Source organism: Fusicatenibacter saccharivorans (assembly GCF_027667425.1).
Classification (GTDB): Bacteria; Bacillota; Clostridia; order Lachnospirales; family Lachnospiraceae; genus Fusicatenibacter; species Fusicatenibacter saccharivorans.
The window spans coordinates 57672-115342 of the sequence record NZ_JAQEGR010000012.1 but is presented as its reverse complement, the minus strand read 5'-3'; the positions used below and the strand labels follow the sequence as shown (position 1 = coordinate 115342).

The window sequence follows — 57671 nt, the reverse complement described above, 5'->3', positions numbered from 1 at the left end:
GCTCCGTGTCCGTATCACCGGCAGCCTTGTGGAGCGCAATGGTGAAAAATATGTGGTTCTCACTCATCTCGACTCCGGCAGTGGTTATTTTGAAGAGGATCTGGAATACCTGAACCGGCCAGTTTCCCAGCAGGTTCATGACTTTGATGGAAAAAAAATCGGAACCTACAATCTGCTCAAACGGCTTTATCTTGTTTATGGAGAAAAATCCCATGCGCATTTTTCCAACGAACCCGGATGGGGTGCAAGATCAGAGGTTACGATTCCATACATTCCATACCGGGAGGATGGCAATCCGCCGGAAAACAAAATTGAAACATCGGAACCTCTTTTTTCACATGCTTCCGACACACCTCAGGTCCCCGGCAAAAGAAACGAGAGCTAAAGCTTGTTTGAAAAAGGCTTTCGGCTTGCTTTTTGTAACGATTCAAATCCATGCGAAACGGAAGAAAGGAACAGGGCTTTTACAATGAACATTTTAGTAGTGGATGATGAATATTATATTGTGAAAAACATTATCGAAACGACAGACTGGTCGGCGCTCGGGATTGAGCAGGCGTTTCCTGCCTACAGTGCCAGCCAGGCAAAACGAATTTTTGAGGGTTCCCAGGATATTGATATTCTTTTGACTGACATCGAAATGCCGCGCGAAACCGGTCTGCAGTTAGTGGAATGGCTGCATGAGAACAATTTTCATCCCATCGTACTCGTTCTGACCGGCCATCAGCGATTTGATTATGCGCAGGAAGCGCTGAATTTACATATTTTCTCCTACCTGTTAAAACCAATCGACCCGGATCAGCTTATGGAAAAGCTGGCGGCGGCTGTGCAGGAGGTGAAAAAAAATGCATGGTATGAGAAAGAGCGGCTGAATATGGAAGAGCACCTCTCCACCGATGCCTCGGACCCGATCAGCGTCATCAAGGACTATATCCGTTCGCATCTTTCCGATCCTGAACTGGGCCGCACCTCCATCGCCGAGAAAATCCACATGAACCCGGACTACCTGTCCCACATTTTCAGTACGAAAACAGGAGCGTCGCTCAGTAGCTACATCATGGACGAACGTATGACAACCGCAAAACGTCTGCTTGCCACCACCAGCTTCTCCCCCCAGCAAATCTGTGACCAGATCGGAATCGCAAACGTTTCCTACTTTTACCGGCAGTTCAAGAAAAGCAGTGGAGTGACACCGCAGCAGTATCGGGAGAAGCATTTTCATGGATAATCACGAGCCCTGGAGCGTGCCTGGAAAAGGTCTCCAGCGCACAAAAAAACAGAGTGTATTGGAATTCTTCGTTTCCATACACTCTGTCTCATTTCTTACCCACAAAAATCCGCCAGATCCTCTTTCAGATAGTTCTGCGTCTTCTCCAGATCTTTCTCCCGGATACTCTGCATAATATCGTTATGATGCGCAATGTCCAGTGCCGGGTTTACGTTGGACCAGGTCTGCCAGTAAAACTGGGCGTAAGCGCGTTTTAAGACGTTCATGGTGCGTTCAAGCTCCTGATATGCGTAAGCGTTGCCGGAGAAGGAAATCAGCTTCAGATGGAATGCTGTATTTGCCTCCCAGTGATCCCATACGCTGTCGGTGCTCTGTTTGCATCTCTCATCAATCTCGGCAAGCTCCGCCAGATTTTCTTCGGTGATATGTCCGATCGACTGACGAAGATATCCGCCCTCGAGAACAAGGCGGAAATCCAGAATATTCTGTGCCTCTTCGCGGGACACGCTGACAACCTGGTAGCCGAAGCGCGGGAAGCTGCGGAGGATTCCCTCATTGCAGAGCGTCACAAGGGCTTCACGGATCGGTGTCTTGCTGCAGCCGAATTTCTGTACCAGCTCCTGCTCGTTGATAATTTGATTGGGTTTATATTCATCGGTAAAAATGCCGTTCAAAATGGCCTGATATACCATATTTTTAAGGCTTTCCTGTTGTTTTTTCATAAGGGGAAACTCCTTATCTTTTATTTTCTTCACTTTTGCGCATCCTGATTTTTTTCTTCTCCAAATGCGCCCTGTTTTTTATCTTAACAAATTTTTTTTTGCTTGTAAATGCCGTGCTCCCAGATTTTTACCGGTAAAAAAAAAGGAAAATGATGTTTTCACCATTTTCCCTCTTCTGTTCCCTCATTGGACGTTATCGCTTATTCTGTCTGCCGTCAGATTACATACTCATTCGACTTCTGCATCTGCCATTCCACCAGATCTGCCAGCGTAATATTGTCCACCACACTGTTGATGGCATCGTTCAGTTTTTTCCAGAGCATCACCGTAACGCACTGATCTTCCCTGCCGCAGTCGGCGCCGTCTTCTACACAGTCCACCGGCGCAAGGCTGCCCTCGGTCAGACGCAGGATCATGCCCACGGTATATTCTTCCGGCTTTCGTTTCAGGGAATAACCGCCCGCCGGGCCGCGCACACTTTTTACGAAACCAGCTTTATTCAAAATCGAGATGATCTGTTCCAGATATTTTTCCGAAATCTCCTGCCGCTTTGCCACATCTTTCAAACGCACCGGTTCGCCGGTATTGTTGAGTGCCAGATCCAGCATCAGACGAAGCGCATACCGTCCTCTTGTCGAAACTTTCATTTTATTTCCTCCGAATATATGTCATGATAAAAATACCTTCTTTTATTTTATTCCATATTCTCTACATATTCAATAGGAAATATAACACAAACCCAAAGCATGTCCGAAAAATGCAATGACTTTTTATCCGCTTTCCATGCTTACTTATCATCTCAAATCCTGCGCAATCTCTTCTCCCATCTTCTCTACCGCATCCACAATCTCCCGGATCTGCTCTCCGGTAATTTCATCGATATGCACGCCACCGGTGCAGACGGTCACGGTACGGCAGGCACAACAGATTTTTTCCGCCAGCATCCGGCACAGTACCTCATCTTTATGTCCGGTGCGGTTCCACACCGAGGAAGTCGCACTCCAGCTCCCGTCTCCGGTCAGCGATTCTCGTGGTACGGCCTGCACCACACAGCCGATATGCGGCTTTTCTCCTCCGGCGAGACAGATCTGAAAGTCCTCACCGAGCTTCATTACCGTCACTTCCATCGTGCATCCTGCGGCTGTTGCCTTTTTTGTCAGCATTCTTTCCATCTCCGGTACTCCTTTACTTCCACGCCGAACGGCGAAAGCAGTTTGGCCGCAAGATGTGTCACCATATCGTCGATGGACTCCGGTTTCTGATAAAAGGTCATCATCGGCGGAACAATCCATACATTTGACAATCTCGACAGTTCGTACAGATTCCGCAGATGAATTTCACTCATCGGTGTCTCCCGTGCTGCCAGTACAAGCGGGCGTTTCTCCTTGATCGTCACATCCGCCGCACGCAGCAGCAGATTGTCGGTGTATCCGCTTACAATTCCTGCCGCTGTTTTCATGCTGCACGGCACAATCACCATGCCTTCTGTCCGGTACGACCCGCTCGCCGGGCCTGCACCGATGTTGTCCTGCTCGAGCACTTCATCTGCCAGCGCTTCCACCTGCGAAACACTCCAGTCTGTCTCCTGTTCCAGCGTCAGCTTTGCACTGCGGCTCATCACCAGAAGGGAACGGTATTCCTCACTATCCCGCAGAATTTCAAGGCACTTCATCAGCAGCGGCATTCCACTCGCCCCGGAAGCGCCAACTACAATCCGTTTTTCCACAGCCATCCGTCTCGTTCCTTCCTTTTATCCACAGATTCCATCGATCCATGCGAATAACTCGTCGAGATCGTAGTCGCCCGCATGCGGTGTATTCCATGGGGAATGATAATCAACCTCACAGCCCGCCTCGCGCAGTTTTGCCGTCAGCATTGCCGAAATCACCAGAGAGGTGTCGCGGTCGCACTCGCCGTGGCGGATGCGGAAATGGTGTGCCTTTTGCGCCATTTCATCCATGACATATTCCATTGGATTCAGCATTTTCACGATCTTTTTTTCTGCGCGCTCACCCTGCACTTTGGTGTTGGCCGCACTGTATTCCGTGAAATGACGGCAGTTCGTCATCTCATTTCCAAACAGATCATTCTCCGGGCTTTCCAGATCCAGCGCATCGAAGGCCGGTGCGGTTTTCATGCGGGTGATGTCTTTGACATACGCCGCAAAATCCATGCTCTGCACTTTGCCGTTTTCGATGGTCAGCCACGTTTTATCCGCTAAATTCACGCCGCCGTCAAGCGCTCTCTGTGCGGATTCCATCACAATGTGTTTGACATACTCTTTCAAAGAACCTTCGCCGTCCGCATCGAGCGTCAGCGGAGCTCCGTTTTCGTCTTTTAATCCAAGGCTGTTCACATACGCCGGAAACAGGGCTTTTTCCTCAACAGATACGCGAATCTGCTCTTCCGTCATCTCGCCGTCCACCGGTGTGAAAACCGGGCGGCCGCCCTCGTCCATTTTCATGTTGGCGCGGTGGAAATCGTTCACACCGCAGAACTCCCACTCATACGCCATGTCCGCGTGCTCCAGATTGATGATCGGGCAGTAACAGGAGGCCGCAAACACATCATCCCCAGCATCCGCTGCGCCGAGCGCCTGCAGATACGGCTCGTAGTCAGGGTGGTTTCCCGTGCTTCCCATCAGGGATGACAGTGCGCCGCCGGCACTCGTTCCGTTGGTGATGATTTTATTTTCATCGCCAGGCAGCTCATCCGCCAAAAAGTGAAGATACCGCACAGCCGCTTTATAATCCACTACGCACGCAGGTGCTTTTCCATTATAATGACCGTCCTCACCCTTCTGCACTCTGCCGCGGATCGCTGGAGATGCTACGACATAGCCGTGCTGTAAGGCGCGGAAAATCGTATTCGGTTTTCCCTGTAAAAACGGATTCGCTCCCGGCTCGTCCGCCGGACCCGGCATATAGCCGCCAACAGTATTCGGCATGAAAACCGGCGCGCTCAGTAAATCGTAACCGTTGATGGACGTTCCCTCATAATAACTCTCCGGCACAAAGAGATTCATTTTCTGAAACTCCACATTGACCGGTTTTTCCACATAAACCAGGTCACGGAACGCCCGAAACCGGACCGTCTCCCCACACAGTGTTACTTCTTCTATGGTATAATGATTTTTCTCAAATTTCAGCATACCAGGCTACTCTCCTTTTTTGACAAAATATACTTTTTAGAACACAATATAACATTTTTTTGCAAAACATGCTTTTATTCCTCGTCCAGCCAGTGTTTCGGATCAACTTCCAGAAACCTCGCCCGCACAAATCTTTTCTTCTGATCATACGGCACGGTACAGTCAAAAATTGTCTTGCATGCAATTCCGTGATCGCGGATCGATGGCGAACACGTCGGATCGTTTGACGGATCGAGCGGATGACACCGGACACCTGGGATCGTGATGATATCCGCATCGCCCTGGAACCGTGTGTTCATTGCCCAAAGAACATCGTTCATATCGAAGCAGTCCACGTCCTCATCCACGAGAAATACATGTTTCAGTTCACTGAATGCAGAAAAAGCCAGCAGCGCCGCCTGACGCTGTCTTCCCTCATCACTTGGACCAAGCTTTTTAAACTGAAGAACAGCCATATATTTTCCGCCGCCCGCAGAACCACAGTACACATTCTGGAGTCGTCCCGGCATTGCTTTTTCTACCATGCCGTAGATACTTGCTTCCGTCGGAATGCCCGCCATGGAAACATGTTCCTCGCTTGGTCCGATGCAGGTCTGCATGATCGGATTTCGCCGGTGTGTTACCGCTTTTACTTTAATCAGGCGGCACTGATCGCTCGCCGGCCCGGTATAACCCGGAAATTCCGGCATGGCGTAACCGGTGTGGCTGTTCTGATCTTCCTGCACACGCACGCCCGGGATAACCTCGCCCTCGATCACATACTCTGCATTCGCAATTGCCATCTCATTTACCGAAACGCAATGGCACAGTTCCACCGGCTCTTTCCGCAGCGCACCTGCAACCGAAAGCTCATCGTAACCAAGCGGTGTTGTCGGCGGCTCAAAGCAGGAACCGATCTCAATCGCAGGATCGACGCCGATGCTGATGGAAATCGGCAGTTTCTGGCCAAGCTCCTCCGCACGGTCTGCCATCGCGCCGATATGGCGTGCACCCGGCGTGAAGAAAATCGAAAGTTCGTCTTTTCCCTGAATACAGAGACGGTGAATCGTCACATCGTGCAGCCCGGTATCCGGGTGGGAAGCGTAACATATGCCAAGCGTGATGTACGGGCCTGCGTCATCCGGCGTGTTGGTCGGTGCCGGGACGAGGCGGTTCAGATCAAAATCGGGATCCGTCGCCAGATGCACAACCTCCTGACACGGCGGCGCACCCTGAAATTCCACCGGTGCAACCGGCTTTTCCACGCTGTGATACAGCATTTTCCCAAGATTCTCCGGCTCACAGTCCAGAAGTGCAGCCACACGCTTCCGGCTCGCCAAGACACCGATCGCAACACTTGCGTCCGGGTGGCCTTTGATATTGCGGAAAATCATTGCCGGTCCTTCTTTCGTCGGACGTTTTACCGTTCCGCCCGCGCCGACATAGCGGTAAACTCCGGCAAGCTCCGCCATCGGATCAACTGCAACATCCGTCTCGGCAAGCTGTCCCGGCATATTTTTCAATCGTTCCAGCGCACTGCGCAGATCTCTTACTTTTTCAGCCATAATCATTCTCCTTATTCCCCAAATCAAAACTGTCTCATAGAATGTTCTTTTTTGTACTCCATTCAGCCAGCAAATCCATCGGATCCTCTCCATCCACTTTCCCTGCTGCATGTTTTATCCTTTTTTATTTTAAAAAAAAACCTTTGTGGAATCAATTCGATCTGTGGTACAATTGTTTCCAGAATGGAATGAATGAAATAGAATGATTTTCAAAAGGAGGTTCTCTCTTATGACCATGGAACAGATCGACTTTTTTCTGATGACCGTCCGATGCGACACTTTTTTAGAAGCTGCAGAAAATCTTCATATCGCACAGTCCACGCTCTCGAAGCAGATCCAGAAGCTGGAATCCGAACTGAATCTCACCCTCTTCGACCGCACCCGCCGCCAGGCGGTTCTGACTCCGGCAGGCGAGCTGTTCTGCCAGGAAGCCTCAGAGCTCTCCCGCCAGTATCATCAGATGCTGCAGAAAATGCGCCACTTTAAAGAGTCGGAATGCCAGCCGCTCCGCGTCGGCTCTCTTCCGTTTCTGACGCAGTATCATCTCACCTCCCGCATCCGCGCTTTCGCACATACGCATCCGGAGGTTGAACTGATGCTGGAAGAGTGTGAAGAAAACGAGCTGATGGACGGTCTGCAGTCCGGTCGTTTTGATCTTGTCATTGCACGGGATTCCATGATCTCACCGCAGAAATATCACTTTGTACCTCTCGCAAAGGATCGTCTCTGTGTGATGCTCCCCATCGATCATCCGCTTGCAGAAAAATCTTCCCTGACAATCGCTGACATTGCCAGAGAACCTCTGATTCTTATGCATCCCTATACCTCGATTTATCAGCTCTGTATGCAACTATTTGAAAAGGCAGACCAAAAACCGCACATCCTGCGCACTGCCCGCCTGGAATCCATAATAAGCTCCGTGGAAGTCGGCGAAGCCTTAAGCCTGTTTGCCGGGAGTAACTTTGCATTGTTCCACCACCCAAACGTCACCGCCGTTCCTCTGCGCGACGCACCGCCTCTTGTGATCGGTGCCGCGTATCCGCTCAAAATGAAAGCATCAAAAAAGCCGGGAAATATCTCTGCACAGACGCTGAAATCATTTGTCTTTTTTATTCAAAATCCCGTATAAAAACACGCTTCTGGTGCTTTCAAACATGCCAGCGGCGTAACGCTGACGCAGCATGAGACAGACCTATGGTTAATAGCAGGCAAAAACAAAAATAGCTGGTAAAATGTCTGACGATCGCCGGAACCGATATTTACCATCCGATCCAGGACGATCTGACCGGTGCGGAAATCGCGTTTGGCGGTGATATGATTCGTTCTCTGAAAAACGACAACTATCTTGTTATGGAAACCGAGGCACAGGGATTTCCAGGATGGACGCCATACAAGGGCCAGCTCCGCCAGCAGGCTTACAGCCATCTTGCCTCCGGTGCAAACAGCGTCATGTACTGGCACTGGCATTCGATTCATAATACGCTCTGGCATCATAATTTCCCATGCGGTTTATCTAAGTCCAAAAAAGAAGCATGTTTGTTTTTTTCCAACACGCTTCTTTTTTTTGTATGCTTTTTTATATTCTCTTTTGCTTTGTATCCTTTTTACTGAACTGCCTCAAATGCCTCATCCAGATCCTCGATGATATCGTCGATGTTCTCGGTACCGATGGAAAGACGGATGGTGTTTGGTTTGATTCCCTGATCCAGCAGTTCTTCCTCGGTGCACTGGCTGTGTGTAGTGGTTGCCGGATGGATCACCAGAGATTTTACGTCGGCAACGTTAGCCAGCAGGGAGAACAGCTCCAGATTGTCGATGAAATCTTTTGCTTTCTGTGCATCACCTTTGATTTCAAAGGTGAAGATGGAACCGCCGCCGTTCGGGAAGTATTTTGCGTACAGTGCCTGCTGCTTTGGATCTTCGGATACAGACGGATGATGTACTTTTTCTACCTGTGGCTGGCTCTCCAGATATTTTACAACCTTCAGCGCGTTCTCTACATGACGCTCTACACGGAGAGACAGTGTCTCAAGTCCCTGCAGAAGCAGGAAAGAGTTGAACGGAGAAAGAGTTGCTCCTGTATCACGCAGAAGGATCGCACGTACTTTTGTAACGAATGCAGCAGGTCCAACTGCTTTTGTAAAGCTGATGCCGTGGTAGCTCGGGTTTGGCTCGGTCAGGGATGCGAATTTGCCGGATCCTTCCCAGTCGAATTTACCGCTGTCTACGATCACACCGCCAAGGGTAGTTCCGTGACCGCCGATAAATTTGGTTGCGGAATGTACAACGATATCTGCGCCGTACTCGATCGGGCGAACCAGATACGGAGTTGCGAAGGTGTTGTCTACAACCAGCGGGATTTTATTCTCATGTGCGATTTTTGCGAGTGCTTCGATATCTACCACATCGGAGTTCGGGTTTCCAAGCGTCTCGATGTAGATTGCTTTTGTGTTCTCCTGAACGGCTGCGCGAACCTCATCCAGATCGAATACATCAACAAATGTGGTGCTGATGCCGTACTGTGGAAGGGTGTGTGCCAGAAGGTTGTAGGAACCACCGTAAATGTTCTTTGCAGATACGATATGGTCGCCTTTCTGTGCCAGGTTGATGATGGTGTAGTTGATAGCTGCTGCTCCGGAAGCTACTGCAAGTGCCGCAACGCCGCCCTCCAGTGCTGCCATTCTCTGCTCGAAAACGTCCTCGGTCGGGTTGGTCAGACGGCCGTAGATGTTTCCTGCATCCTGGAGTCCGAATCTTGCTGCTGCGTGATCGGAGTTGTTGAATACAAAAGAAGAGGTCTGATAGATCGGCACTGCTCTTGCTCCGGTTGCCGGATCCGGATTTTCCTGTCCTACGTGAAGCTGTAAGGTTTCAAATTTAAGATTTCTTTCTGCTCTTGTTTTTTTGCTCATGATTGTATTCTCCTGTTCTGTTTTTCGTTTTTCTATTTCTTTTCATGTTCGATTTTCTATTATTTATCGGAACCGGTTGCCATCTTGTTTTGTCCATGCTGCAATGCGGCTCCGTTTTCTTTCGGTTTTATCTGCTTACACTGCAACACATGACATCATAGATCACAATTCGATTCTCTGCGAAAACTGCTCTCATTCACTTCGCTTCCTCTCGTTTTGGTGATATTTCCTATCTGTTTACAAGGATTATTATAGCGACAGTCTTCTGCTTTGTCCAATATAGAAAATTGATGGCTGGTTATAGGGTTTTCCTATAGCTATTCTTTATCGCCAATATTTTTTCTTCTGAAATTTCTATATCCAATCATGCTACATAAAACAAGATAACAAACGCCATTCATCTCCACAAGATGGGACTCGCAGCTTGCGAAAAGCCTTTTTCAAACACACTCCAGAGAGTCAAAGCGGATATTCGCAATCCGCTTCGCTACTTGCTCATAACCGAATAGCTGCTTCGCAGCTTATCAGGAGTGGCTTGTACCACTCCTGATACAAGCAAGTCCCCACCCACTGCTTATTGCTTTTCGCAATGGAAGCAGGGGACTTACTTGATTCGGTTAAAGTCTTCTTGTTTCTCCTTTTTTACAGCACAAGCTCCTTATATTTCCGAATTTCTTCCAAATACTGCTGTCCCAGTGCGCTGATCGACATACCCTTCCTGGAAATATAACCGATCATCATGTTTTCCTCCGCGTGAAGCGGCACAGCGCGGTAGTCACTGCCGTTTAATTCCTCACAGATAATGCCGGAGCAAAGCGTATAACCATTCAGTCCGACCATCAGATTCAGCATGGTCGCACGGTCATTTGCCTTAATGATTCTCTTATATTCATACGTCGAAAGCACTTCCTCTGCCAGGAAGAACGAATTGTTGCTTCCCTGATCAAATGACAGGCATGGATATTCCTTCAGCTCCTCCATGGTGATCTCCGCCTGATCCGCAAGCGGATGATCTTTCCATAGATAGACGTACGTTCCGCAGGAAAACAGGTCGTGAAACTCGAGGTTATTATCCTTCAGCAGCTTGTTCAGCACCTTCGCATTAAAGTCATTCCGATACAAAATCCCAAGCTCACTCTTGAAGTTTTTTACATCCATCAGCACATCGTACGTTCTCGTCTCATAAACCGCAAACTCGTACTCATCCATACCAAACTGCTTCACCAGCTCCACAAACGCCTTTACGGCAAAACTGTAATGCTGCATCGACACGCTGAATTTTTTCTTTCCCTTGGTGCGATAAATATAGCGGTTCTCGAGAAGCTGATACTGGTCTGTGACCTGACGTGCGTAACCCAGAAACTCCTCGCCCTCCGGGGTCAGTACTGTTCCGTGGCTGCTGCGCTTGAACAGCTCAATTCCAATCTCTTTTTCCAGCTCCTTGATTGCTCCGGAGAGACTCGGCTGTGAAATATAGAGTGCCTTTGCCGCCTCATTCATGGATCTGGAATCTGCGGCCCGAATTACGTAGCGAAGCTGTTGTAATGTCATAAGTAAAGTTCCCTTTCTGGTATAAATTAATATGCGAAACTGCCATTCGCGGTGGAGAGAAAATGCCGCGGATGGCAGTGTTCGCTGATATCTATTATTTTAAAATCTGAAGCTGTTCCCTTTTATTTGGCAAATAGGGCTGTGGAATAGTATCTGTCTCCGTTATCCGGCAGGAGCACAACGATGGTTTTGCCTTTATTTTCCTCTCGTTTTGCGAGCTGGATCGCCGCATACAGAGCTGCTCCGGAGGAAATTCCTGCGAGAATCGCTTCCTCGGCTGCCAGATATCTTCCGGTCTCGAAAGCGTCCTCATTTTCTACTTTGATGATTTCATCGTAAATGCTGGTGTTCAGGGTATCCGGCACAAAGCCTGCGCCAATTCCCTGGATTTTGTGCGGTCCGGAAACGCCGTCGGACAGTACCGGGGAGGATGCCGGTTCTACTGCTACGATTTTTACTTCCGGTTTTTTCTCTTTTAAATATTCACCCGTTCCGGTGATGGTTCCGCCGGTGCCGACACCTGCAACAAAGATATCAACCTCTCCGTCGGTGTCTTCCCAGATCTCCGGTCCTGTTGTCTTTTTGTGGGTTGCCGGGTTTGCCGGGTTCACAAACTGGCCTGCGATAAAGCTGTTCGGAATCTCTTTGGCAAGCTCATCGGCTTTCTCGATTGCACCCTTCATTCCCTTCGTTCCATCGGTCAGAACAACTTCTGCGCCGTATGCTTTTACAATATTGCGGCGCTCCACACTCATTGTCTCCGGCATGGTAAGGATCATGCGATAGCCTTTTACGGTTGCTGCCGCTGCCAGTCCGATTCCAGTGTTTCCGGAGGTCGGCTCAATGATAACCGAGCCTTCTTTTAAGAGACCTTTTGCCTCAGCGTCCTCGATCATCGCTTTTGCAATACGGTCTTTTACGCTACCTGCCGGGTTAAAGGATTCTACCTTTGCGATCAGTTTCGCCTGCAGTCCTTCTTTTTCTTCAATTCTTTTCAACTCTACCAGCGGTGTCTTTCCCACAAGATCCAGAATGCTGTCATATACCTTTGCCATCGTTGATTTCCTCCTTACTTTTGCGCTCTTTTCTCTATTTCCTTATTTCCTATTGAGTTTGTATGTTTTAAGTTGGTTCCATCTTATTCCAATTGGATGGAAATGTCAACACATTTCACTGGTATGATTAGAAAAGATCCTTACACTCCCTTTGCCAGGGCAATACTGACCGCCATTCCGACAAGAGAAGAGAACAAGGCGCCCGCCAATGTGTACCGTGTTTTTTTGATCTGCACCGCGCCAAAATAGACTGCCATGGTATAAAAAACCGTCTCCGTGCACGACATCATAATCGATGCCGCCCGTCCGGCAAAGGAGTCACAGCCCGCCTCTTTGTAGAGATCCAGCAGAAGACCCACCGCCGCGCTGTTGGAAAAGAGACGCACAACACCGAGCGGTACCAGCGCAGACGGGATTCCCGCCGGTTCCAGCACGGTTCCAAGCAGTTTTCCAAATTCCTCCAGAAATCCCGATGACCGCAGCACGCCGACCGCCGCCATCAGCCCGATTAAGGTCGGCACAATTCCGATCACCGTCCGCATGCCGTCCTTCGCCCCGTTCAGAAAATCGCCGAACACATCCTGTTTCATCAAAAGCCCCAGTCCGACCACATAAAAAATCAGCACGGGAACCATCAGATCTGAAAGCGCCGAAAGAAAACGCAAAAAATCCCCTCCCCAGAAAAATCCTATCAGATACACTCCGATACAATTTATTCCGCGGGCGGGGATTTATGTAACTTTATTTCACTTTAATCTGAAACAGACGCGCCATATACGTCTCCGGGAAGTGAATCTGCAGCGTCTTGCTGTAGTCATCGTAATGGAACACATCGCCGCAGGCCTTCGGGTAAATGCAGCTTACTTCCAGCTCTTTTCCCGGGAATGCACGGTCAAGCGGAACCTCAAAACCGGCCTCTCCGCCGCGTCTCCACACACCAAGATAAATTACATCTCCCGGCACACGGATTCCGGCTGCGAGGTGTTTTTCTTCATTGTCTGCCCATCCCATCGGCCAGAACGGAACGCCGTCCTTGATGCCGCTGCGGATCTCTTTGTAGCAGTCAATTCCCTCTTTTACAAGTTCAAACCGCTCCGGCGAAATTTCTGCGAGATGGCCGCTTTGGTGAATACGAAGCAGCAGCGCATTGACCATATTGAAAATAACTTCCTCTTTTGTGCCGTCCCGCAGCGGATATGACCAGATCGCCGCCTGCTCCGGCGTCACGCCGATGGCTGCATTCGCCGAAATCGTCGCATAATTGCGGTAATCCTCCTGATCGCTCGTCGACTGAATGCTGTTTCGCGCCAGCATCGCATAGTCCATCCGAAGACCGCCGCTCGAGCAGTTCTCAATGACAAGATCCGGATACTTTTTGTAGATGCCATCCAGCCATGCCAGATACGCCCTCTCATGCTCCAGAAGACCGTCTCCAAAACTGTCTGCATCCACTTCCGTACCAATACCAGGCTCAATATTGTAGTCCATCTTGATATAGCCGACACCGTAGTCCCGTACCACACGGTCGATGACTTCGGTCACATGCTCAATCACAAGCGGATGACGGAAATCCAGCTGATAACGGCTTCTGTCATACACACGCTTGCCGTGGCGCAGGAAGAAGCACTCATCCGGCAGAATGGAAGCCTTCTTACAGTTGATACCCATAACCTCCAGCTCCAGCCAGACACCAGGAATCATGCCCTTCGAACGAATATAATCCGTCACCTCACGCACTCCATTCGGAAAGCGCTTTTTACTCTCCTGCCACTCACCAACACTGTCCCACCAGTTGCCGTCCGCATACCAGCCGGCATCAATGACAAAATACTCACATCCGGCCTTCTCTGCCGCATCCACCAGCGGGAACTCTTTTTCTGTGGTCGGATCTCCAAACAGACAATTCATATAATCATTGAAAATAACCGGCAGATTTTCATTATCTTTGTTCGGACGGCGGATCTTTCTGCGGTACTTCGTCAAAGTACCAATCGCTTCCTCGAAATCATCATGACCTACGCCGACAGCCACCGGAACCGTTGTAAAGGAATCTCCCGGCTTCAGGTTCTTCGACCAGTGTGACTGAATCTCTGTCGGACCGCTCACCGCCAGATAAAAATGGCAGTTCTGATCTCCGATCTCATAATGCCAGGAACCACTGTGGTCAATCTCAAAAAACAGACTCGAATCTGCCGCACTGTTTCCAATATATCCCATCGGCACATATTCCTTCGCCGACCAGTTGCCCGTATTCGTAATCTCAATCGTCTTCGAAGTTCTCTGATAATTATGCGGCTGCGTCTGCGCCATGCCAAGATCTGCAAACCGGTACTTCTTCACCGTCAGCTCCTTCTGCCATCCATTGTGAACCACAACCATCGACATCTTGTCATCCGAGCTGACAAGCTCTGGAATTCCCTCTTTCTGTTCCTTCTCAATACCCCAGTAACTAAAACTCGAAATGTACTCCAGTGTCTGGTCTTCCTTTCCTTCGTTCGTCACTGTATTGTACATTCTCGCAACCGGAATCCCATCAAAAAACTGCATCACAGACTCCACCTTCGCGCCCGTCACATCATCCGACTGCACAATCCGAAGCAGATCCCCGTTCTCATTTCTCTCCTCCGAAATCGAATCAAACTTCAGCATAAAGCCCGGAGCCGTCACAATATACTTATTTCCATGCTTCTCATACGGCCGGTTATACCCCGAAAAATTCACCTGCACCAGCTGGAAGCTCTCCTTAATCTGAGCTTCCCGCATTCCTTCCATCATCCACACTCCATCCGGCTTCCGGCAAAGATTCTCCGCGTCAAACGGTGCATGTGAAAAATGAAACAGCTTCAGCTGATTCTCTTCCGTCACCCCAAACACAATATGAATTCCATTCACATCATAACAAATCAGCTCTGCCTTGATCGGGGTCTCAATCCTGCTCGTCCATTTCTGCATCTTAAAAACCCTCCTTTGGAAATTTTTCTCATATTTCCAGCATATAACTTGTCCCCTTTAAAGTCCAGCACATTCTTGCTTTTTCCATCCTATTCTTTTCAACCATCTTGCGCCGATCCGCCCTTCAGGCGGATCCAGACTTTCCTCCCGTTCTCACTCCCAGCTCACGCGCCAGCCGTTATTTCACAACCCCAAACGTCGCAATCTCAAACTCCAGGAGTGTCACATGATACACCCCGTTCTCATCCGGACAAAGTACCTCACCCTTCTCTTCCACTACATTACTGCGGTAAACCTCTTTCATCCAGCTCTCCTTTCGGAAGGAAAGTACCTCATCCTGCGGCATATTGTTCACAAACCGCACAAACAGATCGTCCTTTGCAAGTCCCTTCTTAAACGCCGTCAGATGAATTCCTTCCCCTTCAAAGCGGAGGAAGCTCATTTCCAGCGGCATCTCGCCCGATACGAGTTCCGGTTTTACCTGACCCGGCTTTCTGAGCCATGCCTTTGAAAGACCGGCCTGTGCTGCTGTCAGATCCTGCTGGAATGCGTAACCCTCGGTAAATGCCTCGCCCGTCTTACCGGCTGCATACGGCACAACTTCAAACTCCAGGGTAAACGTTCCGATCTGCTGCGCCTTTGGCGTCGGGAAATAACCCCAGTCACCCATCTCCGCAACGGAACGAAGCAGCGTTACCGCAATCGCATTCTCCTCATCCGCCAGAACCTCATATTCATACAATCCGCGGTTTGCCACAAGAAGACCATTTGTCTCATCTTCCATTGCAGCAAAACACTGCTGTCTTTCACATCCGCAAGGATTCGTCCAGGTACCATTATGACGGTTATTTCTCTTCACAACCTCAAAGGCAGAATCTGCCAGATGCGTAGACGTATTCAGACCCGTCGGCATTACAACGCGGACTCTGTGATCCTTTGCCTGATTACAGATCGTCGTTGCGACACGCAGACCTTTTCCCGATTTTTCCAGTGTCAGAACCGTCTTTACTTCCATCGGAACCAGTTCCTTCGAACGGTTTGCCACACGCGTATATGGGTCAATACACATCTCACGCTGTCTCTGCAGTTCCTCTCCCATACCGGACGGAATCATCATTTCGTGACAGATCTCAACTACCGTGCGGAATGCATTTTTCTCCACACAGCGAATCTCAGCTTTCATGCCTTTCGTTGTGACTGTCTGTTTTCCAGAGTCCTGAATATAAATATATTCATTTCCCATATCTCCGGTATCTTCATAGAATCCCAGATTTTCATACGTTCTTCCGGTTTCCTTATTCAGAATCTGGTAGGAACCGTCCTCATTGACCGTAACTTTCAGGTTTTCATTTTCCAGAACACGCTCATTCGCAAAATCTGCAGAGGTTTCCTGGTTCTGATCCGGCTCTGCCTGCTCCAGATAATATGTTGCATATCCCATCGCCGGAACTTCTGCCTCAAACGTTACCAGCACCTTCTTTGCCATATATGGCTGACGGAACCGGTCATCCGGCAGATCGTACCCGAAGGAAATTCCTGCATTTTCGATTTTTGCCGGAACTGCATTTCCGTTTGCATCGCGAAGCACCAGATTTGGCATTTCTACAGCCTCGGCCGCCTCATAACCATCCCATACAAACAGATTGTAATCGCGGAACAGGTGCAGTTCTTTTGCAATGACCTGTTTTTTCGCGGTGCCAGAAGTATTCCATACAACGAACGGAATCTTTTCGCTGTTTCTAGGAAGTGCCGCGGTATTCACCTGATCGGTCAGATATTCTACACTCTCATCGTAAATCGCATCCGCTACCTGTCTGCTCTTCGCAAAGCGGGTTTTCATTTCTTCATTTACTTCATCGACGCTGCAGCCGCAGATGCTGTCATGCGGATGATTCTGCATCAGCTTTTTCCAGCTGTAAATCATCTGGTCTTCCGGGTATGCTTTGCCAAGCACCTCTGCCATGGCTGCCGCCGGTTCTGCTTTCCGCTCCAGCGCTGTTTCGCCGGCACGGTTGTCCACTTTCAGTCCCATCCAGGAGGAAGCGGTGTTTGCCAGTGTCCATCTTCCGTCTGTTTCCTGGCTTGTCAGCTCGCCTTTTACCGTAGAGAAATTCTCGGAAATTTCTTTTTCCATTGCCTTTACATAGGTTTTGAAATCCGAATGAATAAATTCAATGTCCGGGTACAGTTTCCGTGCGACACGGATTGCCTCGGTAATGTCCTTCTGCAATGGCTGATGGTCGCATCCGTTCATCATCAGAAGCTGATGTGTTGCCGCAAATCTTCTCGCATCGGCCAGTTTTTTGTCCCAGTAAACTTTTGCTTCTGCCTCATCCACCGGAATCTCCACTCCGTTGTTATACCAGTTTGCAAACAAAATACCCGGCAGTTTCGTTCCGTCCGGGGATGCCCACATCATTTCGGAATACGTGGACTCATACTGTCCTCCGGTTACCTCATTATTCGGTCCGATCGGTTTTACGCCGCGTCCGAACACAACCGCATCCATGCCCGCCTGCTTCAGCACCTGCGGCATCTGTCCCGCATTTCCGAATGCATCCGGGAAATAACCGACATTTCCGATCGCTCCGTAACGCGCTGCTTCCTGCATGCCGACCTGAAGATTGCGGACACATGCCTCACCGCTGGTCAGAAACTCATCCTGCAGAATGTACCACGGGCCAGTCTGGATTTTTCCTTCACGGACGCATTTTTTCACCTGCTCGCGTTTTTCCGGGCGCACTTCCAGGTAATCGTCCAGGGCAATCGTCTGTCCATCCAGGAAAAATCCGCCAAATTCCGGATCGTTCTCTGCTTTTTCCAAAATATTGTCTACCAGCTCAATCAGTTTCATTCTGTGTTTTTCAAAAGACTGATACCACTCTCTGTCCCAGTGGGAATGGGAAATAATATGAACAGTTGTTTTCATGATGTGTTTCCTCCTGTTATAAAAATGATTTTCAAACTTAAAACTCTTTCTATTTAAGTCTTGTTCCTGTATTGCCGTGTTGATTTGATATATCATATCATAAAAAAACGCAATGCTTCTGTCAAGTATTTCTACGTTTTTCCATGATTTTATATCATTTTCTTTTTATTTGATATATTATTTTTAGTTTGACTTATCTTTTTCCCGAGATTATAATACAAAGCAAGTCGATATCACACTTTTACAAATACAGTTGTCACCAATCATACTATTTGAGGAATTTTACAGACATGGATAGAAATAAAAGAATAACGAAACCCAAATATGAAATCATCAAAGAAGCTCTTTTAGAGCGCATCCGCACCGGACAGTTTTCTTCCGATGCCGTGTTCTGCACGGAAAAAATGCTCTCGGAGCAATATGAGGTAAGCCGCATCACAGCAAAGCGGGCGATTGAAGATCTGGAACAGCAGGGAATCCTGTATCGAAAACGCGGCGTTGGAAGCTTTGTCTCGCAGAAAATCCCACCGGTTTCCTCCTCCGCATCAGAAACCGACAGCAAATCAAAAATGGTTTCCCTGCTGCTTCCCTTTGCCACAACACAGGGAAACATTTCGGAAACGATTGGTTCCTTAAGTGCCGCACTGGCGGAAAAAGGATACTTTTTAAGCATTCATATCACCGGCTCTTCCTCTCCGAAGGAACGTGCCACACTGGAACTGCTCCGTTCTCAGAATATCGCCGGACTTGTCTACTATCCCAAGCGTGACAATATCCACCTGGAACAGTTAAACGATTTCCTGTTTGCAAACCGCCCGGTTGTCATCATCGACAAGCAGACCGACTGTCCGTATTTAAACAATGTTGTCTGCGACAATTACGATGGCGGACGGCAGCTCACCCGTCACCTTCTGGAACAAGGGCATCGCAACATCGCCTTTTTCACAACAGCTCCCCTTTCCGAAACCTCGTCGGTCCGTGATCGTTTCGGCGGATTTTTGCACGAAATAAAAGCCGTCGGAATCATGCCCGATTCCCGGCAGCTTATCACCTGGCCACATGCACTTTCTACAGAAGATGCCCTTTCAACAGAAATCACACCTTTTCAACAGCAGCTCCTTACCCTGCGGCAAAATGGAATTACTGCACTTCTCGCAGAAAATGACCAGGTTGCCGAACTCATCTTTCTCGCCTGCCGTACCATTGGCCTTAGGATTCCGGAAGATCTCTGCCTCTGTGGTTTTGATGACACGAGTCTCAGCCGAAGTCTTGAAATTACCTCTATTCATCAGGACTTTGAAAGCATCGGACGGGAAGCCAGCCGGATTCTCCTTTCCGCACTGGAAAACCCTGCGGCGGAACCGGAAAAAATTGTACTGCCGGTGACACTTGTTCCCCGGGCATCCTCGCTTCGAATGATAAAAACAGAATCCTAAAACCAGATCATTTTTCATCTGAATTTTCTTCCAGAAATTTTCGGATCTTCTCTGGCGGCAGCAATGCATAAATACTTTTATGGAATGTTGCCGCCACTTCCAGTTCTCCGTAATATCCTGTACGCACATCACAATTTCCCTGGAATGCCTCCCGCAGTGTCGCATTCAGCGCTGCTCCCTCATCACTGTCCATAAAATCTTTCAGCATCCGGCAGCAGGTGTGCGTGTTTTCATAATAGCGGCGGTATGCCGGATGAAATTCCCGCATCCATCCGCTCACGGATACACAGAACAACGCCGTCGGATGGATCACCGGCTGATAAAGAAGACGCCATTTTTCCTGCTGTACTGGATCTGCCGCAAACGCAAGCAAAGAAACTTTCAGCTCTTCCATAAAACCCGGATAATCTTCCTCCGTCAGAGAGATAATTTTCTGATTGCGCAGATACTGGTTGATATTCGTCGCATCAATCTGCTCCGGAGAAATGTACTGTAAATAACGGGACATCATTTTCAAATCCGTACCTGCGTGCTCAATCGTATGCTGTGTGATTTTCTGCCACAAAAACTGCTGATATTCCGTAACCGGCGTATCCAGATATGCCATCCACAAATACTGTGCCAGCAGCCGGGCATCCCGGGATTCCATCTGATTCCGGGTAGGATCTTCCGGGCAAAAATCGGTATCTGCAAGCATCCCCGCAAGCTGTTCAAGCGACTGGCACACAGGAAGCTGTCCGCTCAGACGATCCATTTCGCTGATCGTCTGCTGAATGGTAAGCATCTGCGACTGGAGTGCATTCAGCTGTTTATGCAGATAAAATGGTGTTGTGCGCGGCTTGTGAAGAATCGCGCGGATATCCGCCAGTGAAAGTCCTGCCTCGCGCAACTTGCGGATGATAAAAAGTTTTTGAATATCTGCTTCTGAAAAATCATGGTAACCGTTATGTTCATCAACAACAGGCGAGATCATCTTCTGATCGATATAATAATAAACCGTCCTCCTGGACAATCCTGTTTTTTTGATTACTTCCTGAATTCTCATTGTTGCACCCCGTTTTTCCTTTTGTCCAGTCATTCCCCCGCATTCTGACTGTTTCTCTTTTTTTCACTCTTTTTCTTTCTGTTTTTCCGCTTTTTTCGTTTTGATTTTATAAAAGCATACACCTGGTGTATACTTTTGTTTCCTATTATATCCTGTTTTCCCTCAAAAAGCCACGTAACAATTCTCTTTTTCCATAGAAATCTTCTGCTTTTGAGAAAAGAATGCTGTTTATTTCTGAAAAAATTTGCATTGACTGTCCACCAACGATATCCCGTATAATAAAGGAAAAGATTTGCAACAAAATTTAAGAGAAAGGAAATATCCCGTTTTTTGTATTCTCCAAAACGAATCGTCATTCAAAGTCAAATGATTTTTCATGCAAAATTCATTTTTCTCCGAATCGTTAAAAAAATAAAAACTACAGCCTGCATAATCAGTTTTCATTGATATAAAAAAACGGGATCGGGTGAATGGTATGATGTTAAAAGATAAAGTTGCAATTGTTACCGGCGGAACCAGAGGAATCGGCTATGCCATTGTGCACAAATTTCTGCAGAACGGCGCGAAAGTCGTCCTGTTCGGATCCCGGGAAGAGACCGTTGTAAAAGCGGTTGCATCTTTAAAAGAAGAAAACCCGGACTGGGAAGTTTCCGGTGCATGGCCAAAGCTGACCGATGCAGCTGCCATGGTAGATGAGATCAACAAAGTCAAAGAAAAATACGGCAAAATCGATATTCTTGTGAACAACGCCGGTGTCTCAGACAGTACACCAATTGACAAGTATACCGCAGAGCGCTTTGCCAGTGTCATGGATCTAAATGTCAACGCCATGATGAACGGCATCCTTCCAACCGTTGCTATTATGAAAGAACAGGGCGGCGGCTGTATTTTAAATACCAGCTCAATGGTCAGCATCTGCGGCCAGCCGGGCGGCGTTGCCTATCCATCCAGTAAATATGCGGTCAACGGTCTGACCTGGTCCCTCGCACGGGAACTTGGTCCTTTCCATATCCGTGTAAACGCGGTTGCACCTGGCATCACCCGTACCGATATGGTTGCCGCACTTCCAAAAGAAATGATTGATCCACTCATCAACCGCATTCCTCTTCGAAGAATTGGTGAGGCAGAAGACATTGCAAACGCATTCCTCTTCCTGGCAAGCGATATGGCTTCGTATGTAACCGGAGAAATTCTTTCCGTGGATGGTGCGATGAGATCCTGATTTATTTTTCATCCAGTTGTACACCATTTTCTGATTTTGAGGTTATCTGCGTAAAATCTATAGTTTTATGATAGAAAAAATCCTGCAAGACGTTAAACTATCTCTCAATCTTCCGCTTTCCATTTTGAAGATTGGGAGGCAGTTCATGTCCCACAGGATTTTTTCCTATATAGCAGCAGATATTCTCAATCCGATTCGCTGCTTATTGTTTTTCACCATGGAAGCAAGGGACTTCCTTGATTTGGTTAAATCATATTTGAAAACTTCTAAAGTGTCAGTCGACGTAGTTAGAAAAACAGCATCACCACTCCCAGCGCACAGAGCAAAATTCCCGTCACGCGGTTCAACATTTTCACATTTGCCCCGTTGGCCCATTTCGCTCCAATCTGTGCAAAGACCAGGGTACTGATGACACAGGCAATCAGAATTGGAATGTCCGGCGCGCCGCCGATATAAAAATGAGAGATTGCACCGGTCAGAGCTGTAAAGGCCATAATAAAGACGCTCGTTCCAACTGCTGTTTTCAGCTCATATCCGAGCACGCTTGTCAGCACCAGAAGCAGCATCATGCCACCGCCTGCTCCGACAAATCCACAGATAAATCCAATCACAACACCGCAGAGAATCGACTGCTGGATTTTCTGTTTTTCTGATTTATTTGCCTGTACTTCTTTCGTTGTCATAATCGGACGGATGATAAATTTCAGTCCGACAAACAGTGTCATCACTTTCGAAAATCCGCCCATGGTTCCATTTGGCACCAGCGAAGATACGAAGCTGCCGACCAGTGTAAAAATCAGAACAGATATCAGCATAATCACGCCATGGCGGATATCAATGTTTTTATTCTTTTTATAAGTCCAGGCACTTACTCCTGATGCCAGCACATCCGATGCCAGCGCAATGCCAATCGCCTGATAAGCCGGCATGTGTAAAAAGGTAATCAGCATCGGTGAAACAACGGCCGCTGCGGAGAGTCCCGCAAGTCCCGTGCCAAGGCCGGCGCCAAGACCAGCCACAATACATACGATAAGTTGTGTTATTGTCATAGTTTTTCTGTCATCCGCTTAGATCCGTTGCACTTTTCCTGTACTTTGCCATTTAGGGGCAGATGACTGTTTTCCTCCTCTTTCTGTTTTTGTTTTGTCTTATTTTTCTATTATGTTCTTCTCTCTGGCTTTCAGCGTTTTTATTTTTCCGTCACGTTCCTCCGAATCAGCTCGCATAATCTGAGAAATTCTTCCCTGTCTTCTCTGGAAATTCCGGAAAACAACGATTCTCCAAACGCTCTCTGGCAATCCTGTCCAAAGCGGATAATTTCTGATGCACTTTCTTCTAGCTTCAAATGCACTTTCTTGCGATCCGCCGCATCTGTTTCTTTTTGAATGTATCCTTTTTCACACAGCTTGTTCACTGCCAGTGAAACATGCGATTTCTGCATTTTCCGCACACGCACAATATCCACTGCAAGATCAAACTGGCTGTTATTCGCAAGAAACAGCAGAACATCCACTTCCGCAGCTGACAGATCATAACGCACCATGACCTTTTTTCGGTACTGGTTGTATTTTCGTTCTACCTCCACTGCAAATTGCCATTGTTCATCAAACATACTTTTTCACCTTCTTTTTTAACTTGATATTCTTATTTGTTCTATTTTGAACTTTTTTGTATAATAGTTCTTTTTTGAACATTTGTCAAGGAGTGCACACGGAAAACGTTCGAACTTATAAATCTAAAGTATTTTTATAAAGTGCAGAAAATTATATTCTTGACTCTATAATTATTGTAGGGTTTACTATAATCGTAATATTCTACAACAGGAGGTTTCCCTATCATGGAACGAAACTTAACAACCGGCAGTATCTGGAAAAATATTTTCTATTTTTCGCTGCCTTATCTCTTATCGTATTTTCTGCAGACGCTCTACGGCATGGCAGATCTTTTCATCATCGGTCAGTTTGACGGTGCGGCCGGTACAACAGCCGTTTCCATCGGCAGTCAGGTTATGCATATGATTACCGTTATCATCGTGGGACTTTCCATGGGAACGACTGTCAGCATCGCGCAGGCCGTCGGCGCAAAAGATAAAAAGCAGGCATCACGCTGCACAGGAAATACCATCACTTTATTTCTCGGTGTTTCCGTCGTGCTGATGGTAATCCTGCTTCTTCTGGTAAAGCCGATCGTACTTGTGATGTCCACACCATCCGAAGCCGTTTCCGGCACCGTCGCTTATCTGACGATCTGTTTCATTGGTATTCCATTCATCACCGCGTATAATATCATCAGTTCCATCTTCCGTGGACTTGGTGATTCGAAAAGCCCGATGTACTTCATCGCAGTCGCATGTGCGGCCAATATCGCACTCGACTATCTCTTTATGGGCGCCCTGCATCTTGGTCCATCCGGTGCCGCGCTTGGAACCACGCTTTCCCAGACACTCAGCGTCATTCTGGCACTGATTGCGATCCGCAAACATGATACCGGCATCCGTCTTACCCGGTCGGATCTCTCCCCTCAGACAGCTGTAATGGGACAGATTCTTAAAATCGGTGTTCCGATCGCCCTACAGGATGGTTTTATTCAGATCGCCTTTATCATCATTACCATCATCGCTAACCGGCGCGGTCTGGAAGCAGCGGCTGCAGTCGGTATTGTAGAGAAAATCATCAGCTTCCTGTTCCTGATTCCATCTTCCATGCTTTCCACTGTTTCGGCGCTCGGCGCGCAGAACATCGGTGCTGGAAAGCAGAAGCGTGCCGAACAGACCATGTGGTGTGCTGCACTGATTGCTGTCGTTTTCGGACTGATCGTCGCTATTACGATTCAGTTTATTTCCGTTCCTGTGGTCGGTCTTTTCACAACAGATGCGGAGGTTGCACGCCTCGGCGGTCAGTATATCCGCGGTTATATCTGGGACTGCATTTTTGCTGGAGTCCACTTCACCTTCAGCGGCTATTTCTGTGCCTGCGGACGGTCGGAATTTTCCTTCCTGCACAATATCATTGCCATTCTGCTTGTTAGAATCCCCGGTGTGTATCTGACTTCCATCTGGTTCCCGGACACGCTGTTCCCGATGGGCATTGCAACGGCATGCGGATCTCTGACCTCTATTATCATCTGCCTGCTGGTGTTTCGGTACTTAAAGAAGAAACCGATTCGTACTGCTGTATAAATTTTCTTTGGAGATATCTTTATGACAGACGATCGCAGGAAATCACCTTAATTGACAACGGAATGACAAGCGATCCAGAAAAATTTGTAACAGAAATCCGAATCCCGATTCGACCTTCGGATTCTTTTTAAAAACAACAACCGGGAATATCTGATTTTTTGATTTCAGATATCCCCGGGTGTTGTTTTCTTTTGTTTTTTTCGGCCTTTTCTACCACACCGGCTTCTGCAGGCAGAACGGCAGTTCCAGTCCATTTTCCTCGAGAAGTTCCTGGTTCGTCAAAATTTCTTTTGCATCTCCATCGCAGACAATGCACCCGCCGGACATCAGAATCACGCGACTGCACGTTTCCAGAATCATGTCGAGATCGTGCGATGCGATGATTTTCAGATGTTCAAAATCGTTCAGAATGTGGATCAGTGATCTGCGGTTTCTGGGATCGAGTGCAATCGATGGCTCGTCCATCAGGATAATATCCGGTGTCATAGCGAGAATCGTCGCGATCGATGCCATCTTTTTTTCTCCGCCCGACATTTTGTAAATTTGTTTGTCCCGCAGATGCTCGATGTGAATCTGTTTCAGTGCATGGTTTACACGTTTTTCCACCTCTTCCTCCGGCAGCCCGTAATTTCGCGGAGCAAATGCAACATCCTCAAATACCGTCGACATGAAAAGCTGGCTGTCGGAATCCTGGAAGACATAGCCGATTTTTTCGCGCACTTTGGGAAGCATCTCTTTTACAACCGGCATTTCCTCCACACGGATGCTGCCTTCGTAGTCCAGATTCAGTCCCACCAGAAGTTTCAGCAGCGTCGATTTTCCAACACCGTTCGCGCCGATCAGTCCGATGCTGTCATTTTCGTGTGCAGTAAACGTGATGTCCTGCAGAATCGGGACTGATTTTTCGTAAGAATAATTAACATGTTCAAAATTGATGTGAATATGGCTCATTTTTGATATCTCCCGACAATTCTTTTCTCTTCCCGCGTGCAGGCAACTGCACCAGGTTGCTTTTCTACTTCTTCCGACTTGTTGCAAATAGATGTCTTCCCACGCAGCGCTTCATCCCGTTACTTTCAGTACGGCAAAAAGTACAAGCCACACACCCATATACAGCCAGTCCTTCGCTTTGCACGGCTCCTTCGCTGTATAGTAAAATTCTCCCTGATAGCCACGCAAAGTCATGCTTTCATACACCTCATTTGCGCGGTCCATGCTGCGCAGAAGCAGCTGGCCGGCCAGTGTTCCCCATACCTTGAAATGAACACCCTTCTGATTCGGCGCGCGCAGACTGTACGCCTGGGTCATACGGTTTGCCTCTTCAAGAAGCACCGTGACATAGCGGTACGTCAGCAGCACCTGTGTCACCAGAATGGCAGGGATATGAACCAGACGCAGTGCATAACAGATTTTCTCGATGGATGTTGTCGCAATCAGAAGATACGCCGCCAGTACGCTGTAAATACCTTTGATCATCAGCGTCACCATGGAAAGCATCCCTGCTGTCAGCGGAGCAGTACCAATATGCCCGATTACCTGACGGTCAAAGATCGGATTGAACAGCCCCACAAAACAGACGAGCGGCAGAACAATCCGAAGCCGCCGGATGCTGTCGCTTAACGAAATTTCGCCGACAATAAAGAGCACAATCGGATAAATTCCCATGCGCAGCAGGCCGGTCAGATCGTACTTTGGAAAGGACATCGTTACGGTCAGAAAAACAATCGTCAAAACGAGTTTAACCAGTGGATGAATTTTGTTCACCCACTGGTCTTTCGCCGCAAGCATGTCCATATGATGAATTTCATATAATGCATTGCCAAGTTTATTCATTTTTCTCCTGTTCCGTGCAGCTTATGACTTTTTCTTTTTAAAGAAGCGGAATGCATAGCATGCACCGACACAGACAACAAGAACGACTGCGGATCCCGCAATTCCGGAAAAGCTGGTTCCAAATGTGGAATCGGAATTTTTAAATCCATAGTCCGGCAGAAGTGCCGTTTTTTCCTGAATTTCTTCCGCCGTTGCATGTGCGCCGGTTCCGTCGTTTTCCAGTTCCGTCGAGCCAGTCAGACGCTCCATGGACCACTCAAGTCCATCCGGATTGGAGGATGCCGCAAGAGAAACAGCTCCGCCGATCACCAGTGCTGCGATGTCTAAAATCGCAATTGTCTTCTTGAAAGAAAAGCGGCTCTTTGCCCTTTCTTCGCTGCACGAAAGCATCTCCGGACGCGCTTCATAGACGAACAGCAGAACGGCCGCTGTAATCAGGCCTTCTACAAGACCAATCGCGAGATGAATCGGCTGCATTGTTGCCACAAATACAGAAAACGGCAGATCCGTAATACCGGATGCAAGTGTTTCCAGCGCCACACTGAAAGCACCAAGCTGCAGCGTCACCACGCACCCAAGGATGGAAGCACCTACAATCTTTCCGCGCGACATTCCCTTTTTCATCATCGGACACCAGAACAGGAAATAGCCGAGAAAGCACCCATAAAACGCCATATTCCAGATGTTGCACCCAAGCGCCAGAAGACCGCCGTCCGCAAACAGCAGACACTGGATCAGCAGCACACCGATCATTGTTAAAAATGCGGCGTACGGTCCGAGTAATGCAGTCAGCATCATCCCTCCGCAGAGATGACCACTCGATCCTGTGCCCGGAATTGTAAAGTTAATCATCTGCGCCGCAAAGACAAACGCACCCATCACTCCCATCACTGGGATCTTTTTCGGGTCGCTCTCCAGGCGTACTTTTTTACAGAAAAACCAGCTGCTCCGCCGGAACAGACATACATTGTTGCAGCCACTGCAGGCGCAACCAACGCATCAGCCATATGCATAATATTCTCCTCCTTTTTGTTTTCTGTTTTTTTCTTTTTTTTACTTTACTACGCTAAAATTCGTCCTGCAAGCCCCCGTAGGGGTTATTTTTTTAGATTTTTTTATGATCCTTTTTGTTCACTTTTACCGATTTTTTATGAACATTTTGTTTAAATTTAAAGGGTGACTTTTTAACATTTATATGGTATTCTATAGACAACACAGACGGATATCCCGGTGTCGGGAGTCCGTACACACACTATCTCGAGGACAGGATTCCTGTCCGATCCGCGGCCGCCTGCACGTCATCGGGTCGCCGCGGTTTTTTCTACAGAAAAAAGCCCTCCGGGCAGGATTCTTTCTTATTTTAGTGCCAAAACCGGCTCTTTAACGGGTTCTGGCTGTATTTTCGAGTATTGGTGTGAATTTCATCTTGACGAGAAGGAGACTCTCTTATGAGCACAGAGAACTTAGAACACGAAGATCAAAACAGAACAACGGAACCGATCATCGATATCCTGGGCAATGAAGCGCCCTCTGATCCAGAACAGGAAATTGTTTCCCAGGGTGTCCACAACTACAGCGCCGCTGAAACGTATGTGTGTCCGACCGATCCGGCTGTTCTGCAGCAGCTCGAATGGTTCCGGGATCAGAAGCTTGCGCTGATGATGCATTTTGGATTGTACTGCCAGCCCGGCATGGTTGCCTCCTGGGCATTAAGCGACAAGGATTCAGACTGGTCCCGCCACCAGGTAAACTGGACGGACGGCGAAACCTTTAAAAAACAGTATTTCGGCCTGAATCGTTCGTTTAATCCGGTCCGCTTTCAGCCGGAGGAATGGGCGCAGATGGCAGAGGACTGCGGATTCCGTTATCTTCTTCTGACCACAAAGCATCACGACGGATTCTGCCTCTGGGACACCAAATATACAGATTATAAAACAACTGCAGAGGACTGCCCGTTCCATGAACATAAAAATGCGGATATCGTAAAATCCATGTTTGATGCATTCCGTGCAAAAGGCATCGGCATCGGTGCTTATTTTTCCAAAGCCGACTGGCACTGCCCGGACTACTGGAATGAAGATCTGAGAAAAGATGGTCTGACATCCCGCGGACCTTCCTACGATCCGAAGGAATATCCCAACGTGTGGAACCGTTTTAAAGAATATACAAAAAATCAGGTTCTGGAGCTCTGTGAGAATTACGGTAAGCTGGATATTCTCTGGTTCGACGCGGGCTGGGTCTCTGAGAGCAACGGCCAGGATATTGAGCTTGGAGAGATCGTTGAGGAAGCACGTAAGATTCAGCCGTGGATTCTCTCCGTTGACCGTACAATCGGCGGCGCTTACGAAAACTACGTGACACCGGAGCTCTGCATTCCGGAAGAACCGCTGAACGTTCCATGGGAAAGCTGCCTTACCCTCGGCGTTGACTTTACGTACGAATACGGCGATCATTATAAATCTCCGCGTGAGCTTGTCGGCATGCTTGTCAACATCGTTGCCAAAGGCGGCAACATGGCACTGAACGTCAGCCCACAGCCAGACGGCCGCATCCCGGTCGATGCCTGGGACAGCCTGAACGGTTTTGGCCAGTGGATGAAAACCTTCGGCGATGCTATCTACGGAACCCGCGTCTGCGCGCCGTACCAGAGCGGAACCCTTTCGTTCACACAGAAAGGTGATTCTGTCTATGTATTCCGGTTATATCCGACGGTACAGGAATCGGTAGAGGCAGAAATTTTCGTACCGTATACCGAGACGAAGATTTCGGAGATCTGTATGGTGGAAAACGGAGAAAAGGTTGCATTCAAAGAAGTCGAAGGCGGCCTTTGCATAACTGTCCCGGCAGGATACAGACGAGGCTCCGCACCGATTGCGCTGGTGTTTGAGATGAAGAAAGAACGGTAAATCAACAAGTGTAAAATTTTCCTTGATCCATTCAGGTCGGCTGGATTAGTCATTGATACGCCTAACGTCAAAACAGTTCAAGTGCATTTCTGCACCTGAACTGTTTTTCTGCTTTGTCAATATAATTGAAAAAACTATATTCATTTAAGAAGTTGTTTCAATCCACAGTCGGTAATTTCACAGAGTCTGACTTGTCAGCAGAATGCTGACTGTGGTTTGCCTCATGTCAGTAGGGATACCGATTTCTCTCCGCCCTCCACTGCCGTTAATTTTCTTATTTGCAATTCATCTCACCACCTATCGAGGTGGGAGAATCCTTGCCATTATTTGTTGAATCTTCCCTATATGGTAATATTCTCAGAATTTCATCTGTCTGCATGTTCTGACACCGTTGACGTAAATATCATTTGCCAGTTCTGTGACTAGCCGCATATCCTGCCAGGTTTCACACTTGTTCCCCATAAAAGTAATGTTATCAAAATGGACATCATGAACACGTACTTCTTCTGTCGGTGTCTGGTACCCCCGGATCACGGAAACCGGGATATCTCCGTTCAGCACCTGGATATTATCAAAATAGATATCATTAATCTCTCCTTTGGCAAGCTGTTCCGTATATTTGCAAAGCAGAACCTTAATATCGAACAGTTTCTGTTCTGCCTGCTCTACTCTGATGTTTTTATAATGTATATCATGAACATGACCTCCATCTGCCTGATGTATGGAAATCGCCGCACCACCCATGTTTCCTTCATACTGGCAGTGTATGATGTCACAGTCTTCAAATACCAGGTCGTGGATTTCGCTCTGGAGGGCATAACCAAGCTCTATGGCATTACCGGGTTCTGCATTCCAGATTACGTTATTGTGAACACGCACTTTTGTTACATCACGTACCGTTGACGGATCTTCAAACAATCTTTGGGATTTGATGCAGATACTGTCGTCTGTGGAACGGATAAAGCAATTTTTTACCTCTACATCCTGGCTGCTCGTAATATCAATACCGTCTCCCGTTACAATCCTCGACATAATATTCATATTATCAATCACAACATGGTCACACGCCGCAGGAACTACATGCCAGGAAGGTCCGTCTACAGCCGTAAAGCCTTTTAAGAGTACATTATTACACCACTTGGCATAGATAAAGAAACGGTGTGCATTACTGTCCGGCAGATGCCAGCAGGCTCCGTTGATAATTCCGTTTCCTACAATGGAAATATTGTCACAGTGGTCTGCATATACACACCCTGATACAACCGCACCTTCCTCAATATAAACCGTATCATTGGACTTTAAGGTAAGAACTCCTACATTATATACCTTGCCCTTTTCAAAGCAGATGGTGGTATCTGCCGGTTTCTCAATCCTGTGCGAGCAAAGTACAAACAATGCATCATGAAGACCACCATCTGTCTCTACAGTAAACTTTCTCGGTTCATCAAGATGGATATGGATTGTTTCTCCTTTTACAGAAGGAACTATGCCAAAGCTGGACGGACGGATTTCAAGTTTTTCATATGATGCATGGATTGAAATCTCCAGATCATACGCTTCGTTATCTACTACAACAACATAGTCAAACGAATCTGTATGGTATACCACTCGCTCTGTTCCATTGCAGGTAACACTGTATTTTGCTGATTTTTCCAATTCATCTACAGAATTTAAAATAAATCTCGGTTCCTTGACCGGGTCCGGATTAGGATAATAAATCAAATCATTTTCAAAATCCTTCATGTCTCTTTTTTCCTATACTTGTATAATGTTCTCAGAAACAAGGTGGTCACTACTGTTTCCAATACTGATACGCAGTTTCATTCCGCTGCTGACGGTTTCCATGTTTTTGCCATAATATGAGAATTCTTCCTGGTCAATAAAGAAATCTACATCCTTCTTTTCCCCCGGCTCCAGGAAAACCTTTCGGAAACGGACAAGTTCTTTCTTTGGACGTACTACAGATGCATATAATGTTTCATAATAACACTGGACTACTTCTGCTCCCGCAACATTCCCTGTATTGCACACATTACAATGTATATGTACTTTTTTATCCTGTCCTGTCTGCACATCAATGTCCGAAATATCAAACTCTGTATAGGACAATCCATAGCCAAATGGATATAACGGCGTATTTGGGATATCCATATATCTGCTGGCAAAACGATTTTCTGAATTATCTTCTGTAAGTATATGTCCGGTTTTTACATCCCAGTAGCTTATGGGCACCTGTCCCACACACCATGGAATACTCACAGATAATTTGCCGGAAGGGTTTATTCTGCCATACACAAGATCTATGATTGCTTCAGCTCCCATAGTGCCGGGTCTCCATGCCATAATGACAGCCTTGGATCTTTCTGATATCCTCCGCAGGTCCAATGGTCTTCCTGTAATTACCACAGTCACAATATTACTTGTACGTTCTGCTATTTTTTCAAATAACACCTGCTGTTCTTCCGGCAAAGTCAGAAATGCCCTGCTGGCAGTCTCTCCTGACTGGGACTCATGTTCACCCAGTACACATACAACCGTATCTTCATGGGTTATCGTTTCCAGCCACTGCTCATCCCTTGGCTTGTCAGACAATTCCTGTTCCACCTGCCATACCTTACACTCTTCATCAGAAAGAATATTGCATCCTGTAATACATTCTGCTTCTATCTGCTTTTTTTGTAAAATATCTTCTATTGTTTCAACTGCCTCATGTTCTCCAAAAATTGACCAGCGGCTTAAAAATTCTCTTGACGCTGTATAAGGACCTGCCCAGATAACTTTCTTCTTCCTGCTTAATGGCAGCAGCTTTTCATTTTTCAAAAGGACACAGCTTTCGCCCGCCAGCTGATATGCCTTTTCCCGGTTATGCAGAGTCAGTTTTCCACTCTTTCCAAGACCGGCAAACGGATTTTCAAAAAGCCCCAGCTGATTTTTCATCATCAGGACCCGGAATGCACTTTCATCAACAAACGCTTTCGGGATTTTTCCGCTTTCTACCAGTTTTTCCAGACACAGCATATAAGCAGGACTCATCATATCAATGTCTACACCGGCTTCGGAAGCCTGAATTGCTGCTTCTTCCATATCAGCTGCCACTCCCTGTTCTTCCAGCTGACCTATGGAGCCCCAATCTGAAATTACAGTTCCCTCAAATCCTTCCTTATCCCGCAGAAGCCCTTTAAGAAGTTCCTTATTTCCGCTTATCGGTTTACGGTCAATAGCATTAAAAGCTGTCATGACCATAGCAGGCTTTGCTTTTAATGCCATACGGAAAGGTTTTACATACTGTTCCAGAAATGTCCGCTGGGATATTTCAACATCATTATATTCCCTTCCTGCATTCACTGCCCCATAACCCGCAAAATGCTTCAGGCATGCCGCTATTCCGGCATCATCTTTCTGCTGATAGCCATCTACCATTGCTTTTCCCATGATCCCATTTACATATGGATCTTCTCCAAAGGATTCCATCATCCTTCCCCATCTGGGATCTCTTGAAACATCAATCATAGGAGAAAATGTTGCTCTGAGCCCTTCTGAAGATGCCTCCAAGGCAGCTATAGAAGCCGCCTCAGACACCAGTTCCGGATGAAATGAACACGCCTGCCCCAACGGAATCGGAAAAATCGTCCGACATCCATGGATAACATCTGCCATAAAAAGAAGCGGAATATGATGGGGATGCTGTTCCATATATCTGCTCTGAATATCATAAATTTTATCTTTACCGATCACTCCAAGCACTGAACCGGCATATTGAATGATCCATTCCGGTGGTAACTGTTCGCCAACAACACCGGTGAGTACTGCCTCTTTATCGAAGTATACACCGGTGAGCTGCACCATCTGTCCTATTTTTTCCTGTAATGACATTTCTGACAGCAATTGCTGTAATTCATGTATTTCCATAAATACTCCTTATGTTCAATCCGTTTATTTCTAATGTTCATTTCTCCAAAGAGCACCTGAGCTGTTTTTCTGCTTTTTCAATATAATTGTATCATGCAAGCGGCCTTACGGTTCCTTCCGTAATTCCATTTTCATTAAACGCATCGACTCTCACATACACCGTTTCGCCTTCTACCAGCGCTCCAATATTTTGCTCCGGCATAAAGGTCATGCAGCTGTGATACAGCTTGTCCGGTGCAAAACCCCAGAGGACGTTGTATCCGACAGCGTCTGTCTGTGGCTCGATGGTGATGCGCATATCCATAGTTCCGGTCCGCTCTGCCTGGTACTGCGGTGCGGATGGTTTTTCGCCGTTGCCGAGGCCGAAAACACGAAGACCGGAGATGCATGGATTCTGGTTGTACGGCACTTCAAAAACAGTGAGTTTCAGATAACGGATCTGTACACCCTCTTCTTTTACGATGAAATCGTGCGGCAAATTGGTTTCTGCGTCTGATTTATCTGCCAGAACAAAATAGTTTGTTCCATCGGCGGATGCCTCAAGCAGCCATCTGGTCTTATGCTGGCTCGGGTCGATATATCGTTCGCCCTGACGCTCGCCCGGCAGAGGTGCATCGATTTTGTCATCTGCAAAATTGATCTGTACGGCGCGGACATCTTTTACCTCACCAAGATCCATCGAAATCCACTCACCCGGCTGATTTCCGGCTGCGCGCCACCAGGTCTGGATATTTTCATCTGTCGCAAACGACGGTTCTCTGCCTTCTTCCGAGGACGATGCCGTCATTGCTTTCTGATAGCTTAAGAGATACCACTCCGGTTTTGCCCATGGGTCTTCTTTTGCCTGCTCCACCGCCATCGGCCAGTCGCCGAACTGCTGATTACAGAACAGGACACCATCTTTGTCGAAACCTGCCCGCCAGATGCCGACGCGACGCTCCATATCGTGGTTTTTGCTGATCTGCATTGTCGCGGTATGCCACCAGTTTCCATAGCGGTCTTCCATCGTCGAACCGTGGCCTGCACCGCGCAGGAATCCACCCGGTTTATAGGAATATGGATTGTTCTTTGCCAGACGGAACGGGCCAAGCGGGGAATCACTCTCGTAAACACCGTCACCGTAAACGTTGTATTCCGTTCCCGGGCCGGCATACTGGAGGTAATAGGTTCCGTCATGCTTCGTCATCCATGCGCCCTCGATGAACGGTCTCTGACTGAACATAATTTTGGCAAACCCGATCTGCTCCTCCGTCAGATGATCCGCATCTTTTCCCTGTGCTTTCAGAAATTCTTTGAATTTTTCAACAGCTTCTTCTTCACTCAGCGGCATTTTGGAATGATTTTCTCCGACGCGCTCGTATCCGATTTTTTCCGGCTGACCGTAGATCAGTTCTTTTCTCTCGGTCTTTGGAACCATCGTCTCCGGTTCAAGCTCCACACCCCAGATCGGAGTCACGTTATTGCATCCCCAGTAAAAATAGAGCTTTCCGTCATCATCAAGAAACAGGTTCGGATCCCAGAAATCGAAGGTTCCCGGAATACGCTCAAACGGACCGTTTAAGATATCTTTCGTGCGGTAAAAATCGCAGATCGTGCCACGACGGGATGCGCTGAAATACACGTAATCGCCGACCACGCGCACATCCGGCGCATAGTCATACAGCGGCAGGCTGTCCGGCAGACGGTGGCTCTCCCAGTGAACCATATCCTCCGAAACCCAGACGCTCAAAGTCATGGATGCAAAAATATAATATTTTCCCTGAAATAAAATCATCGACGGATCGGCGGCCTCGCGGGAAATCTTGTCCTCGCCGCTTCTCATATCCTCGATAAACTGGTAACGGTAGTCCATGTTTAATGGATTGCAGTAATACTGTTTCTTCATGTTTCCTCTTTTCCGGATTGTGCGTAAAAACCCCTGCAACATGCTTTCGCACATCCTGTCTTTGTCTTATAAAAAAATTTTAGCATACTCCGGGATGAAAAAAAATGTTCTGATTTGACTTTTTACTTTTAGAAAACTGACTTTCACTTGATTTTGTATATGTTCCTTCACATGTTTTTCCTGTTCTTTCTCTCGTTCTTCATGCTTTTTGAACATACCCTTCTTTTTGCATCAAGTATTGGACAAATCTGTATTCCGATTTTACAATGGAAGTATCTTAGAAAAGCACGAAATCATGTACTCTGGGAGTACATCATCGCACAGGGAGATTTTTTCATGGAATACACAAAACTTGGAAATTCGGATTTAAAGGTATCGAGAATCTGTATGGGATGTATGGGATTTGGAAATGCAAAAAGCGGCATACATTCCTGGACACTGGACGAGGAGCATTCCCGCGCGATTTTAAAACGCGGTCTGGAACTTGGTGTAAACTTTTTTGATACCGCTGCCGGTTATCAGAGCGGCACCAGCGAGCAGTATCTGGGACGCGCGCTGAACGATTTTGCAAAACGTGATGAAGTCGTTGTCGCAACAAAATTTTTCCCGCGCAGCCCGCAGGAAATTGCAGACGGGGTGAGCGGAAAAGATCATATTTTAGGTCTTCTCGATCGCAGCCTTACGAATCTTGGCATGGACTATGTTGACCTTTATATCTGCCATATGTGGGACTATCACACACCGGTAGAAGAAATGATGGAGGCATTAAATTCAGCTGTCGTTGCAGGAAAGGTACGCGCCATCGGTATTTCTAACTGCTTCGCATGGCAGCTGGCAAAAGCAAATTATATTGCGGATAAGAACGGCTGGGCCAAATTTGTTTCGATTCAGGGACATTACAATCTGCTATTCCGCGAGGAGGAACGCGAGATGGTTCCGTTCTGCAAGGATCAGAATATTGCACTGACACCGTACAGCCCGCTGGCTTCCGGCCGCCTGGCAAAAAAACCGTCGGAGCTTTCCAAACGGCTGCAGGAAGATACGTACGCAAAAGGAAAGTATGATGCGACGAAAGAAAAAGACGCCATCATTATCGACCGCGTCGGTGAACTTGCAAAGAAGAAGGGGCTGACGAGAATCCAGATTTCGCTCGGATGGCTGCTCACAAAAGTAACTGCTCCGGTTGTCGGGGCGACAAAGGTATCGCATATTGAAGAGGGCGTCAAAGCCATCGGTGTACAGCTGACACCGGATGAGACTGCTTATCTCGAAGAGCCATATGTCCCGCATGCACTGGTCGGCGTAATGCGCGAGAACCCTTGATAAAAAGTAACTGCTCCGTATCTTCACCGTTATGAGTCAGGCGGATATTACGGATGCTTCACGAGAGAAACACAGACGAAGAAGACTTTATGCAGGAAGCAGAAAGCGCAGTTTCTTCTACCCTGGAGCCTTGTTCGATTCGATATTGTATTGCTCTGATGAAGGAATTGAAAATGGAGCTTCAAAAAACTGCATTTGCACAGATAAGCGATTGTGTGCTTGCCCTTTCTATACCGGAAATTATAACGCAGAAAAATGTACGGACCGCCATGGAAAAAGCAGGCTTTCATGTAATAAGGGTTATGACTGCGACAGATGCTTGTGCCCTTTCAAAAGCACAAGATATGAAACATGACCAGCAATTTGGGGTTCGTGTGATTTCAAATTGTAAAAAGCAAAATCTGCTGGCAGAATTTTCAGCATGGACAGATCAAACTAATATGCTGGAAGGATTGGAATATACCATCGGAGAGAATACTCCAGAAATGATTCCAAATATGACGTACTATTATCTAAGTGATACGAAATCGAGAGAAACACTGGGTCAGGAAACAATCGGATACGAGGATCTTTCCGTTGTGGCCGCGGATAGAACTGCAGCCCAGGGAGCCAGACTTACCAATCCTACCGCGAAGCCTATTACCATGCTTGTACTTTTCCCATGGACCGCCGGAATTGAAATTTCAACCATCCAATGGGGAAAGGAATGCATTCCATTAACCTGGCTTAACGAAGAACGACACATGATTCCCATGCGAACAGATGGTTTCGACATTTTGCTGGATTCCGGAATCAAAGGAAAAGGTCTGAACCTGTATCTGAAATCAAAGGATTCTAAAAGGAAAGTCAGAACCTAGAAAATGGAGGAGATCTGTCCTGAATTTCCAAAGGATGCAAGCCGGCTGAAAGCATGGATCGAGGTTGGAATGGAATGCGGCGATTTTACCCTGATACTGCAATCAGGAGAGAATCTTGCAAAGATAGATTTGAGTCAATTCACAGAAGAAAAGCCGAAACGCTTCCCGATAAATACCGTTTTCGTACCGGAACAGCTTCTCGCAAATGTACTTCAGGCCGGAAAAGAGTTTTGCCTGGGGGCGGAAAATCTGAACCCCACAACGAAGGCTTCTGCAATTGGAAAGAGAATCCAGATGATCGCCAGACAGACACAAGAAGTATTTGCAGACTGTCATGACGGAGATACAAATATCCGAGTCAGCACATGGATTGAAAAGCTGCTGGCTGTAAAAGACAATCTCGAATATGGAATTGTCAGTTCGGAACGAACGACGAATCGCTGGGCCTATATGGATGAAAAGCTTCTTATGATGGATTTCCGTACAGCTTTGGCGCAGAATTTATATCAGCTGAATGTCTTACCGATGGAAGCAAATGGTACAATATTTGATCCTCATATCCATGATGCAGTGCACATCGAAGAAACCGACCGGGTGGAAGAAGACAGAGTTGTCGAGGAAATACAGAAAGGCTACTTCTTCGGAGAAAAACTGTATCGACCGACAAAGGTTATTGTTTCTAAAAATTCCTGTCAAAAGTAATGCTCTGTCATATGTGTCTTGATATATACGAATCAATTTCTCAAACGCACAGATCATTAACCGATATATAAATTAAGGGTGAAGAGGAGCCTGTTTTTAAAGCTACTCATCACCCTTGACAAACCCTAAAAGAATTTAACCGAATCAACCAAGTCCTGATAAGCTGTGAAGCAGCTATTCAGTTATGAGCAAGTAACGAAGCGGATTGCGAATATCCGCTTTGGCTTTACAGACTGTTCCACAGTACTCCGGAAAATCTGTTTCTTGCAACTCTCACTCCACAGAACTGATTTTTTATGTCATTTTTGTATCTTTTCCTTCCATTTCTGTATTGTTTCTGTAAAGACATGCTCTTTTTGCTTTTCATCTTCCTGCGCCTCATACTTAGATAGTAAGGAATTAAGTTCCCTGTCCCATATCGAATAAAATCGAACGGTTTTTACTTCTTCCTGTATCGTTTTGATTTGTTTTTGATCTTGTCTTGAAAGACTCCGCATTCGTTTTTCCAGTTCCTTTTTGTAAATAGAAACCCCTTGCGGAAATCTTATATTGCTTGCCTCTCTTCTATCTTCTAACTCTATTCCTTTTCCTGATAAAACTTCTTCACTGTATAGCATTTGTAAAAAGGAGACTGCTTTTAAAGGTTGCTTTGTGTTCTTATTAATTCCTGCATAAAGTGTAACATTTGCAGTGAATCCGCCTTCCTGATTCGGCATTGCAAATACCGTATGAACTGTTTTTTCACCTCCAAGTTCTTCCAAATCATTTAGACTTACTACTCCTGTATCTTTTATTTTCCAGTTTAAAGCTAATGATCTTGTTTTTAATGCTACTGTTTCATCCAAAACTTTTTTTATCTGCTCTTCCGAATATAGAAGTGTTTTTTTCTTATAATCAACTACCTCACTAAATGTATCAAAAAATTGAACCCCACTTCTTTGCCCTACAATCTGTTGAATTGCTTTTTCTTTTTGTCTGGCTAATTCCAGCCAATTTCTTGATATTTCTGTATTTTCCGGTAAATCCTGTGTTGTAAATGCATATAGAAAATAATCGTATGTCATAGGAATCAGTATTTGTTCCTCATTAGCCATACCTGCAGACAAAATCTTCTCTTCTAAAATATCTATATCAAAATATTTCATGTATGGTTTCAACGAAAGAAAGGTTCCCTGATACATTTCTTTTTTGGGGTCCTCAAAAACAACTGCTCTTTGCTCACTCCAGGTCGGATTCGGCCCTTCTGCCAAAAATACATCCGGCCCTTCTCCCATCGTAATTTCATTCTGGATCTCCTGTACTTTTTCTTCCGAAGCCTGTTGCCCTGATGGGATTACCATTAGTTCCACTCCATTATTTTTATATATTTTCTTCCAGGCTGCCACTATTTGAAGTACCGTTTTTTTATTTTCTTCATCAACACAAATTTTTAATGGCATTTCCGTTTTCTCAATTTCAATCTTGGCTTGTGTATCTGCATATACCGTTTCTGCATTTAAGCTCCCACTGACTAATGTGATGTTAATCAGAATCAAACCAAAAATTTCTTTCAACCTTTTTCCCATCATTATGCTACCCCCTATGTTTCTATATAGCACAAGGCTATTGCATGACTTCTGTTTTTTTACATATCATACAACAGCCTTGTGTTTTAACCATTAATTATCATATCCGTGACAAATTGTTCTTGTTTCTTTCACATTAGCAGTATTTCCTGCGTTACAATTTAAACATTTTGTAGTTTTTATTCCTGTTCTATACTGCTTCAAATCAGTTCCCCATGCGTGACCATGAGTACATGTAACTGTACCACTGCTTATCCAGCTTCCCCATACGGTTGACGATGTTATTCTTCCTCCACATCTCGGGCAAACTGCAGCATACGGCATAATTTCTTCATACGCAAAAATATTCTTACTTTCGATAACATCCGCTTTTGTTACATTGGCAGAAAATGTACTGGCCAACATTAAGGTCATTAGAAAAATGGAAATTTTTTTCTTTACCGCTTTCATACTTTTCTCCTTAAAAATTTATTATACCTGTCAACGTACGTTCTACATTTGTATAACAAAAAATACCATACTTCCTACTTTTTGTCAATCTTTTTTCTACATTTGTCTAATTAATCATTATACCCATGGCAGACTATTTTTTCTTGCCTGATCTTTATCTCAAAAAAATTTCCACATTCATTACACCTGATTTTTTCTACTCCATATCTGGCTTTCTGTAAGTCATCTCCCCATGCATATTGATGTGTACATACTACATTTTTTTCATTTTCCCATGCATTCCAAACCACTTCTCCTTGTACCGCAGCTTTGCATTTGGGACAATTTTCTATATGCGATGATGACCATATTTGTCGCGCTATTTGCATTTCCGAAAAACTCAAAATAATTATTCCAAAAAGAAAAACAGTGACGTATATTCGAAGTTTTTTTCTTGCTAAAAACACATTGTAAAATCGTTCTTTCAGTATCTCTGTTTCTGATACCATTGAAACAACTCCAGACAATTCTTTTTTCGTTTGTTTTGAAGCCACTTTTAAAATAACATTGCAATAATCTTTCCGTTGCGTCAGATTCATATGTTTTGTAACAGTCTCATCACAGACACATTCGATATCTATATTTGCCATTTTTTGCACCCACAGCATTGGGATACAAAACCAATAAACATCCCTTATAATTTGAAGAAACCTTTTATACCATAAATCGTGTTTTTTCTGATGTGTCAATTCATGTAAAAAAATCAAATACCATTCTTCATAGGAGTAATTTTCCGTTTCCAGCATTTCTTGTGGAATCAATACTTTTGTATTTCGTACACCAAACAACATAGGAGAATAAAAATCTTGATTTTCACAGACCCATATTTCTGTTTTTTTTATTTTACAAACTTCGCTTGCTTTTTTTAGAGCTTCTAATACGGAATTTTTTTGCATCTTTTTACATTCTGCAAATATTCTTTTTTTCCATATTCTATATTGTATTGCGTGAAACAAAAGACATAAAATCATCCCTGCAATCCATATATACAGCAAAAATTTTTCGCCTGACATCCACCTTCGAATTGAAACGTTTCCCATTTTCGTCATGATCGCGGTCTTTTGATTTTGTTCCCCGATATAATATGCCAGCATAGAAATCATAAAAGGATGTTGCCGAAATTTCTCTGTCACACTCCAAAATGGAAAGCACATTTTAAGTGTCAGAAGTATCCAGACTATCTTTCTCCAGTAATGACCGAGCCTTTTCCCCATTATTTTTTGTACAACATATGCCATAAATGCGACTATGCCTATTGAAAGATTCCACTTTATGATAAATGCCATCTGTAACTATATCCTCTACACCACTTTTTCTATTTTTGTCTGTCAATAAATTCCTGCAATTGCTTAACCTCTTTTGAGCTAAGTTTTTCTCCATCATACAGTGCCGATGCGAATTTTGCTAATGACCCTTGAAACATTTTATCTAACATGTTTTTTCCAACCGTGCCTATATAATTTTCTTTTTCTACTAATGGTACATAAAGATTTGATTTCCCGTTCCTCACTTTTTGAATAAATCCTTTTTTTTCCAAACGAGTAAGCAATGTTAAAATGGTACTCGGTGCAACATTTTTCTCTACATTCAATTTTTCTTCAACTTGAAATCGACTGACAGGTTCCTCATATTCCCATATAATCATCATAATTTCCTGTTCTGATTCTGGTAATTTTTTCATTTCTACTCTCCGCTTTTCTCTACTTTGATCAGATTATAGCATATGTTCCAGAAGAATGCACTTCAAAAGCACCGGCCAAATGGTCGGTGCTTAAATAATGGTTTCATCAAAAATGGTTCATCTTATACCACACATAAATATGCAAAATATCCTGCATAGCATAAAAGCATAACGACACCACACGTTTTCCGTAATTCCCTGTTCTTGTACGTCCCAATCCATAAAACCAGACCTGCCAGAATTGCGATTCCTGTGTCTACAATAAATTTAGTTTCAAATGGCACAGGACAGATCAGTGCGGCTGTTCCAATTACAAATAAAATATTAAAAATATTGCTTCCGACAATATTTCCGATTGCAATCCCTGCATTTCCTCTTTTTGCCGCTGTCACAGATGTTACCAGCTCTGGAAGAGATGTTCCGAGAGCAACTATCGTCAATCCGATAAAACGCTCACTCATTCCAAAGTATCGGGCAATCTCGGTTGCCCCGCTGACGGCAAAATCACTTCCTTTTACAACCAGGACGCCGCCTGCCACCATCAAAAGAAGACATTTCCAGACAGGATAATTTTTCGCTTCCTCCTCTTCCGGATTTTCCCCTTTTTTCGACATTACAAACAAATAGCCAAGATATACAAGAAACAGTGCCCATAAGACTATGCCCTCGGCAAACGTTACTTTTCCTCCTGTCATTCCGCATATCATTAAAACTACCGTAACAAACATCATAAACGGTATTTCATAAAACAAGGTAGACCTTTGTATTGCCACATTTGTTATTAATGCCGTAAGTCCGAGAATAATAAAAATATTCAAAATATTGCTTCCAACCACATTTCCTATCGTAATTCCTGCGTTCTGCTGCATCGCTGCGGTAATACTTACAGCAGCCTCCGGCATACTCGTTCCCATTGCAACAATGGTAAGTCCGATAATCAGCTGGGGAATTCCAAACTTTCTTGCTATGCTTGCAGACCCTTCCACAAACCAGTCTGCTCCTTTTACCAGAAAAAGGAAACCCACTATCAAAATCCCTGCCTGTAACATCATACGTATCTTCCTCTCTTTCTTTTGCATTCTTTGCAGCAGGTGTTATAGGCATAAAAAAAGAGACTCCTACTGCATCTACAGTAAAAGTCTCGCTATTTAATCACTTTCCGAGTTATTGAATGTCAATAGCTGTACTGACGAAGAAGTGAACACGGTTGGCTAGCTACTCCCTTTTATTTTTCCAGTTTATCAAATTTCTTTTTTTTCGTCAACGTTTTTTATTTCTCTTTTTAAAAGAAAAAATAGAGTATGGATTGTTTCCATACCCTTTTGATTTTCACAAATCCTTTGTCTGGTTCTGGTTTTATTACATCATCATTGAGGAAAATCATATCATTATTCTTACACCATGCCGGAATCCATCTTCTGCAAATCCAAAAAACCTCCAAACTGAATCACTCTGTATGATTTCAGTTTGAAGGTTCTGGTCATTCTTTATTCCAGATTCATGCACAATCCCCAATCCTGGTCATTGGCATACGGATCAGCAAAATCGGTTTTCTGGCCGTTGACGGAATACGGATACAGGTACGCACAGGTCGCTGTTCCATCCTCAAAGAACATGGACAGCACGCCGCGCAGGGAATGCTCACCGCGAATATTATATTCTTCGTTTCCGGTCAGGCGGGCGTAGCGCTTGAAGGTTCGACCGTTTTCTGCACTCCAGTAGTGCGGGAAAGTGTCTCCGAAGACTCTGCGTTTTCCGAACCAGTAGCCGTCCCAATGACGGATTGCAATTTCATGCAGATGGTAGTCCGGCTGCTGGCCGTCGAAGAGTTCGAGGACGGCGATCTGCTGCTCGGCTCCGCACAGGTATTTTTCTTCCCCGGTCACTTCATAAACCTGAAGAATGACTTCAGCCGCCGGCTGTACGATCGATTGCTCGTAATTTACTTCCGAAGCCGGATAAGCCGTTCCAATCTCAATCAGTTGATCAGCATGACGTCGGAACAGATCTCTTACTGTTTTCAGATCCTCCTGTTCTCCTGCTTTTTCCAGCTCTTGACAGAGCATCACAATCGGCATTTCAATCGGATAAAAACGGAATCCATCCTGTTCATAAAATTTCTCTGTGATATGAACTGCTGTCTTCAAATCTTCTTTTTCTCCCCACAGCTTCCAGCATTCAAGAAAGAATGTCACTGCCCATGGGTAGTTGTAAAGCCGGAAATAGCTGTTGTCTTTTCCTGAGCAGTTGCAAACAAGACCTGTTGCTGCATTTACCAGCTCGCGAAGATAGAATGCATGGTACTCACGAAGGCTTTGCTCCGCTTTTTCCCGGTCTTTTAAAAGATTCTGCTGCAGTGCCCGTGCAATCAGCACACCCATACCGGTACGCTCCCGTCCGGCATTGAAATCGTTTTCCGGCGTGCAGACGAGAATTTTTTCTTCGTTATCATACGGCAGATAGGCACCCTGCAGTTCTTTGATCTTTCCATGATACTGCTGGTGATCGACGATAAACGCACACCGTTTTGCCGCCAGTGTTTCCGGCCGCTCCTGCACGAGAAGACGGCAGGTGGTTTTCACCTCGTCGGCACAGATCGAAAGTACATACTCCCCTGTTTTTTCATTTTCAAACAGATATTCATAAACACCATTTTCCGTCTTTTCCAGCGATGTTCCGTTTACCGTCACTTTTTCCGCCGGAAATACCGGTTCAATGGTTACCTTACTCGTCTCTCCCGGATAAATCACATACTGCTCCGCATCCACCAGAATCACCTGGGAAAATGCTCTTAATTTCTCCCGGAAATCTTCGCGTCCCTGATGCGGAAATACTTTCCACTCCAGCGTCATCGTGTCTCCCGGCGCAAATTCCTGTGCGGACGGGTGCAGCCAGAAGCAGCCTCTGTCATTGCTCTGCAGTTTCAGATCGCGCTCAATACTGTAAGCAGAAAGACTGCCTTTTGTGAGTACCATTCCCAGATGCGGAGCCGCACCGCCCATGCGGAGTGCCATGATATAACTGGTATTTTCCCCGCAGAAAATATGTGCATGGCACCGGTAATCCCGGCAGGTCACACTGTCCGTGTAGCGGTCCTGCAACGGAAATGAAACCCCAATACTTCCGGCATTTGTAAAATACGGATGCGCACCGTTGTAAGAAACCACAATCTTGGTTGTCAGCACATCTCCGTCTTTCTCATTCTGCACCTCAGCCGAAAACTCCGGCGGGCATTTCACCTCTGCGTATGGGAAATCCTCCCGCAGCCAGTTCATCTGTTTTGGATCTTTGGAAAATACAATTTCTTTCACGTTCCCAACTCTCATTTTTTATTTCCCCTTTCGTTTTTTCTTTGATCCCGCTTTTTGAACTCCATGTAAAATTTATTTGCTGCTTTGATCATACTATATCTACATGCTCTTTTCTATATCTCTTTTTCCGTTTTACTTTATTTTTTCTTTCTTGCCGATAGTATTTTTTCTCAATTTTTGTTATACTGAAAATGTATGCGTATCAAACTCCGGCATTGCTCTTTCAAGCTGCCGACACATACATAAACTTCATAAAAGGGGGTATCTTTTTCATGGATACGTATGTCATTTTAAAAGACCTGGCAATCATTATCGTATTCGCAAAATTGTTTGGTATTCTTGCCAGAAAATGCAAGGCTCCGCAGGTTGTGGGCGAGCTGATTGCCGGTATTGTCCTTGGACCCAGTGTGCTGGGACTCGTTCAGCAATCTGACTTTCTCGCACAAATGGCGGAGATCGGTGTCATTTTGCTGATGTTCTCCGCAGGTCTTGGCACCAGCCTGAAGGATCTGCTCCGCACCGGAGTGAAATCCCTGCTGATCGCCTGTGCCGGTGTTTTTGTTCCTCTCGTTCTTGGAGCCATCTTATACATGAGCTTTTATGGCTTCTCTGCTGTCGGAACGGAAGAATTTTACCACGCTGTTTTTATCGGTGTTATTCTGACTGCAACATCGGTCAGCATCACCGTACAGGCCTTGAAAGAACTCGGCAAGCTGAAAACAGAGGTTGGAACAACCATCTTAAATGCGGCCATCATCGACGATGTCATTGGTATCATTGTGCTGACTGTTGTCATCGGTTTTAAAGATCCGACATCCAATCCGCTGAAAGTAGCAGCCTCCACCATTCTGTTTTTTGCCCTTGCGATTGTGCTCGGTTTTCTCTGCTTTAAGCTGTTCAACCGTATGAACTCCGTATTTCCGCACACCCGCCGTCTCCCGATTCTGGGTCTTGCACTCTGCTTCGGACTGTCCTACATTTCCGAAAAATATTTCGGCATCGCCGATATTACCGGTGCATACGTTGCGGGCGTTATCCTGTGTTCCCTCGATTCTTCCGATTACATCGAAGAAAAAATGGATATCAGCTCCTATATGATTTTCGGACCGATTTTCTTTGCAAGTATCGGACTCAAAACAACGCTCAGCGGCATGAACGAGAAATTCGTACTCTTTGCCATCTGTTTCGTCATCGTCGGCCTTGCCGCAAAAATTATCGGCTGTGGCCTGATGTCAAAGGGATGCGGCTTTACCTGGGGCGACAGCCTGAAAATCGGTGTCGGTATGATGACCCGTGGTGAAGTCTGTCTGATCGTTGCGCAAAAGGGTCTGAATGCAGGCTTTTTATCCGGCGATTTCTTCAGTGCCGTGATTCTGCTGATTCTCTTCTCGAGTATTGCAACACCGATTATGCTGAAAATCTTATACGAGAAAATGCCGACGGCAAAAGATTCTGCAAAGGCATCCTGACTTTCCTTTTACCAAAACAGGACGCTGTGCCATTTCCTGCACAGCGCCCTGTTTTTTTCATATCAACCGGTAAGTTCTGATTTTTTCTACCACAGAATCTTCTCTGCCTCAGCTCCATCCGCAAACGGTCCCGGCATTGCTGCCACGCCGCGGTGCTCGCCAAGATAGTCCTGATCGAAGATAATTGTGCTTCCGTCCGGATCTTCGAATCTCTGCTCCGGCTCGAAGGCGTATCCTAAAATATCACTGTTGATAATTCCCGTCCGGAAATCCTTCAGGAACTCATACACGTTCGTCTTGATGGAATAGTGGCCGTCTTTTTCCACAAGTTCCACCTTAACCTGGTTCTCGTTATCCATAAGATTCTCTTTTTCATTCACACACGCCTTTGCTCCGTTAAAGTAAGCGTTTCCGTTTACCCAGACCGGCAGATGACATTTATTGTGATACGGCTCCAGCTTGCTCATGTCGGCCGGTTTGTCCAGCTCAAAGTGGCTGATCCACTCGTCATAGGTCGGATACTCGTCGAACACATGCGTTCCGACCTCCTGGTTATCCTCCATCTTGAAGCCCATGTCCTCAACCGTTTCTGTTTCCTCAACCGGGTAATTCTGGATAAAGATGTTGTTGTAGAACCGGTCATCACCATGCAGGAATGTCATGAATCCGGCAACCTCGGTACGGTGACGGATGTGATACGGCGTGTAACGGTCTCCTGTTCCGCCGCCAACTGCAGTTAATGAGCCAAGCATCAGATTGTGTACGCAGGCAATACCATCGGTCGCCATACGAACGCTGACCGGTGAGAGCATAATATTGTTATCGATCAGTGTCGGACCATGGCCAACCTCGATGAAAATATCCTGACTCATCATTGCGCCCTCTGCTTTTGGTGTTCCCTCCGGCGGGCAGTTGTCGTGCAGCAGGTTCTGGGTCAGGCGTGTTCCCTGTGCCTCCCAGTCGCACCAGATACCCATGGTACAGTGATGAATGTGGTTTCTTCTCATCACAACGTCGATCGCTGCATGCATCTTGATACCGGAAATCTCGGCTCCGCCAAGCTGCTGCATATTGTTGATGTTGTGAATGTGGTTGTCCTCAATGATACTGAACACACCGCCCATCCGTCCGACAATACCGGTCTGCTCACAGTGATGGATGTGGCAGCGGCGGATGATATGGCTTCCGATGTTCTCCTTCGTCCAGCCGTGATACTGGCCGCGGCACACAGCATCACGCTCCATCTGGGTCGGGCTTTTTACGTGTTTTCTGGTAAAGTAATGGTCGTTCTCCGGATCGTAATATTTTCCGAGCGAAATACCGCAGCACTTGCTGTTGCTGACCTCACAGTCCTCAATAATCCATCCCTTCGACCAGTGCGGACCGATCATACCGTCCTGATAAGCAGCCGGCGGCGCCCATGTCGTTGCTGCCTTGCTGACATCAAATCCACTGAACGTAATGTAATTTACGCCTGTTTTCGACGGCATAAAGCAGTTCCGGCGCACGTTGATTTCTACTTTTTCCTCCGTCGGGTTTTTACCCTGGAAGTTTGCGTAGATGACCGTCTGATTTTTCTCTTTGTCCTGCTCGGTATACCATTTGTAAACCGACCACTCCGGCTCCCAGGACGGCGCATAAACCTCGCCCTTGATACACTCCTCGAGCGTCTCTGCCTCGTATAACTGGCGGTCATTCAGATAAACCGCGCCGGTATGGCGTACCACCGGTGCAAAATACCAGTCACCGCCGACCATTGTCGTGTATGGGTTATAATTGCCAAACACTCCGTTGTCTACACGGCATACCCACACATTATCTTTGTAATGCTCCCAGTCATTCATCGTTTCCGCACCGGTGATCTTTGCGCCGAGCGGCTTCTCACTCTTATAGACGATTCTTGCATCCTCGGTTCCTCCGTTGACCGGATCAACATATTCATGGTAAATACCAGGTGCAACCAGAACTTCATCTCCTGCCTTTGCAATTTTTGCCGCATCGTTGATGAACTTGAACGGCATCTCTTTTGTTCCGTTTCCATTCTTCGGAGCGGAATTATTGACATAGTAAATCATTTCTCTATACTCCTTTTTGTTATAGTAAAACCCGAAAACACTGCAAAAAAGGCTGTGACGCAATCATTCACTCTCTGCGGCGCTGAATTTTTTACGCTATTTTTTTGCGGGTCTATAGAATTTCTTTACGATAATGCTTCTTCCGCAGCCTCTTTTGATGCAAACGGGCCCGGCAGCGGATGAATGCCCTGACGGTTTCCGAAGTAGTCATATCGGAACACGATCGGCGTTCCATCCGGATTCTCATATTTCTGTTCCGGCTCAAATGCCATGCCAAGCGTCTCCGTTGAGATCACTGCACAGGCATTCTGCGGCAGATAATCGTAAACATTAGTCTCCAGTTTCCATTTTCCGTTCTCTTCTTTTACACCGATGGTGATTTCATGCTCGGTATCCACTACAGCGTCCTGTTCCTGCTCTGCCGGCTTCGCCCCATTGAAGTAAACGTTGCCGCCAAGCCATACCGGCAGCTTCTCGTAATACAGATCCGGTGACTTTCCGGAGCCCATTCCGCAGTAGCCCTCAAATCTTGCCACGTACTCCTCCAATGTCGGATATCCGCTGTACGGTGCGGTTCCTGCTGTCAGATTTCCGTCATCCCACTCATTATCTCCGGTCAGTTTACGGATTTCTTCCATTCCCGCACGAACCGGCTTCTGGATGAAGATATTATTGTAGAACCGGCAGTCACCGTGAAGAACTGTCATAAATCCGTTGATCTCCGTGCGATGCGGCACATGGTACGGTGTGTAGCGCGGCGACGGCAGCTTTTCGGAGCCATTGTTGACACCTCGGCCGACAGCAGTAAACGATCCCGCGATCAGGTTATGTACTACCGCAACACCCTGCGTTGCCAGCTTCATCGCGCGGTCCGAAAGCAGTACGTTATTGTCCACCAGCGTCGGTCCGTGGGAAATTTCAATAAAGATATCCTCGCCGATGCCGTCCATACCTTTTGGATTTGCATTTTCCTCGTTCGGCAGCGTATTGTCATGGAACAGGTTCTGCGTAACACGTGTGCCCTGTGCCTGCCAGTCGAGCCAGAGGCCTCTCGTACAGTGATGGAAATGGTTTCTTCGAATGATCACATCGATTGCTGCATGCATCTTGATGCCGCCGATCTCCGCACCCGCAAGGTTCTGTTTATTATTGATATGGTGAATGTGGTTATCCTCAATGATCGAGAACACACCACCTAAGTGGCCTACAATACCCGTCTGTCCACAGTCATGGATGTTGCACCGGCGGATGATGTGGCTTCCGATGTTTTCCTTTGTCCATCCCTCCCGCTGCGCCTGGCAGATACAGTCACGCTCCGTCTGTGTGCCATCTTTGAATTTCCATTTGAGCCATTTATTGTCATTGTTCGGCTGTCTGTATTTTCCAAGTGAAATGCCCGAGCACTTCGAATCTGAAATCTCACAATCCTCGATGATCCATCCCTTTGACCAGTGCGGGCCGACCATTCCTTCCTGATATGCCGTCGGCGGAGCCCACTGGGTTGCCGCCTGTTTTACAACAAAGCCGGACAGCGTGATATAACCGATGCCCTCCTTCGATGGATAAAAGCAATTCTCGCGCACATTAATTTCCACCGTTTCCTCATTCGGGTTTTTCCCCTGGAAATTCACATAGAAAACGGTCTCATTCTTCTCTTCATCCTGCTCCACATACCAGGTGTAAACCGTAAATGCCTGATCCCAGGATTTTTTATAGATCTCCGGCTTTTTCACCTGATCCAGACTTGTCACCTCATACATGGATTTTCCATTCAGATACACTTCTCCGGTGTGCGCCGTGTAGGATGCGATAAACCAGTCGCCGCTGACCAGTGTCGTATATGGATTGTAATCCCCAAACAATCCGTTCGAAACGCGCGCTGTCCACACATCACCTTCCAAATGCTCCCAGTTATCCACAATTTCCGCACCGGTAATCACAGCTTTTCCCGGTTCCACAGAACGGTACACAATTCTTGCATCCTCACATCCCGCATTCGCCGGATCTACATATTCCCGGTATACGCCAGGCGCTACAAGCACCTCGTCGCCGGGCCTTGCAATTTTTGCCGCCTCGGAAATCGTCTGAAATGGATATTCCTTCTGCCCATTTCCGCTTCGCACAGCATTTCCATCTACATAAATCTGCATTTTTCGCTTACCTCCCACTTCTTCACTTTTCATAAACTTTTATTGTGAATTTTCGCCAAAATCACATCACTCTTTTTCCGATTTCTGCCGTTCTTCACAATTTTCATATCTTAACCATAATACAGATCCTCGTAAAACACTACTTATATATTGCCGATCATTGCCCAGATGTTTCGATTTTTTCTATATTTTTTCTCTCTTCTGTTGTATAATACCGTTTATCAGATACGGAGGATTCTTTTGCCATGAAAAACGATTCGACTTCTTTTTTCGAAAACAATCATTTTGCTAACAGCTATGTTTACGATATCTCTATTTCGCATGTCCCCGCCTATTTCGGTCTGCACTGGCATCACTATATCGAAATTGTGCTTGCACAGGATGACGGCATTATCTATGAAGTAAATGGAGAAACCTTTCCGCTGAAGCCCGGTGATCTTCTTTTTATCTGGCCCGGCGAGCTGCACGCTGTTTCCACAACCAACAGAGAACATCGCCTGATCATGCTTCAGCTCGATGCAGATTTTCTGGAAAAACGCGTGGATTTCCAGTCTGTTGCTTATCTTTTTTATCAGATCCGTCTTCTGAATCAGAACAACTTCCCGGAAATCGAAAAACTCCGCGGATTTCTGACAGAGCTGCGCAGGCTATCCCTCTCCGGTATCAGTTTTTCCGAGCTGCGCGGATGCGTTCTGCTGTATCAGTTTTTTATTCTGCTCGGCGAAAATCTCTCCGTGCCGACCGAAACTGCCGCACCGCAAAAAACAGGCCATTCCGCACAGGTACACCGCCAGATGATTGCTGCATGTACCTGGATCTCGAGTCACTGCACCGAACCGGTTTCTCTGGAAGAAGCATCAAAGGTCGCCGGATTCTCCCGCTGCCATTTTTCCAAGCTGTTCCGCGCATACACCGGCCTCTCCTTCACGGATTTCGTCACCAGGGAACGGCTCCATATCGCCGAAAACCTGTTAAAAAAACCGGATCTCACGATCACCGAAGTGTCGCTCGAATCCGGTTTTAACAGTATTTCTACGTTTAACAGAGTCTTTTTGAAATCAAAAAATGTAAGCCCTACCGACTTCCGTCAGATGTACCTGCAATCCTATCAGAAATAGACTATGAATTCGGCATGACCTCCGGTCTTTCGCAGGTGGATGGAACCTTCTCAAATGCACCCGTTTCCGCACTCTTCATAATCTGATCGATCGTGTCGAGCACGTGATATGCCATTTTTGTGTTCGCACGGTTCGGTCTGCCCTCGGCAATTGCTTCTGCCATCTCAGACGGACCAAGACCACGGCTGTTTTCGCTGTAATCAAAACCATAATGTAAAACTTCCGGAACAGCCTGCTGTGTCCAGTCTTTTACACCCGGAATATAGACAACATCGCCGCCGAAATTGTTCGGATCAACAAGCTTTAAGATACCTTTTTTACCGTAAATGGTGAATACCGCCTGATCATTGATGACGCTGTCACCATTGACGCAGAATGTACCGGTCACACCGTTTTTCATTTCCAGAATGGTAAAGACCTGACTTTCGTTTGTATAGTCAAATTCCTGTCCGTATTCCGGGCTGCCCGGAATGATGTTCACACGCTTCGCCGCAAGGTTTCGCACGGACGATACAACGCGATCCACCGGACCAAAAAGACTCACAATTGCCGTCAGATAATAAACACCGAAATCATAGCAGATTCCGCCGCCCGGCATCCGCAGAAAACGGAAGATGCTCGCCAGCAAATCAAGATCGCGGTTTGCGCATGCTTCGAAAGATGTCACCTCGCCGATCAGCCCGTCGTCGATCGCTTTTCTTGCGGTCTGCAGTGCCGATCCAAGGAAGGTGTCCGGTGCGGAACCGAGATAGAGATGTTTCTCCTCTGCCAGCTCGATCAGTTTCGCTGCCGTTTCCGGTGCGAGGGTCATTGTTTTTTCAGTGTAAACGTGTTTTCCGGCTTCCAGTGCCTGACGGATCAGCCCCTCGTGGGTCGGTGCCGGTGTCAGAATGACTACCATTTCAATCGACGGATCTGCCAGAATTTCCTCGTAGGTACAGCCCTTGATGCCATACTGCTCTGCTTTCTTTTTCGCATGTTCAAGATGGCCTGCGCAGCATGCTGCTACCTCAAGATTCTCAAAGTTATGAATCATGTTCGTCAGATAAATATCACTGATCGCTCCGCAGCCGACAACGCCGACTCTCATTTTTTTCGTTTCTGTTGTTCCCATTTGTAAAAATCCCCTTTACTCTTTGTTTTTTGATTCTGTTCTGATAAAAACCCTTATTTTTTTTATACAACGAAATGTCTGAAAAAACAAGCATTCCGGCTCATATTTCACTTTCAAAATGAAAAAACCGCCCACGGTTTCTGCAGATTCTCTGCATCACCGCGGACGGCCTTTTTCTGTTGTTTACTCCACGCTTTTCAGCGATTCAATCATATCAATTTTTCTTAACCGGTAGAACATCATAAAATTGACGAACAGAGCAAACGCCAGGGTAATCAGGGCGCTCCAGCCGTAGCTCCGCGGGAACACGTTTCGTCCGAACATCATCATATCGACCTCGACGGTCTGAATTACGCAATGATGTAAAAACGTTCCAATTCCCATGCCCGCGATAACGCCGAACAGTGTCAGCACCATGTTTTCCCGGTACACGTACGATGCCACCTCGCCGTCGAAGAAGCCGAGCACTTTCAGCGTTGCCAGCTCTCTCTGTCGTTCGGTGATGTTGATGTTGTTCAGGTTGTACAGCACCACAAACGCCAACAGGCCCGCCGATACGATCAGCACCACGATGACGATGTCGAGGGAACGAAGCATGTTGTCAATCTGATCAATCAGGTCGGATGTGAACGAGATTGCCGCTACACCGTCGTACGTCATGATTTTTTCTCCGAGTGCTGTCTCATAATTGCCCGACATGTCCTGATATTTCATCAGAAGCTGGTTGTAGTCCGGCGCTCCGCCGAACAGCTCCTCGTAGAGATCCGGGGCCAGATACAGGTAATGGCGCACGTAGTTTTCGACGATGATCGAAATCTTTACGTCCACAATATCATCGCCTTTTTTCAGCTGAACCGTGTCGCCTGCTTTTACGCCGAGCATCGTTGCTGTCTTTTCGCTGATGGCTGCGCCGCCGTCGGTCGGGAATTCGTAAACTTCTCCGCTTTTCCGGTCTCGGAAGGCATAGAAGTCATTGAAATTCGTCAGTTCTTTCGGCACTTCAAGCACTGCATCCACGGTCTTTTTGTCGGTCTGCAGTTCGATGTTCTGGCAGTACATTTCCAGCAGCTCATCGATGCCGCTGTAGTTTTCCAGATCGGTCTGCAATGCTTCTTTTTCGGATTCATCCACATCTGAATTCAGCACAGCATTCGCCTGATAGGTGAAGAGGCTGACGAACTGGTTTTTCGCAATCGCGGTGATGGAATCCTGAAGGCCGAAACCGACGAGGATCAGACCCATGCATCCGCCGATTCCGATAACGGTCATGAAGAATCGTTTTTTATACCGCACCAGATTCCGCACGGTTGATTTCTGCGTAAAGTTCAGATGTTTCCAGAGTACGCCGATGCGTTCCAGGAAAATCCGTTTGCCGTTTTTCGGTGCTTCCGGCCGCATCAGCTCTGCCGGACCTGCGGCGAGTTCTTTGTAGCATGCCGCGATCGTCGCCACGCCGGTGCAGGCTGCACTCGCCAGAATCGCAAGGCCTCCCTGCTCCCAGTTCAGCGGGGTCATGTAATACGGGAGTCCGGTATACAGCATGCCGTAGGCATTCATAATAACCCAGGGCAGGATTTTTTCTCCAACCACCACGCCCGCGAGAGCGCCGGATACGGTGGAGAGCATCGCGTATGCGAAATATTTAAAGGCGATCACGCCGTCGGAATAGCCGAGGGCTTTTAACGTTCCGATCTGCTGACGCTGTTCCTCGATCATTCGTGTCATCGTCGTCAGGCTGACGAGAGCAGCCACGAGGAAGAAGATAACCGGGAAGAATTTTCCGATATTCGAGATACGGCCGGCATCCTGACCGAAGCTCTCAGTTGACGTTACCTTATTCCGTCCCCAGACGTACCACGTTGGTTTTTTCAGGTCTGCGAGTGTTTTCTCACCGTCCGCAATTTCCTGCTTCGCATCCGCGATTTCTGGTTCGGCGTCGGCTTTTGCTTTTTCGTATTCGGCTTTGCCGTCCTCAAGTTCCTTTTCTTTATCGGCAATTTCCTGTTTCGCATCCGCAAGGGAGATTTTTCCGTCGGCGATTTCCTGTTTCGCGTCGGCAAGCTGGGTTTCTCCGTCGGCAATCGTCTGCTTGGCTTCGGCGAGCTGAGTTTCTCCATCGGCGATCGTCTGCTTGGCTTCGGCTAACTGGGTTTCGCCGTCGGCGATCGTCTGTTTCGCTTCGGCGAGCTGACTTTCTCCACTGGAAATTGTCTGCTTTGCAGCGGCAAGCTGGGCCTCACCCGACTGAATCGTCTGTCGGTACGATGCAATCTGCTGTTCCCCATCAGCAAGCTGGGCTCTGGCAGCCGCAAGCTGAGTTTCTCCGTCTTTTAATTTACTGCGGTTCGTCTCAATCTGAGCTTCTCCGTCGGCAATCGCTGCTTTGGCGGATGCAAGCTGGGCTTCGCCATTCTCAATCTGTTTCTGATAAGCTTCTGCCTGTGCTTCTCCATCCTGAAGCTGGGCAAGAGCCTCTGTAATCTGAGCTTCGCCGCTTTCCAGTTCTTCTTTTGCAGAAGCAATCTGTGCCTCGCCTGCGGCGCATTCCTGCTCTTTTTCTGTTAATTGTGCATCTGCAGCGGCAAGCTGACTTTCTGCGTCGGTAATCTGAGCTTCTGCAGCCGCAAGCCGGGCTTCCGCATCAGCGCTTGCTGCTTCAAACGCTGCGATGTTTTGTTCCAGAAATGTTTTCTGCTCCTGCATCGTGAAAAGCTGCTGTGCTAACTCTGTCTGCTTTGCTTCCAGCGCAGTTTTCTGTTCCAACAGGGATACATATGCTTCATCTTCCTCTGTCAGTCCGTCAAGCTGAGCCTCAATCACCTCGATCTGACCAGTCACTTCTGTCTGCGCAGCCTCCACCATCGGAAGCTGCCTGGAAATCTGGGCTAACTGATCCTTGGCTGTCTCATACTGACTCTTCTGTTCTTCATACGCTGCCTTCTGCGCTTCATACTGTGTGCGTCCTGCAGCGGTTTCTGCTTTCTTGTTGTCCAGTTCCTCGCGTGCAGCGGAAAGCTGCTCCTTTGCAATATTCAATTCCGTTTCTTTTTCGGAAAGCTGCTCTTTTGCAGTATTCAGCTCCGTCTGCTTCCGAGTCAGTTCGGTTTTTGCCGCCGAAAGCTGCGTCATTTTTTCCTCTAACTCTTTTTTGCCGGATGCCAGTTCTGTTTCTTTCTCTGCAATCTGTGCTTTTCCGTCGGAAAGTTCTTTCGCTTTTGCCTCAAGTGTGGTTTTTCCACTTGCAAGTTCATCGGCTTTCTGATTCAGCTCCGCTTTTCCGCTTTCCAGCTCTGCCGCCTTTGCTTCCAGCGTCGCTTTTCCGCTCGCAAGTTCCGCCTCTTTATCTTTCAGCGTTGCCTTGCCGGATGCCAGCTCCTGCTCTTTATCGGCGATGGTTGCTTTCGCACTGAGAAGTTCCTGCTCTTTGTCTGCAATGGTCTGTTTTCCGTCAAGGAGTTCCTGTTCTTTCTCAGCAATCGTCTGCTTTCCGTCAAGAAGCTCCTGTTCTTTGTCCTTTAACGTCTGTTCGCCGTCGAGAAGTTCCTGCTCTTTGTCCGCAATCGTCACTTTCGCGTCGGCAAGCTGCTGTGCACCGTCATCCAGCTCTGTTTTTGCGTCCGCTAATTTCTGCTCTGCATCAGCGACCTGCTGTTTTGCATCATCAATCTTTTCCTGTCCTTCGGTTTTGACTGCCGTATACCGCCGGTCGCACGCCGCATCCTCGAGCGCTTCAATCTTCGTCTGTACAGCCTTCACCGTCTCATCATACGCATCGCTGTAGCTCGCCTCTTCCTGTGCGCCATCCGCCTGGACGTAAATCTCTGTATAGAGATCCGAGGTAAATGTCTCCGGAAGCAGCAGTGCAAAACTGTTGATGCTTCCGTTTCCAATCGAGCCCGTTCCCCGGTTCAGATCCATATAATAAGGGAGTGTCGCCGAACCAACAATCGTAAACGTGTCCCCGGTCAGCGAATCTGAGAGCGGATCCTCCGTTCCGGAAGTGAACGTTACCTGATCTCCGATCTCACAGCCGGAACTTTTTAGAAACTGCGTATCAACAAGAATTTCATCCTCTTTCTCCGGCATCCGTCCCTCGACCACGCGCGGCTCATTCACACCGTCCGTCAGCGCAATCAGCTTCACAACCTGCTCGCTCTCGCCGATGTCATGCAGCACTTCCACCGTTTTTCCGCCGTAGACCGCTTTCACGCCATCCGTCTTCGCGATATCCGCCAGATCATCGTCTGTCAGCCCCAGCGTTCCAAGGACTTTCAAATCCATATAATTTACTTCATCATAATACCGGTCCGCCGAAACCTTCATATCTCCTTCCGCCGACCGAATGCCCGAGAAAAACGC

Annotated in this window: 43 protein-coding genes and 2 pseudogenes (2 of these 45 cut by a window edge); 14 read left to right on the top strand and 31 right to left on the bottom strand. The window is 46.9% G+C overall.

Features of this window, described 5'->3' with window-relative positions; all coding sequences use genetic code 11:
- Together PGS38_RS12370 and PGS38_RS12365 are read left to right on the top strand one after the other, a co-directional pair.
- Window positions 1-385, top strand: partial view of a sensor histidine kinase gene (locus tag PGS38_RS12370; protein ID WP_270476335.1) — the final stretch only. Its footprint begins 1283 nt before the window's first position; the window shows 385 of its 1668 coding nt (coding positions 1284-1668); the start codon falls outside the window, past its left edge; it ends in the stop codon at window positions 383-385.
- Between the two features lie 84 nt (window positions 386-469).
- Entirely contained in the window at window positions 470-1228 is a 759-nt protein-coding gene (locus PGS38_RS12365) for a response regulator transcription factor (RefSeq protein WP_055226214.1), read from the top strand.
- 95 nt (window positions 1229-1323) lie between these two features.
- On the opposite strand, the gene PGS38_RS12360 is transcribed toward PGS38_RS12365, so the two are convergent.
- The 6 genes from PGS38_RS12360 to PGS38_RS12335 form a co-directional block, all read right to left on the bottom strand.
- Entirely contained in the window at window positions 1324-1950 is a 627-nt protein-coding gene (locus PGS38_RS12360) for a GntR family transcriptional regulator (protein ID WP_055226212.1), read from the bottom strand.
- 215 nt (window positions 1951-2165) lie between these two features.
- Window positions 2166-2597, bottom strand: a complete 432-nt coding sequence (locus PGS38_RS12355; protein ID WP_055226207.1) for an RrF2 family transcriptional regulator — start codon at window positions 2595-2597, stop codon at window positions 2166-2168.
- A 147-nt stretch (window positions 2598-2744) separates the two neighbouring features.
- Window positions 2745-3113, bottom strand: coding sequence for a prenylated flavin chaperone LpdD (gene lpdD, locus PGS38_RS12350; protein ID WP_243038225.1), 369 nt, complete (start codon window positions 3111-3113; stop codon window positions 2745-2747).
- Complete coding sequence (locus PGS38_RS12345; protein ID WP_118640861.1) at window positions 3107-3682, bottom strand: UbiX family flavin prenyltransferase; 576 nt, start codon at window positions 3680-3682, stop codon at window positions 3107-3109. Before PGS38_RS12345 ends, lpdD begins: the two co-directional genes overlap by 7 nt.
- Before the next feature lie 18 nt (window positions 3683-3700).
- Complete coding sequence (locus tag PGS38_RS12340; RefSeq protein WP_118640859.1) at window positions 3701-5101, bottom strand: subtype B tannase; 1401 nt, start codon at window positions 5099-5101, stop codon at window positions 3701-3703.
- A 74-nt stretch (window positions 5102-5175) separates the two neighbouring features.
- On the bottom strand, window positions 5176-6645 hold the full coding sequence (locus PGS38_RS12335) for a UbiD family decarboxylase (RefSeq protein WP_118640857.1): 1470 nt from the start codon (window positions 6643-6645) through the stop codon (window positions 5176-5178).
- A 229-nt stretch (window positions 6646-6874) separates the two neighbouring features.
- Here PGS38_RS12335 and PGS38_RS12330 point away from each other — a divergent pair, with 229 nt between their 5' ends.
- Both PGS38_RS12330 and PGS38_RS17695 read left to right on the top strand, forming a co-directional pair.
- A complete protein-coding gene (locus PGS38_RS12330) occupies window positions 6875-7774 on the top strand; it encodes a LysR family transcriptional regulator (RefSeq protein ID WP_158581791.1) in 900 nt (299 codons plus the stop codon).
- A gap of 101 nt (window positions 7775-7875) precedes the next feature.
- Window positions 7876-8130, top strand: a pseudogene (locus PGS38_RS17695) (beta-galactosidase); the annotation flags it as partial.
- A gap of 119 nt (window positions 8131-8249) precedes the next feature.
- Here PGS38_RS17695 and PGS38_RS12320 read toward each other — a convergent pair.
- Window positions 8250-9557: an O-acetylhomoserine aminocarboxypropyltransferase/cysteine synthase family protein gene (locus tag PGS38_RS12320; RefSeq protein ID WP_118640853.1), complete on the bottom strand. Its 1308-nt coding sequence runs from the start codon at window positions 9555-9557 to the stop codon at window positions 8250-8252.
- Between the two features lie 399 nt (window positions 9558-9956).
- Between PGS38_RS12320 and PGS38_RS17825 the strand changes: the two genes are divergently transcribed.
- Window positions 9957-10058: a DUF6783 domain-containing protein gene (locus tag PGS38_RS17825; protein WP_416388354.1), complete on the top strand. Its 102-nt coding sequence runs from the start codon at window positions 9957-9959 to the stop codon at window positions 10056-10058.
- Window positions 10059-10199: 141 nt separating this feature from the next.
- Here the strand turns inward: PGS38_RS17825 and PGS38_RS12315 are convergent, their stop codons facing one another.
- The 5 genes from PGS38_RS12315 to PGS38_RS12295 form a co-directional block, all read right to left on the bottom strand.
- Complete coding sequence (locus tag PGS38_RS12315) at window positions 10200-11108, bottom strand: LysR family transcriptional regulator (RefSeq protein WP_117804465.1); 909 nt, start codon at window positions 11106-11108, stop codon at window positions 10200-10202.
- Between the two features lie 122 nt (window positions 11109-11230).
- Entirely contained in the window at window positions 11231-12163 is a 933-nt protein-coding gene (gene cysK, locus PGS38_RS12310) for a cysteine synthase A (RefSeq protein WP_117804466.1), read from the bottom strand.
- Between the two features lie 140 nt (window positions 12164-12303).
- Window positions 12304-12828, bottom strand: a complete 525-nt coding sequence (locus PGS38_RS12305; protein ID WP_117801829.1) for a spore maturation protein — start codon at window positions 12826-12828, stop codon at window positions 12304-12306.
- A gap of 76 nt (window positions 12829-12904) precedes the next feature.
- The gene (locus PGS38_RS12300; protein WP_118697268.1) at window positions 12905-15115 is read right to left on the bottom strand and encodes a glycoside hydrolase family 36 protein; all 2211 of its coding nucleotides are present in this window, start codon (window positions 15113-15115) and stop codon (window positions 12905-12907) included.
- Window positions 15116-15293: 178 nt separating this feature from the next.
- Window positions 15294-18044 (bottom strand): alpha-mannosidase, encoded by a 2751-nt coding sequence (locus PGS38_RS12295; RefSeq protein WP_270476332.1) that lies wholly within the window; start codon window positions 18042-18044, stop codon window positions 15294-15296.
- 290 nt (window positions 18045-18334) lie between these two features.
- Here PGS38_RS12295 and PGS38_RS12290 point away from each other — a divergent pair, with 290 nt between their 5' ends.
- Window positions 18335-19480 (top strand): substrate-binding domain-containing protein, encoded by a 1146-nt coding sequence (locus tag PGS38_RS12290; protein ID WP_118640847.1) that lies wholly within the window; start codon window positions 18335-18337, stop codon window positions 19478-19480.
- Between the two features lie 7 nt (window positions 19481-19487).
- Here PGS38_RS12290 and PGS38_RS12285 read toward each other — a convergent pair whose 3' ends face one another.
- On the bottom strand, window positions 19488-20525 hold the full coding sequence (locus tag PGS38_RS12285; protein WP_158578805.1) for a helix-turn-helix domain-containing protein: 1038 nt from the start codon (window positions 20523-20525) through the stop codon (window positions 19488-19490).
- Window positions 20526-21000: 475 nt separating this feature from the next.
- Here PGS38_RS12285 and PGS38_RS12280 point away from each other — a divergent pair, with 475 nt between their 5' ends.
- On the top strand, window positions 21001-21747 hold the full coding sequence (locus PGS38_RS12280; protein ID WP_199696581.1) for an SDR family NAD(P)-dependent oxidoreductase: 747 nt from the start codon (window positions 21001-21003) through the stop codon (window positions 21745-21747).
- A gap of 287 nt (window positions 21748-22034) precedes the next feature.
- Here PGS38_RS12280 and PGS38_RS12275 read toward each other — a convergent pair whose 3' ends face one another.
- Together PGS38_RS12275 and PGS38_RS12270 are read right to left on the bottom strand one after the other, a co-directional pair.
- Complete coding sequence (locus PGS38_RS12275; RefSeq protein ID WP_118595234.1) at window positions 22035-22796, bottom strand: sulfite exporter TauE/SafE family protein; 762 nt, start codon at window positions 22794-22796, stop codon at window positions 22035-22037.
- 140 nt (window positions 22797-22936) lie between these two features.
- Window positions 22937-23359, bottom strand: a complete 423-nt coding sequence (locus PGS38_RS12270) for a MarR family winged helix-turn-helix transcriptional regulator (protein ID WP_055226165.1) — start codon at window positions 23357-23359, stop codon at window positions 22937-22939.
- A 225-nt stretch (window positions 23360-23584) separates the two neighbouring features.
- Between PGS38_RS12270 and PGS38_RS12265 the strand changes: the two genes are divergently transcribed.
- Window positions 23585-24925: an MATE family efflux transporter gene (locus PGS38_RS12265; RefSeq protein WP_118640843.1), complete on the top strand. Its 1341-nt coding sequence runs from the start codon at window positions 23585-23587 to the stop codon at window positions 24923-24925.
- Window positions 24926-25135: 210 nt separating this feature from the next.
- Here PGS38_RS12265 and PGS38_RS12260 read toward each other — a convergent pair whose 3' ends face one another.
- The 3 genes and pseudogenes from PGS38_RS12260 to PGS38_RS12250 form a co-directional block, all read right to left on the bottom strand.
- Window positions 25136-25876, bottom strand: a complete 741-nt coding sequence (locus PGS38_RS12260) for an energy-coupling factor ABC transporter ATP-binding protein (RefSeq protein WP_117510012.1) — start codon at window positions 25874-25876, stop codon at window positions 25136-25138.
- A 111-nt stretch (window positions 25877-25987) separates the two neighbouring features.
- A complete protein-coding gene (cbiQ, locus tag PGS38_RS12255; RefSeq protein ID WP_117510011.1) occupies window positions 25988-26758 on the bottom strand; it encodes a cobalt ECF transporter T component CbiQ in 771 nt (256 codons plus the stop codon).
- Between the two features lie 21 nt (window positions 26759-26779).
- Window positions 26780-27771: pseudogene (locus tag PGS38_RS12250) on the bottom strand (energy-coupling factor ABC transporter permease).
- Window positions 27772-28206: 435 nt separating this feature from the next.
- Here PGS38_RS12250 and PGS38_RS12245 point away from each other — a divergent pair.
- Window positions 28207-29664, top strand: a complete 1458-nt coding sequence (locus tag PGS38_RS12245; protein WP_118595229.1) for an alpha-L-fucosidase — start codon at window positions 28207-28209, stop codon at window positions 29662-29664.
- Between the two features lie 357 nt (window positions 29665-30021).
- Here the strand turns inward: PGS38_RS12245 and PGS38_RS12240 are convergent, their stop codons facing one another.
- The 3 genes from PGS38_RS12240 to PGS38_RS12230 form a co-directional block, all read right to left on the bottom strand.
- The gene (locus tag PGS38_RS12240) at window positions 30022-31407 is read right to left on the bottom strand and encodes a glycosyl hydrolase family 28 protein (protein ID WP_118595228.1); all 1386 of its coding nucleotides are present in this window, start codon (window positions 31405-31407) and stop codon (window positions 30022-30024) included.
- Window positions 31408-31419: 12 nt separating this feature from the next.
- Window positions 31420-33573: a glycoside hydrolase family 3 N-terminal domain-containing protein gene (locus PGS38_RS12235; protein WP_118595227.1), complete on the bottom strand. Its 2154-nt coding sequence runs from the start codon at window positions 33571-33573 to the stop codon at window positions 31420-31422.
- A 91-nt stretch (window positions 33574-33664) separates the two neighbouring features.
- Window positions 33665-35458 (bottom strand): family 43 glycosylhydrolase, encoded by a 1794-nt coding sequence (locus PGS38_RS12230; RefSeq protein ID WP_118640895.1) that lies wholly within the window; start codon window positions 35456-35458, stop codon window positions 33665-33667.
- A gap of 336 nt (window positions 35459-35794) precedes the next feature.
- On the opposite strand from PGS38_RS12230, the gene PGS38_RS12225 reads away from it, so the two are divergent.
- The 3 genes from PGS38_RS12225 to PGS38_RS12215 are packed head-to-tail and all read left to right on the top strand — an operon-like array spanning window position 35795 to window position 38340.
- The gene (locus PGS38_RS12225) at window positions 35795-36781 is read left to right on the top strand and encodes an aldo/keto reductase (RefSeq protein WP_117801808.1); all 987 of its coding nucleotides are present in this window, start codon (window positions 35795-35797) and stop codon (window positions 36779-36781) included.
- 53 nt (window positions 36782-36834) lie between these two features.
- Window positions 36835-37638 carry a hypothetical protein gene (locus tag PGS38_RS12220; protein ID WP_022461004.1) on the top strand — a complete coding sequence of 268 codons (804 nt, stop codon included), beginning with the start codon at window positions 36835-36837 and terminating at the stop codon, window positions 37636-37638.
- 3 nt (window positions 37639-37641) lie between these two features.
- A complete protein-coding gene (locus PGS38_RS12215) occupies window positions 37642-38340 on the top strand; it encodes a nucleotide exchange factor GrpE (protein WP_022461003.1) in 699 nt (232 codons plus the stop codon).
- Between the two features lie 299 nt (window positions 38341-38639).
- Here PGS38_RS12215 and PGS38_RS12210 read toward each other — a convergent pair whose 3' ends face one another.
- From PGS38_RS12210 to PGS38_RS12185, 6 genes are all read right to left on the bottom strand, one after another.
- On the bottom strand, window positions 38640-39908 hold the full coding sequence (locus PGS38_RS12210) for an extracellular solute-binding protein (RefSeq protein ID WP_270476329.1): 1269 nt from the start codon (window positions 39906-39908) through the stop codon (window positions 38640-38642).
- Window positions 39909-39998: 90 nt separating this feature from the next.
- The gene (locus PGS38_RS12205) at window positions 39999-40355 is read right to left on the bottom strand and encodes a hypothetical protein (protein WP_022461240.1); all 357 of its coding nucleotides are present in this window, start codon (window positions 40353-40355) and stop codon (window positions 39999-40001) included.
- 110 nt (window positions 40356-40465) lie between these two features.
- Complete coding sequence (locus PGS38_RS12200) at window positions 40466-41680, bottom strand: M56 family metallopeptidase (protein WP_270476327.1); 1215 nt, start codon at window positions 41678-41680, stop codon at window positions 40466-40468.
- A gap of 29 nt (window positions 41681-41709) precedes the next feature.
- The gene (locus tag PGS38_RS12195; RefSeq protein WP_022461242.1) at window positions 41710-42075 is read right to left on the bottom strand and encodes a BlaI/MecI/CopY family transcriptional regulator; all 366 of its coding nucleotides are present in this window, start codon (window positions 42073-42075) and stop codon (window positions 41710-41712) included.
- Window positions 42076-42197: 122 nt separating this feature from the next.
- Entirely contained in the window at window positions 42198-43127 is a 930-nt protein-coding gene (locus PGS38_RS12190; protein ID WP_117801807.1) for a calcium/sodium antiporter, read from the bottom strand.
- A 435-nt stretch (window positions 43128-43562) separates the two neighbouring features.
- Window positions 43563-45401 (bottom strand): hypothetical protein, encoded by a 1839-nt coding sequence (locus PGS38_RS12185; RefSeq protein WP_270476324.1) that lies wholly within the window; start codon window positions 45399-45401, stop codon window positions 43563-43565.
- Between the two features lie 257 nt (window positions 45402-45658).
- On the opposite strand from PGS38_RS12185, the gene PGS38_RS12180 reads away from it, so the two are divergent.
- Window positions 45659-46855 (top strand): cation:proton antiporter, encoded by a 1197-nt coding sequence (locus PGS38_RS12180; RefSeq protein WP_022461245.1) that lies wholly within the window; start codon window positions 45659-45661, stop codon window positions 46853-46855.
- Window positions 46856-46941: 86 nt separating this feature from the next.
- On the opposite strand, the gene PGS38_RS12175 is transcribed toward PGS38_RS12180, so the two are convergent.
- Together PGS38_RS12175 and PGS38_RS12170 are read right to left on the bottom strand one after the other, a co-directional pair.
- Window positions 46942-48930, bottom strand: a complete 1989-nt coding sequence (locus PGS38_RS12175; protein WP_117762073.1) for a right-handed parallel beta-helix repeat-containing protein — start codon at window positions 48928-48930, stop codon at window positions 46942-46944.
- Between the two features lie 125 nt (window positions 48931-49055).
- Window positions 49056-51080 carry a right-handed parallel beta-helix repeat-containing protein gene (locus PGS38_RS12170; protein ID WP_270476322.1) on the bottom strand — a complete coding sequence of 675 codons (2025 nt, stop codon included), beginning with the start codon at window positions 51078-51080 and terminating at the stop codon, window positions 49056-49058.
- Between the two features lie 245 nt (window positions 51081-51325).
- Between PGS38_RS12170 and PGS38_RS12165 the strand changes: the two genes are divergently transcribed.
- Window positions 51326-52198, top strand: a complete 873-nt coding sequence (locus PGS38_RS12165; protein ID WP_055220360.1) for an AraC family transcriptional regulator — start codon at window positions 51326-51328, stop codon at window positions 52196-52198.
- 1 nt (window position 52199) lies between these two features.
- Here PGS38_RS12165 and PGS38_RS12160 read toward each other — a convergent pair whose 3' ends face one another.
- Both PGS38_RS12160 and PGS38_RS12155 read right to left on the bottom strand, forming a co-directional pair.
- Complete coding sequence (locus PGS38_RS12160) at window positions 52200-53312, bottom strand: Gfo/Idh/MocA family protein (RefSeq protein WP_118640835.1); 1113 nt, start codon at window positions 53310-53312, stop codon at window positions 52200-52202.
- Between the two features lie 183 nt (window positions 53313-53495).
- Window positions 53496-57671 carry the 3' portion of an ABC transporter permease gene (locus PGS38_RS12155; RefSeq protein ID WP_118640833.1) on the bottom strand. 90 nt of this gene lie beyond the right edge of the window, so 4176 of the gene's 4266 nt are visible here — the last part of the coding sequence; its start codon lies beyond the right edge, outside the window; the stop codon is at window positions 53496-53498.

Coding starts and splice junctions, on each gene's coding strand:
- PGS38_RS12160 (WP_118640835.1), bottom strand. CDS start 53,312: ATGGGAACAACAGAAACGAAAAAAATGAGAGTCGGCGTTGTCGGCTGC.
- PGS38_RS12280 (WP_199696581.1), top strand. CDS start 21,001: ATGATGTTAAAAGATAAAGTTGCAATTGTTACCGGCGGAACCAGAGGA.
- lpdD (WP_243038225.1), bottom strand. CDS start 3,113: ATGCTGACAAAAAAGGCAACAGCCGCAGGATGCACGATGGAAGTGACG.
- PGS38_RS12165 (WP_055220360.1), top strand. CDS start 51,326: ATGAAAAACGATTCGACTTCTTTTTTCGAAAACAATCATTTTGCTAAC.
- PGS38_RS12285 (WP_158578805.1), bottom strand. CDS start 20,525: ATGAGAATTCAGGAAGTAATCAAAAAAACAGGATTGTCCAGGAGGACG.
- PGS38_RS12365 (WP_055226214.1), top strand. CDS start 470: ATGAACATTTTAGTAGTGGATGATGAATATTATATTGTGAAAAACATT.
- PGS38_RS12180 (WP_022461245.1), top strand. CDS start 45,659: ATGGATACGTATGTCATTTTAAAAGACCTGGCAATCATTATCGTATTC.
- PGS38_RS12185 (WP_270476324.1), bottom strand. CDS start 45,401: ATGAGAGTTGGGAACGTGAAAGAAATTGTATTTTCCAAAGATCCAAAA.
- PGS38_RS12295 (WP_270476332.1), bottom strand. CDS start 18,044: ATGAAAACAACTGTTCATATTATTTCCCATTCCCACTGGGACAGAGAG.
- PGS38_RS12210 (WP_270476329.1), bottom strand. CDS start 39,908: ATGATGGGAAAAAGGTTGAAAGAAATTTTTGGTTTGATTCTGATTAAC.
- PGS38_RS12260 (WP_117510012.1), bottom strand. CDS start 25,876: ATGAGCCATATTCACATCAATTTTGAACATGTTAATTATTCTTACGAA.
- PGS38_RS12330 (WP_158581791.1), top strand. CDS start 6,875: ATGACCATGGAACAGATCGACTTTTTTCTGATGACCGTCCGATGCGAC.
- PGS38_RS12265 (WP_118640843.1), top strand. CDS start 23,585: ATGGAACGAAACTTAACAACCGGCAGTATCTGGAAAAATATTTTCTAT.
- PGS38_RS12360 (WP_055226212.1), bottom strand. CDS start 1,950: ATGAAAAAACAACAGGAAAGCCTTAAAAATATGGTATATCAGGCCATT.
- PGS38_RS12335 (WP_118640857.1), bottom strand. CDS start 6,645: ATGGCTGAAAAAGTAAGAGATCTGCGCAGTGCGCTGGAACGATTGAAA.
- PGS38_RS12175 (WP_117762073.1), bottom strand. CDS start 48,930: ATGATTTACTATGTCAATAATTCCGCTCCGAAGAATGGAAACGGAACA.
- PGS38_RS12190 (WP_117801807.1), bottom strand. CDS start 43,127: ATGATGTTACAGGCAGGGATTTTGATAGTGGGTTTCCTTTTTCTGGTA.
- PGS38_RS12170 (WP_270476322.1), bottom strand. CDS start 51,080: ATGCAGATTTATGTAGATGGAAATGCTGTGCGAAGCGGAAATGGGCAG.
- cbiQ (WP_117510011.1), bottom strand. CDS start 26,758: ATGAATAAACTTGGCAATGCATTATATGAAATTCATCATATGGACATG.
- PGS38_RS12195 (WP_022461242.1), bottom strand. CDS start 42,075: ATGAAAAAATTACCAGAATCAGAACAGGAAATTATGATGATTATATGG.
- cysK (WP_117804466.1), bottom strand. CDS start 12,163: ATGGCAAAGGTATATGACAGCATTCTGGATCTTGTGGGAAAGACACCG.
- PGS38_RS12220 (WP_022461004.1), top strand. CDS start 36,835: ATGCTTCACGAGAGAAACACAGACGAAGAAGACTTTATGCAGGAAGCA.
- PGS38_RS12300 (WP_118697268.1), bottom strand. CDS start 15,115: ATGCAGAAATGGACGAGCAGGATTGAGACCCCGATCAAGGCAGAGCTG.
- PGS38_RS12275 (WP_118595234.1), bottom strand. CDS start 22,796: ATGACAATAACACAACTTATCGTATGTATTGTGGCTGGTCTTGGCGCC.
- PGS38_RS12320 (WP_118640853.1), bottom strand. CDS start 9,557: ATGAGCAAAAAAACAAGAGCAGAAAGAAATCTTAAATTTGAAACCTTA.
- PGS38_RS12215 (WP_022461003.1), top strand. CDS start 37,642: ATGGAGGAGATCTGTCCTGAATTTCCAAAGGATGCAAGCCGGCTGAAA.
- PGS38_RS12235 (WP_118595227.1), bottom strand. CDS start 33,573: ATGGAAATACATGAATTACAGCAATTGCTGTCAGAAATGTCATTACAG.
- PGS38_RS12225 (WP_117801808.1), top strand. CDS start 35,795: ATGGAATACACAAAACTTGGAAATTCGGATTTAAAGGTATCGAGAATC.
- PGS38_RS12355 (WP_055226207.1), bottom strand. CDS start 2,597: ATGAAAGTTTCGACAAGAGGACGGTATGCGCTTCGTCTGATGCTGGAT.
- PGS38_RS12240 (WP_118595228.1), bottom strand. CDS start 31,407: ATGAAGGATTTTGAAAATGATTTGATTTATTATCCTAATCCGGACCCG.
- PGS38_RS12315 (WP_117804465.1), bottom strand. CDS start 11,108: ATGACATTACAACAGCTTCGCTACGTAATTCGGGCCGCAGATTCCAGA.
- PGS38_RS12205 (WP_022461240.1), bottom strand. CDS start 40,355: ATGAAAGCGGTAAAGAAAAAAATTTCCATTTTTCTAATGACCTTAATG.
- PGS38_RS12290 (WP_118640847.1), top strand. CDS start 18,335: ATGGATAGAAATAAAAGAATAACGAAACCCAAATATGAAATCATCAAA.
- PGS38_RS12245 (WP_118595229.1), top strand. CDS start 28,207: ATGAGCACAGAGAACTTAGAACACGAAGATCAAAACAGAACAACGGAA.
- PGS38_RS12230 (WP_118640895.1), bottom strand. CDS start 35,458: ATGAAGAAACAGTATTACTGCAATCCATTAAACATGGACTACCGTTAC.
- PGS38_RS12200 (WP_270476327.1), bottom strand. CDS start 41,680: ATGGCATTTATCATAAAGTGGAATCTTTCAATAGGCATAGTCGCATTT.
- PGS38_RS12270 (WP_055226165.1), bottom strand. CDS start 23,359: ATGTTTGATGAACAATGGCAATTTGCAGTGGAGGTAGAACGAAAATAC.
- PGS38_RS12340 (WP_118640859.1), bottom strand. CDS start 5,101: ATGCTGAAATTTGAGAAAAATCATTATACCATAGAAGAAGTAACACTG.
- PGS38_RS12345 (WP_118640861.1), bottom strand. CDS start 3,682: ATGGCTGTGGAAAAACGGATTGTAGTTGGCGCTTCCGGGGCGAGTGGA.